The following is a 46,328-nucleotide window of genomic DNA, read 5'->3' as shown; positions in this document are numbered from 1 at the left end:
TTTGGCGCATACAAGAATATCCGGCTGAATATCAAAATGCTCAAAAGCCCAGAACTTACCTGTTCTTCCGAAGCCAGCCTGTATTTCATCCAAAATCAAAAGGGTACCGGTTTTATTACACCTATTTCTGAGCGCCTTAAAATACTCTTTACAGGCCACCTTTATTCCAGCTTCTCCCTGAATGGTTTCTACAATGACTGCTGCAGTTTCACTGGTGATTTCTTCCAATTGATGAAAGCTACCATAGACTACATTTTTAACACCTGGCAATAATGGGCGATATGCTCTTTTAAAAATCTCATTACCCCCTACAGATAAAGCTCCTTGGGAAGAACCGTGATAGGCATCCACACAACTGATGATCTCTCTCCTGTTGGTATACCTTTTGGCAAGTTTCAAAGCTCCTTCTACGGCCTCACTGCCCGAATTGACCAGGTACACATTGTCCAGACCATGGGGGAGGGTGTCACATAATGCCTTTGCCAATAGTGTCTGCGGACTCTGAACATATTCTCCATATACCATCAGATGCAGGTATTTATCTAACTGCGCATGTATGGCTTCCAGTACTTTGGGATGTCTATGACCGACATTACTGACCCCTATGCCTGAAATTAGATCTAAGTAGGATTTGCCATCGGAGCCATACATATACACTCCTTCTGCTTTTTCGATTTCTATTAAAAGTGGAAAATCTGTAGTCTGTGCAAGGTGGTTAAGAAATAGTTGCCTATTATTCATGAAAATTTCAGGAAATGAGATGTTTATAGATACCAACTTCAAGCAAGATATATGGAGCTTTAAAGTATTTGGTCATATGATTTGTTGATAAAAGTACGCACATGTGCATGATTTTATCATAATTTTCTAAACCTGAAGAATATCCCCAAAGGTAATTTTTTGTCAAATCGATCTACGAGATACAGTTCTCCATGCTCAGCATTGTTGACTTCCTTGAAATTGGAATTGATCAGGTTGGCTGCAATGATAGAGCTGAAGCTTAGGGAATACATGTTTAGGATTAGAAAATGATGTTTTTCCTCCAAAAGTTCCGCACAGATTTTCAACATTTCATTGATTTGTTCTTCCAGGATCCACTTTTCACCATCAGGACCCCTTCCATAGGCAGGTGGGTCCAGAATAATTCCGTGGTATTTATTTCCTCTTCTTACTTCTCTTTTGATGAATTTCATGGCATCGTCTACGATCCATCTGATTCCATCCTGGCCTGAAGATTCCATGTTGTGTTTGGACCAAGTAACCACCTGTTTGACAGAATCCAAGTGCGTGACTTCAGCACCACAGGCTTTTGCTGCTACAGATGCAGCACCGGTATAGGCAAAAAGGTTGAGTACTTTAGGGTTTTTGACGGGTAGCTGATTTAAGGTGTCCGCAATATAATCCCAATTGACTGCCTGTTCGGGAAACAAACCAATATGCTTGAATGAAGTCATGGCAAGATTGAGTTTCATTTGCAGACTATTAGGACCTTTGTATTGGATCTGCCAATTGTGCGGGATTCTTTTCAGTTCGTTCCAATTCCCTTTTTCCGGATTGTTTTTTTCCTTGGAAAAATGAGCATGCGCCATGGCTGTCCATTCGGTATCTTTCATACTCTTATCCCAAATGGCCTGAGGTTCCGGTCTGCTCAAAATGTAAGGGCCGAATCTTTCAAGTTTTTCAAATGCTCCGGTATCTATAAGTTCATAATCCTCCCAATTTTCGGGAGTCAATGACAAAATGGTTTCCTTCATGGTACAAAAGTAAAAATATAATTGAAGGGACTTTTCATTTATTTTTAGGAGATTTATTTACATATTGGAGAGTATAAAAAAATAATGTCATGTATTCACAGGTGGTAAAGTATTTAGCGGGGTTGGTATTGATCATGGTTTTTGTTGACTCCGGACTCGTAGCGCAGTCTATTTCTTCTATCAAACAGAATGATGTGGACATGGGTAGGGCATTCAGGCTCAATTCAAAGAGTGATGGTACAAAAGGGACTCCTTTTATGTACGAAGAGGCACCAAAAGCCAAAATAGCTTTGAAAGGGGGAAAGATCTATGATGAAATCCCGGTGAACATACTTCTTGAGAAAAATGAGGTCTACATTCAGACAGGAAGCGAAGATGATGAACCTTTATTATTGAAAAACTGGGAATGGATGGAGACGCTGGAAGAGTATCCGAAACTTTTCAAATTGGAATATTTAGAAGGGAAAGAAAGAATCGTAGAAATTCTTTATGAAGACGGCAGGGAAAAATATATTGCATTACACAAAAAAGTAATGGTAAAACCATCTAACCTTAAAGATGGCTATACCGGCCCTCAATACGATACCTACAGACCTGACACCAAATTTTATAAAATCAATGGGCTGTCTTCAGAAGAGTTTAAGGGAACAAAAAGTGGTATAAAAGAAATAGCAGGATCAAAATACAGTGATGTGCGGTCTTTTATGAAAGATAATAAGATCAAAATGGAGAATTCCGCAGGTATGAAGAAGGTTCTTTTATATATTTTTGACTAAGTTTCTATACCATACTTACATCCATTTTTCTAACATCCTTTCACTGTTGTACCATAATTTTTCCCTCATGCTTTTTGAGTTGGCAGATGAAGAGGTTTTGGCTGGTTTTGATTTCTTGAAATAGCTTCCATTCTGAGCGGCGGGTATTTTATTTTTGCCTAGGTAGATACTCGTTTGTGCACCTTGATCTGCTGAAATCATAAAGGGCTTTGCCAATACCCAAAACAACTTGAATATACCACCTGCTTCACTGGCGAAATTTGTCTTTACCACGCCCGGGTGTAGCGAGAAGGCCTGCAAACCCTGTTCACCATATCTTTCTGCCAATGATTTGGAAAAAAGAATGTTAAACAGCTTGACATTGGCATAGGCATTAAAAGCACTGTAGCTATTTTTCTTATAGTTCAAATCATCAAAATTTACTTTTGCTGCTTTGTGGGCTTCAGAACTCACATTGATGACTTTTGGATTGGAAGACTTGAGAAGCCAAGGCATGAGTTTGTTAGTGAGTAAAAAATGACCTAAATGGTTGGCCGATAAACTTAATTCAAAATCATCTTTGGTCATGGTTTTTTCATGAAATATTCCTCCGGCATTATTGATCAGCACATCAATATGGCTCACTTTATTTTGTATCGTATTGACCGCGTCAACCACCGTGTCCAAAGAAGCCAAATCCGTATGAATATATATTGCTTTGGCTTGTTGCTCCTTTGGTAGACTATCAATCATCTCCTGTGCTTTTTTTGGGTTCCTCGCTAGAAGCAATACTTTTTCAAAGTGAGGAGTGAGCTTTTGGAAAGTGATGGCACCAATTCCGGAAGTAGGCCCTGTAATTGCAAGTATCATGTTATGTTGTTTGTTATAGTAAATCAACTCCTTCTTTACGATTAAGTTTCCCTTAGGCTTAGAAAATAAATATTTTACTTATGTGCTCAGGTCCAGAGTCTGAAAAGATATTTAATTTTGCACTTTATATTTTTTCGTCTCTCTTGCGTAATTTTTTGTATTTTCGAAGCTATTATATTTCAAAAAACCACAAAAAAAGAAACTCAAGCTTTATAGGCTTCTTCCTTTGATATTGGAAGTCAGTCTGTTGAGAGAAACTTTAGGAGAAAATTGTGCAGCAGTGGAAAAGTCCCAAACACCCCAAAAACCATTTATCGACATTGAAAATGTCTTGAAAGACAAAAATCCCGGATTACATAAGTGGATGCCTGGTTTTGTTGTCAGTTATGTCAAACGTATCGTACATGAAAAAGACATCAATCAAGTAATGGCTAAAATAGGTCATCTTCAGGGGATGGATTTTGTAAATGGTCTTATTGAGGAGTTTGGAGTGGAAGTGTCCTTGACCGGAGCTGAAAATATCCCAATGGATAGACCGGTTATTTTTGCTTCCAATCATCCATTGGGAGGTATGGATGGAATTGCATTTATGTATGCCTTGGGTAAATACCGACAGGATATCAGGTTCTTGGTAAACGATATCCTGACCAATATCAAGAATTTTGAACCTATGTTTGTTCCGGTCAATAAGCTTGGAGCCAATAGTAGGGAAGTCAGTAAGTTGATCGAAGAAACATATGCTGGAGAAAATGCTGTTTTGGTATATCCTGCAGGTTTGGTATCTCGGAAGCAGGCAGAAGGGATCAAAGACCTAGAGTGGAAAAAGAGTTTTATTTCCAAAGCGAAACGCTACAAAAAAGATATAGTACCTGTTTATACAGAGGGAAAAAATTCTAATTTTTTCTACAATTTGGCCAGGTTCCGTAAGCAACTGGGAATCAAAGCCAATATTGAAATGCTTTACCTGGCAGATGAAATGTTTTCTCAAAGAGGGAAAAAAGTAGTCATACATATAGGAAAACCAATTTCTTACCAGTATTTTGATAAATCGAAAACTGAAACCGAATGGGCCGAAGAAGTAAAAAATATCGTTTACCAAATGGCCTAAATTTGAAAATATGCAAGCAGTTATACCCGCTATAGATAAAGAATTAATAAAGAAGGAGCTTTCCCAGGATAGATTTCTGCGTTATACCAATAACGGTAACAATCAGATCTTTTTGGTAGACTATCATTTGGCTCCGAATGTGGTAAGGGAAATAGGGAGATTGCGGGAACTTACATTCAGGGCTGCAGGAGGCGGAACGGGGCTTTCAGTTGATCTCGATGATAATGACACAGATGAGAATTGCTATCAACAACTGATTACCTGGAATCCTGAAGATGAGGAAATTGTAGCTGGGTATAGGTTGATCCATTGCAGAAATGCAGGTATAGATGCCAATGGTACTATCAATTTGTCTACAGCACATTTATTTAAATTTTCGGAGACCTTCAAGAAAGATTACTTACCATATACGATTGAGCTGGGTCGTTCTTTTGTCCAACCTAAATACCAACCCAGCATAGACAACAGGAAAGGCTTATTTTCCCTTGATAATCTCTGGGATGGTTTGGGTGCTGTGGTGAAGCTGAATCCTGATGTGAAGTATTTGTTTGGAAAAGTGACCATGTATCCTCATTTCAATAGGGATGGAAGGGATATGCTCTTGTATTTTATGCATCACTATTTCCCTGATACTGATCATTTGGTGAGACCGCATGATCATCTTCTACTTTCTTATTATTCGGATACAACTGAACTGGAATTGCTTTTTAGGGGCTTGGATTATAAAGAAGGCTATAAAATGCTGAATTCTAAAATCAGGTCTTTTGGAGAAAATATTCCTCCATTAATCAATACCTATATGAACCTGTCTCCTACAATGAAAACCTTCGGCACTGCTCTCAATGATGAATTTGGAGCTGTGGAAGAAACTGGTATTTTGATTACATTGGAGGATATACATGAAAGCAAAAAGCAAAGACACATAGATACTTTTGAAAGGGATAAAGTTTTTGGAATCAAATAACGAAAAATGAAGAAAACTGTGATCATTGGAGCCTCGCCCAATCCTTCTCGCTATGCCTATGTAGTTGCTAGTATGTTAGCTGAGAGGAAAATTCCATTTGTTCCTGTGGGGATCAAAAAAGGAAGTGTTTTTGGGGAGGAAATTTTGAATTTAAGGGAAAAGCCGGAAATAAAAGATGTGGATACCGTCACCATGTACCTAGGTCCACACAATCAGCCTGAATGGTATGAATATATTCTCTCTTTAAAACCAAAAAGGATAGTTTTTAATCCCGGAACAGAAAATCCCGAATTTTTTGAAATGGCAAAAAAAGAAAGTATTCAGGTAGCTGTAGCCTGCAACCTGGTACTTTTGAGCACAGGTCAGTTTTAAGGGTTTTTATTTTCCAAAAATCTGTTCATGAACCAAATATGTGGAGCAGATATCAGCGAAATCAATATAAAAAAGAAGAGGATAAGTTCATTGGGTGACATCCAATGATAAAATATAGCCATAAGGATCCAGATTCCAGCCAAACTGATAGCTGTAAAAGGCATTAACTTTTTGACGAAATTATAAAATGCGTTTTGTCCCAAAAATTTTCTCAATACCCTATACTCTTCATTCATGCTTGGCAGTGCATGCCAGAAGCCAAAATAAATGATGAAACCGAGTAACAATGGCAAGTGATACAGGACAAAACCCAAGACCACTGCCTCAACTATAAAATAAGAAACCTTTGAGGGCTGATTATATGCTATGAGAATATGCGAAACAAGAAAAGAAAATGACATGATTGCAATACCATAGCCTTCGAAATTTTCAATATTGATAATACTTTCCAGCAAACTTTTGGTGTAGGCAAAATCTCCATACAGAATGATACTCAGGTAGTAAATTCCTAAAAAAAGGTAAGTTGATTTTTTCAAAACACTGAGCTCATATTCAATGAAGTGACTTTGTCCAAAATGAAAAGCTGACATAATTAAAAATGCTATAAGCGCTAACAATGGGAGGTATATCCATACCACCAAATAAAGCAATATGATTATTATATATTTGGCCAAAAATTTTACTAGACCTCGAGTATCAATCTTGGGACTTATTAATAAGTGATCTATGGCTCCATGTGGAATGCCAACTGTTAACAATATCAATCCGAATGAAATATATTCAAATAAATCATTTCCATTAAAGAAAAGGAAGTATATCAGTGCAATGGATAAACCCATTGCTTTACCATACCATTCAATGCCTTTCATATTGCAAGAGGGACTTGATGAATATATTAAATCGCAAACGCATCAAAATGCTTAGTTCTTCAAGAAATGACGTTTCCTCATTTAGAAACTTCAGAATCAATGAAGCTTTGTTTTTTGAAAACATCAACCAGAAAATTTCAGGCAACTCATTCGGCCATTTACTGACTATGTTGAGAAGTATATTGTCATAAAAATTAAACCTTTGATGTTTTTTTAAGAAGTGTGAATGAAGAGGCTTTTCTAATGTGAGGTGCTGAACTATTTCAGTACAATGTTTTTGGATATTGTAAAATGTAAAGCCTGTTGATGCTTTGGTGCAGCCTCCAAGTGTACCCATGTAAATAATAGAGTCAAAATTATTTTTGTTCACAAAGGGTATGGTGGACATTGGGATGCTTCCTTTTTCTTTTTGCTTTATTTCAAATGAGCTGTTGGGGTAGTTTTTTTGAAGGTACTTCAATATATAATTGTCCATTTCCTTTTCTTCAACACTACCTTTTGTGTAGGTTGTAAACTCTACCAATGCTTGGTTTTTCGAAAATGGAAGTATATAGAAGAAATCGTTTGATTGGTTAGATTCAGTATCAAAATGCATGAATGTAGCCGCATCTGTTTCGAATACTTCGGAATCCGTATAGACCTCCCAACCTACGAAAACCTGTTTGATAATATTTTTGCCTACCACTTTTGAAGTAGGTATGGAGGTGAATGCTTTTTCACAGGTAAAAACACCGTGATTCTTTAATGTTACCTCTGCAGTGTGATCATTTAAGGCGCTTACATCCTCTATTTCATCCTGCAAAAAAGTAATGTTATCAAAGGACTTTAAAGACTCGAAAGCCTCTTTATAAAAATCAGAAGATTTGATGTGAAAGTATTTTAAGCTTTCTAATCCTTTGTAATTTGTATCGTTGTTTTTGGTTATTTTTAATTTATCCCAGTATTTCAAAGGAGCAGATTTGGGATGAAAAGTAGCAGGTTCCTCAGCCCAATAGCACCAAGTCCTGTCATTAAGGGTTTTGCTATCCACATCAACCACAAGAATCTTTTTTTCTTTCAGTGGACTATCTAATATGTGTCTGACAAGTGAAATACCAGCACAACCAAATCCACAAACAATGTAATCATAGGCTACCATGGGCGGGTGGTTAAATATGGCTATCCCAAAAATGGGATAGCCATAATAGTGTTTTAAGCTGCAAGCTTAGCTTTTCTAGCTTTATTGGTTTCTGCAATAGCTACTGAATAAATAACTAGTCCAAACCCAATTTTGTTAATTGCATCAGCTAAGTTGTAGAACAAATCGATGCTTGATACTTCGAACACTCCAGACAATAGGTTTCCTGGCAACACCATGTAACCGATAGGATAGATTGACCATCCAAGAGTGATGAATATCTTCAACAAAAACATAGCTCTTTTCAATTCAGGGCTATTGGAAGAATTGGATAATTTGGCAACATCTCCTGCGAATACTTCATAGACGATGTACAAATAACCAAGGGTAGAAGCTACACCCCAGAAAATGTTGTTGTCTATTCCTGAAGTCTCACCGATGTAACCTGTGATTAGCATGACCAAGGAAGCCAAGATCAACTTTGTTAAAGTGGCGGTTTTTGCTCCGAATGGTTTTGTTAATAAATAAAATTCCACACACATCAAAGGTACTGTCAAGGTCCAATCCACATACCTAAATGCAGTTGGACTAGTTCCTGTGATCATGTAGAAATCTCTCATGTAATAGTAGTGGACTGCGGCGATACCCGTGATCAGACCAGATACTAAGAGAGATGTTTTCCATTTACCATCTACAGAACTTCTTTCAACAAAGAAGAAAACTGCAGAAGCAAACATAGCCATATAACCTATAAAGAAGGTAATGGCTACTGGGTCGCTGTTAACGATGCGATCGAGACCCGCGATTTCAGCGGCTAGAATGGTGTTCATAGTAATTTGTTTAAGTGAAATTGGATTTTTGTAAAGTAAATTGGTGATTCATCTGCTATAGAAAGTGATCAGAAAAATATTTGTTTAACCTTGACCTCTAATTGTTAAACAAATGTACTTAAACAGTTGTAATTCAGATATAAGTAGCATATAAATGGTATATACATAATTCACACTTGTTTTGTAAAATTTTCTATAGGCCAAATTTTATTTTAGTGTATTTGATTTGGGAAATACCAAAAAACATGGATTTTTGTGTATCTGCGATAAGGTCAGAAATTGGTGGGCGCTGTCAATTTTTTTGCGTATTATTACGGGTTAATTAAAGCAACACATAATCTCTTTTTTTAAGAACAAAAAAGGCGTTTTAGATACACTATGAGCGAAAATAAAGAAGGAAATCAAAAGGATTATTCAGCAGGTAATATCCAGGTTTTAGAAGGTCTGGAGGCAGTTCGTAAAAGACCGGCCATGTACATTGGTGATGTAGGAGTGAAAGGACTTCACCATTTGATTTGGGAAGTCGTGGATAATTCAATTGATGAGGCCTTGGCCGGACATTGTGATACCATTCGAGTAGTCATCCACGAAAATAATTCTGTTTCAGTTGAAGATAATGGAAGGGGCATTCCTATAGACATGCACCATAAGGAGAAAAAGTCCGCTTTGGAAGTTGTGATGACCGTACTTCATGCAGGAGGTAAATTTGATAAAGATACTTACAAAGTGTCTGGAGGTCTTCACGGAGTTGGCGTATCTTGTGTTAACGCACTTTCGACTGATATGAAAGCTACTGTCTACAAAGACGGTAAAGTATATGAACAAGAATATAAAATAGGAGTACCTCAATACCCTGTAAGGGAAATAGGTACTACGGACAAAAGAGGTACTGCAATACACTTTATTCCGGATTCCAGTATTTTTCAGATTACTGAATTTAAATACGAAACCATCGCCAATAGATTAAGGGAAATGTCTTTCCTCAATGCAGGCATCAGAATTTACCTCACGGATTTGAGGGAAGTAGAGGATGGAGAGCCAAGATCTGACGAATTTTATTCTGAAGGGGGGCTTGTAGAATTTGTGCAGTACCTGGATGAAACCAGGGAGAAAATCATAGATCATCCAATCTATATTGAAGGAGAAAGAAATAATGTCCCTGTTCAGGTGGCCATGAATTACAATTCTTCTTATTCTGAAAATGTAGTTTCATATGTCAATACCATCAATACCTATGAAGGGGGTACCCACGTTTCCGGCTTTAGAATGGCATTGACCAGGACATTGAAGAGTTATGCGGATAAATCCGGTATGTTGGATAAGATCAAGTTTGATATTGCAGGTGATGACTTCAGAGAAGGACTCACGGCTGTCATTTCTGTAAAAGTTGCAGAGCCTCAATTTGAAGGTCAAACCAAGACCAAGTTGGGTAACTCGGATGTTTCCGGTGCTGTGAATGCCGCAGTTTCTGAAACTTTACAATTTTGGTTGGAAGAGCATCCAAAAGAAGCTAAAATTATTGTTGGTAAAGTAATCCTGGCTGCTCAAGCAAGACATGCTGCCCGTAAAGCCCGTGAGATGGTTCAAAGGAAGAATGTATTGGGCGGTGGAGGTTTGCCTGGTAAGCTGGCAGATTGTGCCAACTCTGATCCAGCGGTTTGTGAATTGTACCTGGTGGAGGGTGACTCTGCCGGTGGTTCTGCAAAGCAGGGAAGGGATAGGGATTTTCAAGCTATTCTGCCTTTGAAAGGTAAAATTCTAAATGTTGAAAAAGCCCATGAGCATAAGATTTATGACAATGATGAAATCAAAAACATCTTAACTGCTTTAGGTGTAAAGTTCGGTACAGTAAATGGAGACAGAGAATTGGACCTCACCTCACTGAGGTATCATAAAATTATCATCATGACGGATGCTGATATAGATGGTTCCCATATCCGAACACTGATATTAACCCTTTTCTTCAGGTACCTGAGGTCTCTTATTGAGAATGGTTATGTCTACATCGCACAGCCACCTTTGTATTTGTTGAAAAGAGGTAAGGATGAGCGATATGCTTATAATGAGGATGAAAGAAAAAGGCTAACTATTGAAATGGTAGGCGAAGGCAAGGAAGACAGCATCAACTTGCAGAGATACAAAGGTCTGGGTGAAATGAACCCAGAACAACTATGGGTGACTACCATGGATCCAAAAACCCGTACCTTGAAACAGGTAACCATAGACTCTGCAGCAGAAGCAGATCACCTGTTTTCCATGTTGATGGGGGATGAGGTTCCACCAAGAAGAGACTTTATCGAAAAAAATGCTAAATACGCAAAAATCGATACCTAATATTGGTTCGTATTGTTTTAGAAAGGGGCTTTGGCCCCTTTTTTTCTTTAATTCATAAATTTTTAAACTGTCTGCATTCGAATCCTATTTATAGAATGTTAGTTTTGTATAAGATCGAAAGAGTATCATGAAAGTAGCAGCTATAGATAAATTTGAAAATATAATTGAAAGTTCTGACTTGGTCAGTCGTGACCTGAGTTGGGTGAAATTCAACGAAAGGGTTTTTGACCAGTCCAAAAAGCAGAGCAGATCGGTTCTTGAAAAGCTAAAATTCTTAGCCATTACAGCTTCCAATCTGGATGAATTTTTTATGATCCGGATAGGGTCACTATACAATTACCTTGACTATGATAAGGAAAGGGTTGATTATTCTGGGCTTCGGGAAGAACCTTTTAAAATGAAGCTGCTCTTGGAGTGCCAAGCGTTTCATAAAAGGCAGCAGGAACATTTTGTAAAAAATTTGCTTCCTGAAATGCACAGTAGTGGATTCATTCTCAGCAATGTGAAAAATCTGGAGCCGGAAGAGAGGGAGTACATCAAGGCTTATTTTAATAAAGCGGTTTACCCCATGCTTACGCCCATGGTATTCGATGGGTATAGAACTTTTCCTATTTTGATGAATAAACTTTTGATTTTTGGAGTGGTCACCTTGGCCCCGGGAGATAAAAAAGAAAACAGGAAATTATCTTTTGTACAAATACCTGCCAATATCCCGCGATTCTTTGAGGTGGAAAGGGAAGACTTAGTAGTCTATATACCTATTGAAGAAGTCATCAGGGAAAATCTCATTTCGCTTTTTAGAAATGTCAATATTGAATCTGTAAACCTTTTCAGGATTACAAGAAATGGAGATTTCACTCTGGAAGAGAGTGAAGACATGGATGCTAACTTCCTTGAAGAAGTCAAGCGGAAATTGAATGAGCGAAAAACAGGCAGGGTCGTAAGGATAGAGATTGAGGAAGGCTACAGTAAATGGATGGTCAGCTTACTTAAAGAGCGTTGGAATATCCAGGATGATAGCATTTTCAAAGTTGAAAAAGCCAGTATGCTTGATTTCAATGGGCTTTGGCAAATAGTTGGAAATAAGAGGTTTAAGGATAAAATGCCGTATATTCCTAATCCTGTGCCACCTATTTCTTATCCTCAGGAAGGCACTGATGACGTTTTCCAGGTACTCAAGGGTAGGGATATTCTTTTACACCACCCTTATAATAATATAGACCCCATTCTCGACCTCATAGAAAAAGCATCAGATGACCCGAATGTGATGGCCATCAAAATGACAATTTATAGGTTGGCCAAAGATTCCCGTATTACTAAAGCCCTGCTAAGGGCCGCCGAAAATGGGAAGCACGTGTCAGTTCTTTTTGAGGTAAAAGCGAGGTTTGATGAAGAAAATAATATAAGGGAGGCAAAAAAACTTCAAAAAGCCGGTTGCTTCGTGATTTATGGGATCAGCAACTTGAAAACCCATACCAAACTGATGTTGATTGTCAGGAGAGATGAAAACAGGGTTACCCGCTTCGTTCATTTGGGGTCAGGTAATTACAATGAAGATACAGCGAGGTTGTATACAGATATTGGTTTATTGACTACAGATGAAACTTTGGCCAATGATGTGTCAGAGTTTTTCAATGTAATTACGGGACATTCCATGCCTACCACTTACCAAAATCTTATTACTGCCCCCCGGGATATGAGGAATCAGTTGATTGCCTTTATTGAACAGGAAGCAGAAAATGCAAGAAATGGATTGGCTTCAGGTATTGTGATCAAGGTAAACTCGCTTGAAGATTCTGAGATCATTTATGCGCTTTATCGAGCATCGCAATCGGGGGTGCCTGTAAAGCTTATCATCAGGGGAATCTGTTGTCTGAGGCCGGGAAGGATGGGGCTAAGTGAAAATATTGAAGTGATTTCTATTGTAGGAGAGTTTTTGGAACATTCCAGGATTTATCACTTCCACAACAATGGAGAAACCAGGACCTACGCAGGCTCTGCCGATATGATGGTCAGGAGTTTTGACAAAAGGTTGGAGTCTTTGTTCAGGGTTCAGGATCCTTTGTTGGAAAAACAATTGATCAATATTTTAGCCTACAACTTAAGAGATAATGTCAATTCTTACAAGATGATTGAGGATGGATCTTACGAAAGAAAAGTGCCTCAGGATGATGAAGATGAATTCAATGTTCACAAAGAATTTTTCAATGTGAAAATTGAAGAAGTGATGAAGGTTAAGTTGTTCTAATCCCAAGGTTGGATTATAAAGTGCAATCAAGAAGTGATTTTATTAGCCTCAAGTAGCTTGAGGCTTATTTTTTGGATGATTTTTTATTCTTGTTCTTTTTGTATAAAACCTGCATAAGACCATCCATTAACCCAACTTCAGGGATTATCATTTTTTTGGAAGAAGCTGCCTCCATCGCTGCAAGGTAGATTTTTGAAGCAGGAATGATCACATCCGCCCTATCATGGTTGAGGTTCACTTTATTTACCCGCTCTTCAAAGCTAAATGATTCCAAATACATCTGTATTTCCTTGATTTTATCCATGCTGATGAAAATTTTGCCTTTTCTGGATCCCGCAAGTTCAAAAATCTTATTGATGTTTCCGCCAGTGCCTATACAGGTGATTTTATCTTTTACACTGACGTTTTCCCTAATAAAGCTGCTCATGCTTTTCCAGACAGAAGGAAGCACTTTGTCTTCCAAGGCTCTTACCGAGCCGATTTTAAATGACTTGGATGCTATTTTTTCATGGTTCTTATAAATATTCAATTCTGTACTGCCTCCGCCAACATCTATATGCAAGTAAGGTTTCTGATCAATGTGCGCCCCAAGGGCCATGTTGATTAATTCGGCTTCATGATTTCCATCTATTATATTGATTTTCAGCCCGACATCTTCCCTTACCTCTTCTACAATTTCCTTCCCATTGATTGATTCTCTCATGGCAGATGTAGCACAGACCATATAATCATCTACTTCATACAAGTCTATCAGTAGTTTAAACGCCCGCATCAATTTTACAAACTTCCGTCTGTTTTTGTCTGAGATTCTTTGCTCATGAAAGACATCCAATCCTAACCTCAATGGAAAACGTAAGTATTCCAATTTTTTGAAGTTGACGACTCCTTCATAATGAGTTACATGGGTAATTTGTAATCTGATGGCGTTTGAGCCTATATCAACTGCAGCAAGTCTCAATGTATATTTTCATTTGGTCTCGTGCTAAAATAAAACATAGGATCTGCATTAATAGCTTATTCAGATTTTTTCTGAGAAATGAAAAAATATTTTTTCAAAAGCTGATGTGTAAAACTACTAAGTTTATAATTTGAAATAGGGGATTGAAAACAATAACCTTCACAAAATTTTAAGCTGTAGTATTATCCTGTCTAAACCTTCTGACAGATACCAGAATACTCATTGTCAGAATCAAAAACACCACCGCCAAAGACACTTGAGAGGGGAGGTGATAGGTCGCTGAAAGCACCATTTTTAGGCCAATGAAGGCCAGAATAAAGGATAGACCATGTTGTAGATAATGGAACATCTCAAAACTATTGGATAGTAAAAAGTAAAGTGCCCTCAACCCTAAAATGGCAAAAATATTCGAAGTATAGAGGATCATAGGATCTTGGGAAATTGCAAAAATCGCTGGTATGGAGTCGACAGCAAATAATAGATCAGTGAATTCAATCACTGCCACAACTACCAATAACTGGGTTGCAAAATTTTTCCCGTTGATTTTCACAAAAAATTTCCCGTCATGATACTTGGGATCAACCCGGAATAATTTGTGAATGAGCTGGGTACCAAGAGATTTCGAAAAATCCTTGTCTTCATCTTCATTCCCTCTATTTTTAAATGACTTGTAACCGGCTATTATGAGAAATAAACCAAAGATGGTCAATATGATATTCACATTAAATGCCCTTCCCAAGAGTTCGAACTCGGGAAGGTACGTCCTGTTGATGATGGCTATTCCTGAAAAAATAAAGATTGCCCTCAATACAATTGCACCTAAAATACCATAGAATAGGACCTTATGCTGGTATTTTTCAGGTACTTTAAAGTACTTGAAGATTAAAATAAAAACAAAGAGATTGTCTACGCTCAAAGCTTTTTCGATCAAAAAAGCAGAGTAATACTGTGAAGCTTTTTCTATTCCAAAATCCAAATAAATATAGCCACCAAATAGAAGGCCAAGCCCAATCCAGATGATTGACCATTTAATGGCTTCTTTATTACTTACCTTGTGATCTTCCTTGTTAAAAATAAATAAATCCACGCCTAAAAGGCCTAAAATCAAAATGGCGAATATGACTATGACGTAGGTTTCTTGCTGCACAGAAGCTTAGGATTAATGGTAAGGTAAATCTGAATTCAGGGATTTTAAGCTTTCAAATCACATTTTTTGGTAATAATGTTTTCTAAGCTTCCTTTTTACCCTAAAATAATTGATGAATCCCAAAAGCAACATACCTAATGATAACGCGAAGGCCAAGAAGCCAAGATCACTGATATGCTCCAGAGCATTGACTTCCATCAATGCAGTACCGCTGACCAAAAAATAAAGAGAAGTGCGGATATAAGAAAGCAATGTCCTGTCATTTGCAAGGTTGGTTCGCTGCCTGGCAAGATAATCTCTGACAATGAGCTCATTTTCTGGTATATTTTCTTTTTCCATATTGAAAGGAGTTTTTCAAACCTGATTCAGCATGCAATTTAGGAATATGTGTGGCAAAATAGAAACCATAAAATTATATATAAAACTGCTATTAGTTTTTGGGTTTACTTACTTTTGGTATTGAGAGTAATTACTTAGCATATATACCTTAGTAAACAGTTATGAGCAAACCGAATTTTGATGATATTTTTATGGAGTTGGCAGTGAATCTTGCCAAAAGATCCCACTGTATCAAAAAGCATGTGGGTGCTGTACTTACCAAAGAAACCAGAATCATTTCGATTGGGTATAATGGACCTCCTGCGGGTACACACAACTGTGACGAAGAATTCCCGGAGCATGGCTGCGCTAGGGATAGCAAAGGCAGTTGTACGCTTGCATTACATGCAGAACAAAATGCTATCCTTTATGCTGTCAAGAACAATACTTCGGTTGAAGGATCCACTTTATATGTGACGCTTGCACCTTGTTTGGCTTGTGCCAGGATAATTTTTTCTATGGGAATTCAAAAGGTTATGTACATGTACTCCTATGCGGAGTACAAAGGCCTGCCTCATGATGAGGGTGTGGAGTTTCTTAAAAAATTTGGTGTTGAGGTAAGTAAATATGAGAAGGAAATCATATTTGATGACCCTTTGATTTAAAGAAAATTGACCTCAGGGGAAAGCAGGATGCCGAATTTCTCCTTTACAGAATTTTGTATCTTTTCGCTGAGGGATTTGATCTCGGCACCATCACCACCACCATAGTTGACCAATACCAAGGGTTGATTTTGGTGCACACCAATATTGCCAAATCTCTTTCCTTTCCATCCGGTCTGTTCAATAAGCCAGGCGGCAGGTACTTTTACACCTTCAGGCATAGGGTAACCAGGAATAGAAGGATATTGCTTTTTCAGTGCTTCAAACTTTTCTGTTTCTATTGTCGGATTTTTGAAAAAGCTGCCTGCATTACCAATCTTTTTTGGATCGGGTAATTTAGATTGACGGATATGAATGACAGCATCAGAGATCGCTTTGATAGTCAGGTCATTTACCTGCATGGCATTTAAAGTATCTTGAATGGCCCCATAGGCTGTGTGGAAAATGGGTTTTTTATTCAGCTTGAAACAAACCCGGGTAATGATATACTTGCCTTTGAGTTTATTTTTAAAAACACTTTCCCTGTAGCCAAATTCACATTGTGCCCAATCAAATTTTTCAATAGCTAAAGTATCCCTGTTTATTGCTGTTAAGTTTTCAAAAACTTCTTTGATCTCTATACCGTAAGCACCTATGTTTTGCATAGGAGAGGCACCAACTGTACCCGGTATGAGTGAGAGATTTTCTACACCAGCCCAGTTTTTTTCTATGCTATCCAACACAAAGTCATGCCAATTGACACCAGCACCTACTTCTACGAAAACATGTTCAGCTGTTTCTTTTGTTACCTCCATGCCTTGAATATTGATCTTCAACAATATAGCATTCAGGTCCTTTGTCAAAAGTATATTGCTGCCACCACCCAAAACAATCAAAGGGAGGTTAAGCTTTTTGGAAAAATCAATAGCCTCAAGAATATCTTGTTCATTGGTAGCCTCAGCAAAGTATTTGGCTATTTTATCTATTCCAAAAGTATTGTAGGGGAGGAGGGAAATGTCTTTTTGTAATTGCATAGCCTGAAAATGTATTGCGAATTAAACAAGAATTTGACCAAATTGAAAGCCAATTCAATCAATTTAGCTTGCTATATTTGAAGGTTAAACTTTTTATCCAAAACGTTTTTCTGTTGTTGGGATGATTGGGATTCAAGTATGACAATCATGTTTGCTGTCTGCTACAGGAAAAGATTCCCTGTTCCAGAACCGGAGAACGTCTTGATTTGGACAAGTTCCTAGGGAAGGGAATGGTAATGGCTTTTGAATAAAACAAAATATAAACAGATGAAAGAAATCGTAATCAACGGAGTGAGGGTTCGCCCAGGTCAGACATTAAACATAGAGATTGCCATCGCAAGATTACCTTCTCATACTTTGATTGATTTACCTGTCTTTATCAAAAGAGCGAAGGAAGATGGTCCTGTTGTATTGATCTCAGGAGGCGTCCATGGGGATGAAATCAATGGGATTATTGCCGTAAGGAAAATGCTTGATGAGGAGGCCTTGAACCCTATCAAGGGAACATTGATTTTTATGCCTCTGGTGAATGTTTATGGATTTTTGAGTAATAGCAGGACCTTTCCGGACGGCCGTGATTTGAACAGGAGTTTTCCCGGAAGTAAGAAAGGGTCTTTGGCTTCACAGATTGCTTTTATTCTCAGTAATGAAATAATTCCTCAAATTGATTATGGTATTGATTTCCATACTGGTGGCAGAATGCTTTCTAATTTTCCCCAGATCAGGGTAGATTATAAGGATAATAAGGGTGTAGAGTTGGCGAAAGCTTTTGGAACTCATTTTATTTTAAACTCTCCTCATATTGATAAATCTTTTAGAAAGGAAGCTTACAAGCGTAAAAAGACCATCTTGGTATATGAGGGAGGAGAGTCTATGCGATTGGATGATTTTGCCGTTGATGAAGCAATTGCTGGAACCAAAAGGATGCTCGGCCATCTTGGAATGCTAGGAGAGCCTACTTTTACAAAAAACACACTTATTCTGAAGGAAAGTTCTTGGCTTAGAGCTAAGGCTTCCGGCATTTTTAATTCTACAGTGAAGTTGGGGGATGAAGTGAAAAAAGGGCAAATGCTTGCCAAAATATCTGATCCCTACGGTCAGGTGAAAGTCCCTGTCAAATCAACATACAATGGACATGTGATTGGACTAAATAACAATCCTGTGGTCAATGCAGGGGATGCTTTGGTTCATATCGGTAGGGTTTGAGTCTGTATTTTTAAAAGGGTTTCACTATCAAAACTGTATATCACCCTTAAATAAAATCCAGCTTAAGCTGGATTTTATTTACCTTAATGAGATATTGTTAGGGATGAAAAACTCCCCTTCAGTAATTTTTAATTCTTGCCTTTCAGACAATTCTCCATCGTCGTCTATAGGGAATAAGGTTGCCTCAAACCTGCCAATACTGCCTTGTGGATTCAATTCATCAAAAACTACCCATCCGTCATCTCTTGCTCCAGGGTGGTTCCGCTGCAAGAGGTCGGCTATAAATTGGTTTCCATTCTCATCAAAATAGAGGGTAGTAATTCTGGGAACAACTCTATTGTTGACATTGATCCCTAATTGCATCTCGTAACGGGTGCCGATTGTTATGGTTTCCAGCGTTCTTAAGCTGATGTATATAGCATTCTTTTGATTGTCATTACGGGTGGTCATAGTAAAAAGCATATACCTATTCACTTCATTAGGATCCTCGAGAAAAAGAATCCCAGCCTCATCATTGGCACGAAACTCTTGTTGAACACCGTTGACTTTGAACCTGTAGTAGTAATCGGGTCTGTCTGGTTCTCTGTCACATGAGGAGAATACAGCGACAAAAACAGATAATAGCAATATTTTACTCAGGAGTCTCATTGTTTTATGATTTTGGTGACGTCTTTAAAACGCTTTTTTACAGTTATTTTGTTTCGTAACAAAAGGTAAAATTAATGGAAAAATAGAACTTATCCTGATTTCAGAATTTAAAAAAAAATGGCTACACAGCTGATTGCCATGTAGCCAAATTTCTCACATCTCTATAAACTTTACCGGTTAGGCAAAATAAGTTTTTAGTCCATTGATTTTTGCATCCAGCTTATCCGAGACAGCATCATAAGCATCTCTATTTGGTAATGCCTCATTGACAGAGAAGTAGTATTTGATCTTTGGTTCGGTACCGGAAGGCCTTGCTGAAATTTTACTCCCATCTTCAAGGTAAAACTGTATTACATTGGATTTATCCATTTCCAATTCAGTTTCAGTCCCGTTTTCAAGATCGTAGACTTTACTTTCTTTTACATCAATTACCTTAACCACCTTGATGCCATTCATCTCAGTTGGCCTATTGGTTCTAAACCCTGCCATTAAGGCTTGAATTTGCTCCGCTCCATCTTTACCTTTTTTGGTGACAGAAATCAGGGACTCTTTATAAAATCCAAACTGCATGTAAATTTCAGCCAATACATCCTGAATGCTTTTTCCTTTGGTTTTGTAATAGGCCACAAGCTCAGCAAATACAGCACATGCCGATACCCCGTCTTTGTCGCGTACAAAATCACCGACGAGGTAGCCATAACTTTCCTCACCTCCTCCGATAAATTGTTTTTTGCCTTCAAGGTTAAGGATAATATTTGCAATATTTTTAAAACCTGTCAAGACTGAAAAACAAGTCACTCCAAAGTCTTTACATATAACATCAATCAGTTCAGTGGTGACAATGGTATTCACCATAAATTCTTCCCCAGTAAGCCTGCCATGTTCTCTCCATTTATTAAGGAGGTAGTAGGTGAGCAAAGCCCCAGTTTGATTGCCGTTCAACAACTCAAAATCACCCTTCCCATCCGGCACACAGGCAGCATAACGATCACCGTCCGGATCACAGGCCATTACCAGTTCGGCATTGACTTTTTTCCCTAGAGCCAAGGCCATATTAAGGGCTTCAGCTTCTTCTGGATTGGGGTAAATTACCGTTGGAAATGTGCCATCCGGTTCCTCTTGCTCTTTTACCACATGGATATTTTCGAAACCAAAAACTTTCAAAGCAGCAGGAACCATTTTATTGGAAGCCCCGTGAATGGGAGAAAAGACAATAGGCATGTCCTTCTGAACCATGATTTCATTAGGGGACAAACTTAATTTTTTAACAAGATTCAAATATATCAAGTCAAAATCTTCCTCTATATAAGATATCAAAGCATCATTTTTATCCCATTTGACATCATCTACAGACTTGATCTTCTGTACTTCGTCGATAATATTTTTATCATGTGGCGCCACTACCTGACCTCCATCGTCCCAATAGGCTTTATAACCATTGTATTCCTTAGGGTTGTGGGAAGCAGTAACCATTACACCACTTTTACACCCAAAATGTCTGATAGCAAAGGAGAGCATGGGAGTTGGTCTTAGCTCTCTAAAATACTTTACTTTGATGCCATTGGCTGTGAATACATTTGCTGTGGTATCAGCGAAAAGTGTATTGTTTATCCTGCAATCATGAGTGATTGCCACTTTGATATCTTCGCCTGGAAAACACTTCAATAAATAATTGGCTAATCCCTGTGTGGCCATAGCTATGGTGTAGACATTCATTCGGTTCGAACCTACACCCATCAAACCCCTTAGTCCGCCGGTGCCAAATTCCAAATCTTTATAAAAGGCTTCGACCAACTCTGTTTTATTCTCGGCCTCTAGCAGGGCTCTTATTTCTTCTTTACTTTTTGGATCAATATTGCTGTTCAACCAGCTTTCTGCTTTTGCTAGGATAATCGGATCTATCGTTGTCATGTTTTAAAAATTAGGATTGAGTTTCTAATTTAAAGATTTAGATAATTAAAGTCATAAAAAATGGGGAGTTTATGTATAAGTACATAAAAAAAGCGCTGGCTTGTCTCCAAGTCCTGCGCTTTTATATTTTCTTATCATCTGAGTATTAAAGATTACCTCTTAATTCCTGCTCTCTTTCTATCGCTTCAAATAGCGCTTTGAAATTACCTTTTCCGAAAGACTTGGCGCCTTTTCTTTGGATGATTTCGAAAAACAGCGTTGGCCTATCTTGTACAGGCTTGGTGAAGATTTGTAACAGGTATCCTTCATCATCCCTATCGACCAATATATTGAGATCCTTGAGAGGCTGTAAATCTTCGTCAATTTCTCCAACCCTTTCAAGTAAATCATCATAATAAGTGTTTGGTACCTGAAGAAATTCTACACCTCTTTGTCTCAATTCAGTAACCGTATGTATGATATCGTCTGTTGCGATGGCCATATGCTGTACCCCTGCGCCATTATAAAAGTCTAAATACTCCTCGATCTGGGATTTCTTCTTACCCTCGGCAGGTTCATTGATAGGGAATTTGATGTATCCATTACCATTGGATACTACCTTGGACATCAGTGCAGTATAATCGGTGGAAATATCTTTGTCATCAAAAGTGATCAAAAGATTGAAGCCCATGACTTTTTCATAAAACTCTACCCAATTGTTCATTTCACCCCAGCCCACATTGCCTACACAGTGGTCAATGTATTTCAGTCCAATAGGTGTAGATTTGTACTCACTCTTCCTAGGCTTGAAACCTGGCATAAAGACACCTTTATAATTCTTTCGCTCCACAAAAGTATGAATGGTCTCGCCATAAGTTCTGATAGAGGCTGTTTTCAATTCACCAAATTCATCAGTTACAATTTTGGGATCTTCATATGATACAGCTCCTCTGGAAGTTGTTTCTTTCCAGGATTTTTCGGCATCATCAACCCAAAGGGCCAATACTTTTACCCCATCGCCATGCTTTTTGATGTGATCAGCAATAGGATGATTTTCATAAAGCGGCGTTGTCAATACCAAACGGATCTTATCTTGTTTGAGCACGTAAGACGCCCTGTCTTTGATCCCTGTTTCAGGTCCGGCATAGGCTATCAATTCATAACCAAAGGCATATTGATAATAAAGAGCGGATTGTTTTGCATTACCAACGTAAAGCTCAATGTAGTCTGTCCCATTGATAGGGAGAAAATCATTTTCCATGTCAAAATTATTTTTGGGTTTTGTATTCTTGTAGATTACTCGTTGGGCAAAGATAAAATTTATATCTAAATTTTAGGAGATATCACAGAAGTAAGGTCTGATATTGAAATTTTTATGGAGCATAGAGAGAAAATTTTAGATTTAAGGGAAACCTCTTTTTTTGAAAAGGGGCATATCCCTGGCTCAATCAGTTTTCCCATATTTGAAAAGGGAGAATTAGAGGATGTTCGGAATATGTCCGTTGAAGACAGAGAGCGCCACTTCAGGTCCAAATATCAAAAAATGGAATCTTCTCTTGTGGACAAATTGGGCTATCAGAGCTTTACTTACTATTGTCAAAAAGGAGAAGTAGAAAGCCGGTTTTTCAAAAACTGGTTTGGCCCGGAATTTCAGGAAGGGAAATCTTTGAAGGGAGGTTACAATGCTTATAGAAAAAGAGTCAATAGATTTTGGGCAGAAAAGCATGAATTGATCGTTATAACAGGGCTTACCGGTTCAGGAAAGACTGAGGTTTTGGAAATATTGGAAAGGGAAGGGTATCCTGTCTTGAATTTAGAAAAAATCACAAACCATAAGGGCTCTGTTTTTGGAGGAATTGATGCCGATACAGAAATCTCTCAAGAGCAATTCGAAAATGAAATATACTGGCTCTTTCAACAGGATGGACCCATAATTATGGAAATGAAAGGTAGGTATTTGGGACAATTGTATTTACCCATACAATTTTACGAACAAATTGAGAAAGCTCCGAAAATCCAATTGGAAGTACCACTAAACTTGAGGGTAGCACGCTTGGTTGATACTTATTGTGGTAAGGATGATAGTTTTTTGAGAAGACAAGTGGAGCTTTTGGGAGACAGGTTGGCAGATAATGATCTCAAAAGGGCTACGGGAGCCTTAGAAAACTCTGATTATAGACTCTTTATTGAGATACTTTTACATTACTATGATCAGAGCAGTGTGTATAGAAAAATGGGTGAGGATCCAGGTTTTAAGGTTAATGGGACAACTCCTGAGGAATGTGTGTCCGTAATAAAAAAAGTTCTACCCCATAAAAAAAAATAGACGGGCCGCTCTTTCGCCCCGTCGACTGTATGATTGAACTTCTTTCTATCTGAGCCCTGCTCAGCTACCTACGGTACAAACTCCTGTTGAAAGTTCTTCTTCACCTTACAGATTCACTAACGTCTGTTACGCTTCGCTTCTTTAATTTCTTTAATTATAATCCAATTTACTTATTATCAGCCAATAAATCAAATCTCAAACCACTGCTTCCCTCACCTTTTCCGGTAATTTTTCTGGCACCGTACCATAGGACCCTTTTGCCTGAATACCACCTTGTCAATTGGTATTGACCGGTTAACGTCACACCTGCCCTCGGTACCTCTTCTTCGTGTACAAAGTAGGGTTCACTTTGCCGATTGTCTTCCTCAATTCCCTTTCTTAAAAAAGCCGATTGAGGCCTCACTGCATGTGGCTCCATACCTGCAATTGTCCTAGGCATGGATGCCCTTTGGAAAGTAATCTCCCTGTTGATAGCCTGTCCAGGTTTATGAATAGGGATAAAGGGAATCCAATTTTCAGATATCTTATTGGCCAAACTGTATTTTAAAGGGGGCTTAAATTGTCTGATTTGGCCTTCACCATTTCCGATCGGAAGGTAGGATGGGTCGTCTGCAGCAATTTCTTGTATTTCCTCCTCTTGTGTTAGGAAGTTTTCTAAAATCTGTTCTACCTTATTTGCTGTATCTGAACCGCTGATGCCGGAACCCATCAAATCGGGAATTATGGCTTCTATTCCCCAAACTGTATTGGCCATTTCATCCCTGATCATTTTTATTTTTTCTACAGGTTCTCCTTCTATTGTTTTTGCCAAGGCATCAGGTATAAACACTTTTTGGTCCATTCCCAAATACTCTTTTTCAACATTAAGTATAGATTGTCCAAACATTCCCCAACCCAAATAGCCTGATTCATCTTGTTTGTTGGCTGCTTCTACTTGTGTCCTGAATCCAAAGACATCTTTGATCACAATGCCTTCCACTTCACAGAGGGAGCCAGCTTCCACATCAAATGGTATGGCCAACCAGTCATTGCTATAATTCATAGCATACTGAGTGATGGAAATCTTAGCCAGGTCTGTGTCAGAGGCGTCCATATTGCCAAGGTCTACTTTTCCATCTTCCATTTCCCACCACCTTGAGACAGGCATACCGGCAATACTTGCTTCGGAAGGAATCAAGGTTAGGACATGTCTTTTGGTATTGTCAGTTGGTATATCAGGCAATACAATTGGATCAGCAGAGTGGATTTGATCAAAGGAGTACCAATCTAAGTGTCCCTGAAAATAGGATTCTGCATGTAAGGTCCTTTGGTCTTCTTCTTGAATCTTGATAGATGCTGTATCGAAAGCATATTCCATTTTTTCGGAGATCCATGATTGTTGCTCTTCTAACTCAGGTAAATTGAAATCTTCAATGACCGTTGATTTCCAAGCTGCAAATACGCCCTTAAGGGCACTTAAATGTGCAGGCTGTATAAAACCTCCCGGGTTTGAGTTGGAATAGGCATTCAAGAAATCAGGATTTTTTGAAAAAGCACTCAGTATTCTGGCTCCGTCGATGGCCTTATTTTCAAGTGTTTTGAGGTATTGATACGCTTGGGTCCTGGCCATGATTTGCCCATTTCTGGCCAAGGTTTGCTCGTCATCATCTGTATTTAAATTTGGAGGTTGGAATGAAAAAGCTTTGATGAGATCATTTTCGTACAGACTTGGTGCATATCCTGCTTGTCCGCTCAGTGATTCATTGATTTTTCTGAGTAATTTTTTTCCAAGGTAGTAGGATGAACGAATACCGATTTTTTGATGGAGCTTTTCTACGGAAACCTCCATGGGTAAAGCGTCATCCACTTTACCCCAAGGTCCAAAGTTGGGTTTGAAGTAATTTAATTTTTGAGTTTTTACAGCCACTTTGGCTTCAATTGCGCTTCCAGTATCTTCCCCTTTAAATTCCCCGAATTGCCATTGCCTGGAGAGCATCCAAAGTGGGTCATGAATCTTGGCACTTAATGCTGAGTTCAAGGATTCCTCTCTAGTTCTTCCTTCAAGCCTATTGTATGCCTGAAATGGTTCACATGGATTATATAATATTCCGCTCATTTTTTCAGTCGTTAATTGGGTTGTTCGTGATAGAATAGTCTATATACCAGCCCAGTGATTGTTCATCAGGAACTTGGTCCTCCTCTGACGCCCGAAGGAATTCAGCGAAGCCATAGGCCAAAGCACTTGTGGCAGGTAGAATCTGGGAAAATGAGCTCCCGTCTAAATCATCTGGCTCAAATGTGCGAAGCTTGGCCAGGTTAAGAGCCTCCTCAACTGTAAGCATTATCTGCTCAATGTCTAAGCTTCCTTTAATTTCTGGAGGAACTGCCATCAAAATGCTCTGAGCTGCCCTAGCGTCCGGTTGGTTATAATGTACAGCAACTCCTGTGGTCTGTATTTTTTCAGGTATTAGTTCTGCCCATTCATCCACCACCAATCCTGTTAAACGGGATTGGCCTATCAGGTTTTCTCCACCATAGAGCACGAATGAAAGATAGTCTCCCTCAGCTTGGTAACCTTCAGGATAAGATGTTCCCATCCAGTAAGGGGAAGGGGATTCCTGCCCTGAAAGGGCCACCTGAGCAGGCAGGACGCTTGTTTCCGGTTTCTCCAATACATCCTGAAGCATACGAAGGTTTTCCAGTTTGGCAATATTCTTTCTTACAGTTCCGGAATCATGCTGCCACTTTTCCAATCCCTCCAAACCTGAATACTGGAGTAAATTACTTTCAGGATCTTGTTGCACGCTATCCTGCCAAAAAGAATGTTCAGGAATAGAAATCAATGGAAGTATTTTCATGCCATTTCCAAAAACCGCCGTCACGATTTCATTGGATAAATTTAGGATTTTGGCATGTTCGGTTTCAACCAAGAGTTCTTCCTGTAGCTGTAGTATCTCCATGGCTTTGATCTCAATGCGGGATTTTGCTTCGTGTAATTTTCCTAACTGTTCACTGAAGAATTCAGCTTTCGTTTCAAGTGGGTTGGGGAAGTAATTCGCATATCCAAATTGAGATAGCTTTTTAAAGAGGCCATATCCTGCATCTATTTCACTGGCAGTATACTCGGTTTTTTGAAGGTCAAGAGCTGCCAATTCAGTCCTTAATTCCTCAAATTCCGATATGATATTGTCTATCCTTTCCAAAAATTGGGTGATCTCTAGACCGGCACCTGATGCCTCAAAATTATCCGGATCTTCAGCCCTTCTGAAGTCTCTTGCATCAGCTGCCCTACAGGAATTGAACAAATCAAAAAGCGCTTCAAAAAATGGAATCATGTCAAAAAGCGCATTGGCCTCGGTATCCAAATGATCTGAAAATAAAAAGTGATAATCGCCTTCTGTGGAGAACCCTTCATTTTCTAAGGTTTTAATTACCCTGAATTCCAACTCTTCCCATTTCGAATCTGCATCCCTTCCCAAAAGGAAAACAAGGTCTATAGGTTGAAGTCCAATATCCAAAATGTTAAGGTAATGGGTCACACCTTGGTGAATGACCGCAAACTGTATTTCAGTAGGATCACCTATCTGACTTGCAAAATAAAGGTTGAACCTTGGTTCTGCCGAAGATTTAGGACTAGAAGGTAGTCCCCACATGGAAGGATTTCCTTGTGCTTGAATCAGGAAAATCCCCCTGTTGATAACCAAGTTTCCATTCCTTAAACTTTTGATGATTTCAGGATCCCTTGGTAGTTGACCTTCTGCAAAGCTATTCATTACCCCGGCAGCCCTTTGATGATTTCCTCTTACCAATTGATATACACTTTCCGACGTGATTAAATCCCCTAAAGCATCAAAAGCATCTGCCATTTCATCCAACTCCTTGATTATGGCCAGCATTTTTTGCCGGTTTCTATTGCGTTTACCTATGTTGGAATCATTCACGTTTGGAAGGATACTGGCAAGATCAGTAGGGATGTGCTGTATCTGTAAATCTTCCCAATTTCCAGTAGCCATCATTTCGGTAAAGGTTTTATCGGTATCCCATTTTTTAATATCGGTAAGGTATGCCTCAAAATGCTTCAACATGGCAACCCCGTCCACCACATTGTTGGCACGTATGCTCTCATTACTTTCTGTATCTGTTTCGGCTCCGACCGGAGTGTCTCCGTAAGTCGGGAATTTTCTCCTCAGACGGTAAATGAATACATCCATTTCGAGGTGATCCTGGGGCTTTCCATCTTTATCCCTGAATCTGTATTTTTCATGTAATGCTCTTTCGAACTGATAACCCAATAAGGCTCCTGGCGATTGGCCCTGACTCACTCCTTGTAAGAGGAAAAGGGCTTTTCTGACCCGGGAACTACTTAGATTGATAGAGAGGATGTTTTTGTCATTTCCTTCTCTTTCTTTCATGGCATTGAATCCAGCCCTTAAAACTGCTGCAGTAGTGGCATGTTGTAAGCTGGGAGCGTGAATAAAACCTTGATTGTCCCCAACCTTATATACAGGATATCCCTCTTCTGGTCTCAGTCCGTCGGGAACATTCTCAGATTTGGTGGTATCATGTTGTGGCCTGAGGTTTTCCAATATACCATATGCCCCTACATAAGTCCCTGTTTTCTGGGTACTTCTCATCTGTCTCAATCTCCAGGCGCTTAGCCCTTCCATCCAAGCATCCAGCCTGTGACTACATAAATCCAGGTGATCGGCAAGCAACCTTTCTAATTTGGAAACCGGTAATTTTTCAAGTATTTCCAAGGCCTTGACCACACTTGGACTACGGTCATAGACCAGGCCTCCACGGATCATTGCCAACAGGAGTGTAGTCTGTGGTACATCTTCGCCATCTACACTTACTTTTGGAAGGTTTTCGATTTTAATATTGGTGATGTTATTGCGGTTATCTTTCAACCATGAAATATAATTGTACCCTTCTTCTGCACCTTCTATTGCCGCTAAAGGCCCTTTCCCAACTGGACTTTCGGACCCAAAATATGATTGGCATAATTGTACCGGGCTTTGTATACCCTGGAGCCTCTAATATTTGCCAATTGGGAATGCTGGGTCTTATGGCCAAGGGCATCAAGGAATTCATAGATCAGGTTATTGACTGATACAGGCGAGTATTTTTGAGGATTTCTGTCCCAATTAACGCTGATTACTGATTCATCCAATTCGTCAGGCTCATTTACCCTGCCCATCAAATTGGTGCCATGCCTATACAGGTAGTCTTTGGTGCTTGGTTCCAATCCAAGTATTTCCAGGAAATACTTTTGAGGATCATGGGAATATTTGGGGTCATTGATGTCCCTGACCTTTTTAGAGTCTGACATGGCCTTTTCAAAATCCCCACGGATAATATTGGTCAATTTAGAAAGTGACCTCAAGTAACTTTCAAATGAGCTCTTATGAGCAGCTGCTGGCCCGGTTATAAAATTGTCATAAACTGAAATAGGTAAAATACCGTAGGGCTGGGGACCGATTCTGAAACTTGGAATACACCCCACTGCGGATAAATAGTTTTGTAAAAATTCAAGGGTTCTAACCTCATCATTATGATTGAACCAGTTTCTGGCCATAGTCTTCATGAAGTACTTGATGGAGGCATTGTAAAGTGCCCTGTTCATGGCTTTTCCTTCAGAAATATCCTTTTTTAAAGCCCTGGGTATATGGATAGCAAATTCTTTATTCAACCCAAGCGCTTCTTTAAAATATTGACCATCAGCTATTTCAAGTTCATTGGAACTGATATAAGGTTTTTCAATTTCAGCACTGTTTTTTTCTTTGACCATTGCTTCAAATGCATAATCAATATCATCATCCAATTCCGAATAGGGCGATTTCTCTCCTTCTGCATTATTGGTCGGTGTGTCGACTTCCAAAAGTTCAAGACCGCCATCAGTGTAATGGTGGTTTTCAAAGAGTTCATCTATCCTCTTTTGTCCAGCTGCTGGGCTTTCGTCTTTCACTCCAGTCGCAATTACACGATCAAAGCCCTCTAGGTAAAATTGTTCATCAATATTGATTTTCATTCCCATACCAATTTTGATCGCTTCATCAAAATCGAACATCCACTTGAGCTTTTCAGGAACCTTTAAAGAGCCCAGATTATCCTGCGAAAAATTCTCCTCGCTTTCATCTGAAGGGTCTAAACTCAATTGAATGTTTTCCGGGATTTTGTTTCCAACCTTCAGGTATTCATAGACATCACCATTTTTCAATCCTACAATCATTCTGTCTGGCATGGTCGAACAGATTCCAGCCCTGTCCCATGATTGGCTTTTCTTTTCAACATTTTTGTAGTTAAAATCCCTTTCAAAAGGTTTGTCCAGTGCAGCGGCATTGGCTGTTTTATACTGCGAAAAAGTTCTAAGCCTGTTTTGAACCGTTTCTATCAAGACCCTGATTCGTGCAACCAATTGAGGACTTACCGATCTCCACTCGGTTTGGGTTTGCATCAGTTGTCTATTTAGCTTTGTGAAAATATCAATACTTTCAAGTAAGGATGGTTTTGTTTCCAATGAAGGGGTAAACCGTCCCAATGAGCTTCCAATTCTATTAACCCAGGCCGAAAGCTCTGCGAGCTCAGAGGGACTGACGGATAAGAAATACCTGAAGTCACTCAAAAAAAGCTTGAATTGTCTGTGGAATATTTCAAGAAATGGCGTAAGCGGATTTGTAATGGAATCCGGAACATTAAAATTGGATGGTTGAAGGGATTGAATGATGTAGGCTGCCCTTCTAACACCTACACTTGCCGCCAAGGCCCTCCAAGCGGCTAACCTTGAAGCTTCAACATCCTCTGTCTCTTTATAGGCATTTCTAAAATAATTTTTACCCTGCTCTATTTCTTCTTCAGTCAGCCTTTCATCATGGTCATCTACCGCAATATCATCAGGGAAAAACCTTATCCAGAGCTCGTAAGAAACTTCGGATTCTACCAAATAGCGGATTTGATTGATATAATCTTTTGCAAATGAAGTCCTGTTGTTTTTTTGGTCTGTATACTGATTTTGTATACTGAGGTCAATTGTCTGTAAAAGCGTTAGCGTTTCCTCAACTGCTACATTTTCATTGTTTTCCGGAAGATTGACCACAGCCTTTTGATATTTCGACCGTAAGGTTTCAAAAGCTCCTCGCAAAGAATCCAAAGTTTTTTGAGGAAGGATGCCTGTATTTCCGGCACGGACACGAATGGTCTTTTCCAGATTTCTAACTTTTCCTAACATCCAGTTTACAACTTCTGATTTCTGTTGAAGCCTTGTTTTTAAACTGGCGGTTAATTGACGTAAATCATGTTCATTGGAATATGTGTTTTTTGCACCATCTCTGATAGACTTACTGCTAACACCCAAGCTGGGAAGGATTTCCAATTGACTTTTTAGAGCAAGAAATTCAGCTATAAATTGATTGTTGGTACCTAAGCTCACTTTTTCCCGCATTACCATTTCTTCAGGCACAAGTATTCTGCTGTTTATAGGGACAGGTGTGGGTATAGCCCTAGCAACGGTTTCAGTTTTGATGGGAGATGCCTTGCTGGGCGAAGTAGTGGTTTGGATTGTGGGTTTGATTGCATTGAGCACGGACGTTTGTGTCAAAGGCACCCTTCCAATAGGACGCGGGATAGGTTGCGGAATGGTAGGCCTTGGCAAAGGTACAGGAGTAGGAATGGTCGGAATCCTCCTGTCAGGAAATGTGATAACGGGTCTTTCAGGTACTTTAGGTTTTTCCTTTGGAGGAGCTGGTTTTGGTACGGGTTTGTTGGCTTCTTTAAGCAATTGTTCTCCAATGCTGTTAAAAGTCTGAATCTCTCTTGAATACCTTTGGTGTGCAACCTTAAAGCGCTTCATTTCCACTTCGGTACCTTCTAATGGATGGTTGAGGTCATCAAGTATTGATTTCACATGTTTATTAATGCTTGTTTGAGACTTATTCCATCCTTTAATATCTTTAAATTTTTGACTATTTTCTGTTTTTAGGTTAAAATACCCGACCTCCAGTTGGTAAATGATTTCCATTACCCTTTGGGTACGAAGGGCGGTCACCAAGTTCATATAGGGTACATATTCTACATCAATTTTTGACTTCAGTACATGGATTGATTTCCTGAAAGCTTCCTCTTTTTGCGCCAAATCAATCCTGCCGGGATATCCCGTCCGGTAAGTTTGTAAGGTAATTGGGCTATGCTTGTGAATTCTTTTGATATAGCTGATTTTTGAAGAGATTTTTTTGATTTTATCTGGATCTGTCTCTATTTCACCTTTATTGATCATTTTAGGAATCTCTTCCAATATTTGGTCAATTTCCTGTATGACCTTATCCAATTCAAGACTCGTCACACTTTGGTCTACATAAATGGACTGCGTTAATTCGGCAAGTCGATGGGTTTTTGAGTATAGTTCTGATGAAGCTTGTTTAGTATTCTTTTTGGCAGCGACTTGGGCTAGGGACTTATCCAGTTCTTTAAAAATCCGATCGAGCTGATTTTTTGATCCGGCAGAGAGCTTTGCATTAGAAAATGCTTTTGTGAGCTCCTTTGTTGCCTTTGTCAACAATAAGGTATCGGCCTTTTCCAGGTTACTGATATTATTGATCATTCCGGGTAATTGACCAAGCGGTTTCAGGATGTTATTAAATTGACTGTTGAGTTGTCCTTGGTTAGCGGTAGATTGACTGATCTTGTATAACTCTATCAGATGAATAAGTTTTCTTACCTCATGAAAGTAATCTAAAAGTATTTCATGGTTCACGTCTTCCCTTACAGCAGTAACTCGGGTATTTTTCACGAATCTGGTTTCCAGCCTTATAGGTAACAACATAACCGGGAAAGCATCACTTCTCTGAGCTAGGGATGCTTTGATGTCATGAAACCCAAGGTCTACTTGATTGGATAGAATATGTTTTTTAGTGCTCATGATTCATTAGGTTAAAAGGTTGCTGGCATGTTTAGCAAAAAGAATTGGAGACTGATATAAAATGGAAGCAATGTCCGCAGCATTGGAATCATTATTCCAGATTGGTTCATTTGCAGGTGTTCCACCTGAAAGATTCTTTGGGTTTTGATAAATCTTCACATGTTTGGGAGAGGCTCCCATATGTCCCCAATTCATATCATTCCAGGTATTGAGTGAAGGGGCAGGGTATGAGAAAGCATCCAGGCCAAAGCTTATCTGTCCTGGTATTTCCCTGAATACAAAGAAGTATCCGTTGCCATCTTTGACTTGATCTACAGTGAGCTCGAAGCCGAAAAAGTAAATATCCGGTTCCATATGGCCTTTGATGACAGGCCATGAAGCATTGTCGGAATTGTATGGGCTAAGTTGAATTTGACTGCCTACCCTGTTTCCTTTTTGGGCATAGACAAGCGTATTGGGGTACTTTTTGAAAAGGTCCCCTTTGACCATCAGCATCACGCCCATACCGCTACGTCCATTTTCCCCCAGACTTTTGAGGGATCCACCGGTTCCGGCATTTTTCCACTTATGTAGCTCCTCTACATCTGCATGAGTATCCTGAAACGTTTTGAGTTTCTCCATGAACTCTTCGGCAGGAAGGTCTTCATCTACTATGGCGAAGGGGCTGTTGTCATACTCCCAAAAGTGCCTGAAATAACTGCCACGCATGTCAGTAGGGAATTCCCTCCAAAGTAGTTCTCTGGACATTTCATGGTTCATTCCCATGAGGTAAGATTCTATGAATTTACTGTTTACCTCCATCAACAAGATAGAGTCTTTTGGTACTTCGCTTATGTTTGGAACAATATAATCAGGTGAAATCTCTTCCAGATAATTGTAGACAGGAATTGGGAATCTCGGGTAAGCCATAATAGGCTTTTCAAGATTGATGTTCTTTCCTTTGATTTGATTACCCAGACGTCTTAAATAGTTTTGATGAGGCAAAAGCCTGGTTCTAAGTTTAGCGCTGAAATCATTTATTTGGAGTGAAGGCAAAACTACGGGCTTAAAAACAGCCTGTTGGAAGCGGATATCACTGATAAGTTTGCTTTGAAAAGAATTGACAAATGATTGCTGTTCCAAGGCAACAAAGAATTTACTGAAAAATTTCACTTCTGTGCCTTCATTCACAGTCTCGGATATGAACCTGATATTGGAAAACTCTGCCTCATTGTAGGTATTGCTTACAAAATCCCTGAAGTCATTTTTATTGATAGTGATTTCAGCAATAATTTTGGGAGGGGCTGGTGTATTTTCTCCAAAGGTCATGAATCTGAAAAGCATGGAATCTTGCTTGTCTTCGAGAAGTATTTCCACATCTCTAATGCCATTGATGATTTTTGTTGTCCGTGCATCAGGATCACTACCGAACTCAGTCAAAAGCATACTTTTGATCCCTGAGAGGGTAGGTTCATCCGATGAATCATTAATATGCGTTTTAATTTTTTCAGCGATCTGTTCAATCTCTGATTGGGGCTGATTAGCCAAGATAAATTGCATGGAGGAATAGACTGCTTCTGAAGAAACCGCTATAGATGGTTCTTTCTTTACAGGCGCTGGAGTGATAGGTGTCAAAGCCTCAAAATTTTCTGAAATGTTGGACCTTTGTAAAGTCACGTTGTTCAAGACAGCATGTGCTCCATCCACTCCATTTGAAGACATCATCGCTGTCGGCGTAAAGTTATTGGCAACCTTAATAAAATTGCCGCTGCTGAGGCTGTTAGGAATTTTGGAATTTTTTATGCTTTGGGCAGCCGAGAACGTAGCAGCAGTTTCTACCTTGAACTGCTTCATGGCATTGGCAGTCATAGATAGCAAAGACATCTCAGACATCTTATTGATGTTTTTCCTGTAAAGGGATTTGGCTGTATTTCTCATCAAATCATTCTCAATGATTTTTTGATTGGCCTCGTTGATTTGACCAATTTGCTCCCAAGCCAGCTCCATAAAATATTCCTGATGCTTCATTACCGTGCGGGTACCAAGACCTGCAACTGCCCTATAACTGGGGTGTAAATTGATTTCGTCCACCCAATCATTCATAGGTTTTTCGGCTTTGTTTTTTAGCGCATGCCACTTCCCATAAAGTGGAGGGGTAACAATAGGGTCTTCTACAAAGTCCTGGGTATAAAAGAATGATTTATTGGATTCACCCAAGAGTGTTTCATTTTCATCATCTTGAAGCTCTTCATTAAGGTTAATGATTTTTTGAACCTTGTTTAAAAGAGCCGATCGCTCTGCTGCATTGCCACCGCTGGGCCAGGAATCGATTTGAAATCCCGGGGTTTTCAATGCACCTTCAATTTGTATGCGGGCAAATTTTTCATCTACTTCTATATCATAGCCCAAGTTTGTAATGTCAGCCTCTCTCACCGGTTCTATGTCTCCACTTTCTACAACTTCTAGTTTGCTCACAAGACTTTCAAAAGTTCCCTCTACACCTGTTTTGAAGCTCCAATTGAAATAAAAGGGGTATTCACGGGGATGAGAAGCATTGAAAGCGGCACTGTTCCATGAATTTTGTTGTGCAGGTGTGTCGGAAGTATTTTGCTGCAGACCAGCCAATCTTCCGGTTTCAAAAGTGGGAATAAGGAATCCTTGATATTCTGTATTTTGCTCCAATCTCCTAGGAGAGATGATCCTGGATATGGCCGAATCAGGAGATTTTTGAAGTTCAGCCTGTAGTTGTGCCGATGAGGGGTTTGAGCTATTAAGTTTTTCGAACAGGTGCACATGGGCAAATGCCCAGGTATCTCTTTCATTTCCGAATATGTTCTCTAGATTAACTTCTGAATTGATCCTTAAAAAAGGAATTTGCGCACTCCCACTCGAAATAATTTCGAACTCATCTTTTTTGAGCAAAATCAAGGACATCCATGGCCTTAATTTATTGTTCTTTGGTTTGGCTGGTGTAAATCTCCAAGGAAGATCCTCTTCATAGAATTCCACATAAGCAAGATTTTCGATTTCAAAATTATCCACCCCCTGCTTTGGATGTGTCCTGATTACCATCTTGGGATCAATCCCCAGTACATCACCAGGACCTTGTATTTTTACAGTTTTGGAAATCACATTCTCAGAGCTTGATGCCCCTTTGGCTCCATCCTTTGATGCTTCCACTTCGAAGGAGACCGATACCTCAGGCCTGTCCATTACAGCGCCGGAAGATGGTTCTACTCCCAGGGTGTCTTCTTCTGTGATTTCATTTCCCAGACCATACCTCAACCAAGGTAAAAAAGAGAATTCTGCTGGACTGTTATCAATTGGCATAGCTTAAATATTTATAAGGTCCTTTTTCAAAATCTGTAGTTGCTTTTCTTTTCCTTTTGTCAGCTGTACTGCCTGCATATATCCCACATTGGATACAGTTTCTGTGAGGTCAGCGGCATTCACCACCGAGAAGTTTGATTTTTGCAGACTCACCTTCGCAGGATTGTAGATCCCCTTTGTTTTGATGGATTGGATGGATTGGGCAACAGCACCGTGCATGGCATGGAATTTTGATTCCGATTGGCCAAAAGTCCTCTTGACACCTGAATGCACCTCGTCGACTATTTCTTCATATTCTACCAGCTTATTCCGGTGTTGACCCGAACTGGTACTGTCCTTTGAAGCTATGATGATTCCTGACTGCTGCTGTTCGAATGAAGGCATCAATAATTTATCCTCATCTGAAGCCTTGATATAATTGGAAGGTGCAAAATCATCTTTTAGGGGAGTCGTATTGGCATCCGTACCACCTTCTCCAATCCTTACTTTTACGATTTTGAAGTTGTCAAAATCTGCAGGATTAAAATGACCGAATTTTTGTATGGTCACATCGAGAGGTACGATTTTCTGGTTGACTTCTATGACTCCGCTTGGTGTCAAAATCAAGCTGTCAAGGTCATGAGGATCTTTCAAACGTACACCCCCGCCTTTTGCTGCCATTGGAATGGCCCTCCAGTTCTGCTTCTCATTCAATGCTTTGCGCAATTCAGGTAATACCGCGATATCGGGAAGGGTAGTGTTTTTCTTATCACCCCATTCCACATTGAATTTGACTTTGATGGTAATGAACAGAATTTTGAAGCTTGCAGTACCTTTCGCTTTCCAAGGACTCGGTCCTTCCAATTCAAAGCTTAAGCTTATACTCAACAAGGTAGTGCTGCCTGCCATTATAGCTAGTCGGGCCCTCGCTGATGCCATAAATCGGAATGGGGAAAACTGGAATAGCGCATCAATGCCAAACTCTCCTACAACCTTAAATTTGGATACCTTGAATAAAAAGTCAATTTGGGCCCCAAATTGCACTGTATTGGTCGTTACCGCCATGTAAGCAGTCAGGGTAAGCCTTGGATTTCCTGTAAGGATATTCAAAGTCAGCCGCTTCATACTGGGGATATTCAGGTATGCAGGTACCACAAAAACAGGGTGGAAACCTCCAACAGAAAGCACAAAGTCTTTCTGAGCACCCCAACTTAGCCTTAAAGCCATGTCTCCTTCAAGTCCAAAAGTCAGGATCTTACTGTCAAATAGACTGGCATCGAAGGAGAGCATTTTTTTCTCAAAATCAATAATGCCAAGAAAGAGCACCTGAATCCTCACCAAAGGTATTTTCTCATCAGGCAGGTTCAGTCTGATAGCTCCTAGGATGGCAAAGCGAACAGGATTTGCAAATTCTATGATCAGACCAATGTCGATTTTCAATAGGGTAGGTACTCCCCAGGAAATTCTGGCCATAGGGCCAATAAGGAACTGATCTCTCTTGATAGGGAAGAAGCCTGTAATGTCGTTGATGATCTTGGCAATGTTAGGAATGATGTTGGTTGGGAACAGTATGTTATCTATGCTTCCATCTCTTACACCGTCCCGCAGTTTGTTTTCCTGCATGGTACGGTGAATGCCCAATATCCCTCCGAGTCCACTGAGGAAAAAGCCAAAGCCTAATGCAATTCCGGGAGAGAACTGTACCGAGATGATGACCAGAACAGAAGTTCCTGGTTTTCCATCTGGCATCTTACTGTTGATCACTCCAATTGCTGTCAGGGTAAACATCCCTTTAAAGGACAGTTCTAAAGCACCGGCATATTGCCCCTTAGGTCTGTCAAAAAACAAATAGCCCCCTCCCGTAAAGACAGGAGTATCCAAGGACACACCGAGACCAGTAGGTGGTTTGAAGCTGATCTCTATGTCTACTACCCCGAAGTCAATCCCTTTTATGGTGTATGGGTTTTCATTAGGATCTTTTGCGTGAAATTCTACTTCCAGTCCCAATCCTTCCACAGTGGCGGAAAGTGGTCCGAGCATGACTGTGGCACCGGAGAAACTCATGCTCATTTTTGAATTCTCTCCAGCGTTCATTAAAAGTGTCAGGTTGATGGCATCTATGGATACACCTTCTCCTAATTTGCCATTGATGGGAATCCTCAATTCCGTTTGTTCTCCTCCAATACTGACACTCAGTCCAGAGGGCCAACGCACATCCATATTGAGGTCAAATTGACTTCCTATCTCAAGCCTCTTGATATCCAACTCGTTTGGAATCACACTGTCGAGTCCTGGAATCACAATATGGTTTTTGATGATGCCACCCAAAGCAAAATCCCATTTCTCATCTTTTCTCTTCAGCTGAATCATCCTCAGGTAAATACCTACTACGGATGGAATGTCCAGCAATTTGACGGCATTGCTTGCTTCTGCTTTGACCAGAAAATCTCCTGCATCGCTCAAACCCAAGGTGACGCCGATTTTTGGAGGTGTACTTTCTATACCTTCAAGTCCTTCTATGGTCAGGTCTCCTTTCAACTCTATTTCAAAAGTTGCCTGATTTTTTACAGTCAGCTCCTTGATGACAATTTTGATATTCCCCAGATTGATCTCACCGGCATTGCCTGGGTTTTTGAGCTGTAACTCAAATTTTCCCTCATCTTCGATTTTGATCAAAACCCCGATTGGCTGCTGCTCACCCTGGGTGTTTTCAAACCCAGGAAGACCCAACTCTCCCTCAAATTCAAATGGAAATTGGAATGCCCCATTCTCAATGCTGAATTCTAATTTTTGAAACGAAAGACCAAATTCACCGATTTTGAATCCGCTCGCTTCCCCGGCAGGGGAGGAACCAAGCGAAAAAGTATATTTTTTAGTACTGCTTTGGTAAGTAAGTCCCAGTGAAATCTTGGCCGGAGTATCATCATCATACTTTTTGATGGCAGGATGTGAAAAAGCTACCTGTCCGGAGGCGCTCTGTACATCGCCATTAAGTATACTGAGAGAAAAAGTTTGGAAAAAGAGGCTTAGCTCATCAAGTTTTAATTCTGTTTCATCCTCTGCTCCGTTGTTCAATTGAATGACATAACTGCTGCCACCCGCTTCTGAATCAGAAAATGCAAAGTCAACCTTAAGTTCATTGTTGGGAGCATCCAATTGGTCAAAGACAAGACCACCTTTAATAGTCAACTCCTCCAACTTGTCCTTTTTCAATCCAAATCCCACTTCCTGTAGTTTGAGCTTCAGGAAATTGAAATCAATTGTCTGATCACCGATGTAGTTGAATTTGAATTTTTCATCGGCACCTTCATAAGAAATGGCAATGCTGGAAAAATCTTCACTTTCAGCCCCCAAAATCTTGAACTTGGCAGCGCCTGAGGCACTGACTGTATAATCCTCTCCAGCCCCTTTGACAACATTACAGGTAAGGACAATATCCTTGAGAACAAGCGGTTCAAAGGTGAAAAGCTGGTCTATGGTTGAATTGATGGCGATGCTGTAATTTTTATCAGCCTGATCAATTTCCGCATGGAAGTTCAATTCGTTACCATCAAATTCAGGCAATTGTGTTTTGCCTTTCAATTCCCCTTTTTCAAAATCATCATTGAGTAGTTCAAGGGATAATTCCTCCAAAGCAAGTTGGAAAATGGTAAAGTCAAATTGCTCTTGGGTGATATCCTGGTTCAAGCTGAACTCAAATTTCTTATCATTCCCGGTTTTGCTGTATTCAAAACTCGTGGCAATGGTATTGCTGCCATCTCCCAGCTCGGGCCACTTGAGCTTTGCTGTGCCAGTACTATTCTGGACCTCATCATTTATCACATGAATGGTGAATTGAAAGTCTGACAGTTCAAAGCCTTCTATTTTAAGCAGGTCAGCTTCTCCGCTATCTACCTCAAGTCTGAAGTCTGTATTCTCTGATTCATCAAGCTTCATGTCAAAATTGAGGTCATTTTCAAATACAGGCAGGGCAAGTTTTCCCTTTGCACTAAATTCGGTATCCTCAGTACCCATATTTCTGAAAAACCTGATTTCGCTAAAAGTAACCTGAAAGCCATTGTAGGCTTGAGGGCTTAGGTTTCCAGCTGCAATGGTAAAGGTTCTGCTTACGCCTGAATCATCCACTGCCAATGCAAAGTCGAATGGGTTGTCAAGTCCAGGTAGGAAAATACTTCCTGTTCCATTGCTTTGATAAAACTCACTGTCTTGGACCTCGTACAAAAAGCTTCCCATAGTAAGTGTGAATGGGCCGTAGTTGAGAATTGCAGGATCAGCTGTTTTTTCTAGTTTGTACGCTTTCCCATCATTTTCCAGGACGAATCTATAACGTATGCTTCCCTGCATTTCAATAGCAGGTATTTCAACTGTCCCTGTGATATCCAAGTCAGGGGTAGTGATCCCCTCATTGATTTCAAGAATGATCTGATCAAAGTTTATTCGGAAACCATTATTATCCAGCGCAGGTATACTTGACCCTACTGCCCTTATTTGGTATTTACCTTCATCGGGTCCTGATGGGTGAATGAGGTAGCTTACGTTCAGTGTGGAGGTCTGCATTGTGTCAGGCAATTTGAACTGAACAGTTCCTGCAAAATTCTGGATCTTTTGGGAGGCTACTACCAATGATAATGAGATAGGCTGAATCTCAAAATCACCCAAAACCCATTTGCCGCCCGATGCAATCGAAATGGAAAAATCATCGTTTTCAATTTCACCTTCAAAATCGACTCCATTGCCTTCAGAAAAAATCGGTAGCCAAAGTTTACCCTCAATCTCTCCTTCGAAAGACCTGTCATCATAGATTTTGATGATAAGTTTTGCCAAAGAAATCTCGAAATCAAAAAATCCTCTTCTGCCTACAGCTGCCTGAAGACCAATACTCATGTATTTTTCACTGCCTGAGTTTTGATATAGGAATCCCACATCAAGGGCTGTATCTATTCCCGGAACTATCAAAGATCCGGTTCCACCAATACCGGTCAGCTCTTTTTCCCTGATTTCCATTTTAAAATTGGGAGCCGTCAGCGTGATTTCGTCAAATTGCTGATTGGAGACCTGACTAGGATTGTTGGGGATTTCGAGATCGTAGTCGTCTCCCAGTTGATTGAATTCCCAGAAAATCCCGTTGCCACCCGTATTCCCCCTTAGCATCAAATTACCTCTGATAGCTGTTTGGTTGATGTTTCCGTCTGTTTGGATCTCAAAATATACCTGCTGAATGCTCAAATCACCGATAGGGCTGGGGAGCGGAGCAGGGGCCCCTGTTTGCTGGAAGGTGTAAATGCTCCCATTAAAAGTCAATGCTACAGCTGTTCTGTTGGCAGGATCTCCGGAAGAAGTCAAGCCATCGATTTCTATCCAGGCATTGGCATCAAGCAAGTTTTGTGCTTCAGTATGCGTTTCAGGGACAAGGATCTCAAATTTTTCAAAGAAAAACCTGACAGGTCCTGAATGAAATGGCTTGTCTTCCTGGTTATTGGCCCTGAATAATATACTTGAATCGGGATTGAACAGCACTGACCACTCCAATGTATCCCCATTGCTCTCCAAAAAGGGAAAGGTCAGGTCTCCACTGAATGCCGTGCCTGCCTGCGGAATGCCGTTCTGAATGATAAGGTTGAAAACTTTCACTTCCACATCAAAAACCATCAGCTTGGCAGTAGGTAAGGCATCGCTTGAAATGGTGTAAACATCTCCTGATTTGTTCAGGGTGGCCTGAATGGCCTGATCCAATTGCGGTACCTCTGCACGGGCTTCAATATTGAATGCGTTGACTGATGTGCTGGAAAATGTGAGACTTGAGTTCTGTAATGTAAATGAAATACCCAATAAAGATTCGCTGATGGCTTGGGTTTGCGTAATGTTGAATTCTCCCTCAGCGGTTCTTTCAATACGGAATGGGATTTTTTTCGCTTCCTCTTCGATATCACTTTTAAGTCCAAGAAGTAATGCCTCCGCAGATATCAAAAAATCCTCAAGCTCAGCTTGGGCTTTCTGGATTTTGATCTCAATATTTTCTATGGCAGCCAAGACCTCGGCCATTCTAAACTGTAATCCTTCCTGCCCATTTTGTATAACAATTCTGATTTTGGCTATGCCTGCTTCCTGAATTTCAGAAACCTCCACAGGAATTTCAAATGGAAGGCTTTCAGTGGCATGCTGAAACTTATCGATAACCAAATGATAGGTTTCCTGGGCAGTAGAAGAGTTGTTTTCTATTTTGTCCAAGAGCTGTTGTAATCCACCTGAACTTAGAAGATCTTCAATGGGAAATTTAAAATTATTACTAGGCATAATTATAAACTTAAAAGTTAGAAGAACAGCTTATCCAAAAATCCGATAAGTTAGAAAGGCTTAATTTAGAGATTATTATGCGGAATGTAAATAGTTGGGGAATGAAATTTTTAAAAATATTAAACTTAAAAAGTTAATAATAAAAGATTAAGATTTTAATTTTAATTAAAAAAATAGAATAATGTATTGTACAATTTAAAGACTATGTTTGACCATTTTTATTGGATAAAATCAGAATGAAAGTCATTAACCAGTAAATCAATAAAATAATTGAATAATTATAATTTAAACTTGCTAGAAATAGCGAAATTATGAAAAGTACCGGGAAACCTCCGTACGGTATCACAAATTTGAAAGTCGCATAAAAAGTTTTGTCCTTGATTTTGGGCTGGAATTTTTTCCAGATCAGGTATAAGGGAAAGATAAAAAGCTTCATTAAAAAATTGGCAATGGGGGTACTTTCAGGCGTTTTTACTTTTTCCTCCTCTAGGAGCGAGCCTCCATCAACCGCTCTTTTTACCAATTGAGGGTTTGTCAAAGGAATCCTTTCCTGAATCAGCTTACTGAGATTGGTTTCATAATTATCTTCGGGAACCTGACTGATCAATGGATCCATCCTTTTTAATGTTTCCTTCATCAAGGTATCATACTTTGGATAGAATTCAGCGGCAGGAAAGGCTTCCCCAAAGTAAATACTCACATATGATCCAGACCTGGAATGGGCAGAATAATTGATCCCAACAGGAAGAATCATCAGGTCTAAATCCTGCTTGGATTCCAATGCCTGATAAGCAATTCTTGCAAATCCCTTTTTCAAAGGCCTTAAAGTTCTTTTCATGCTGTGTCCTCCTTCTCCAAAAATCAGAATGGATCCTTTGTCATGAAGGATTTGGACACTCTTGCTGAAGGTATGCTTGTTTTTCTCCATATTATCTACGCCATCTCTGATCCTGTAGACAGGTATCATCCTGATATAATCCAAGATCTTGGCGATGATCGGATTTTTGAAAACCGAAGCTCGGGTAAGGAAGTGAGGCTTGAGTCTGGTATGTGTTGCGATCAGGAGTGGGTCAATCAAGGCATTTTGATGGTTGCACACGATCAGTACTGCTTTTCCCTTAGGGATATTTTCTTTTCCATACACAGTCACCTTTTGGTAGTAAAGGTGTAAGGCTATCCGGACAGAAATGCGAAGAAAAGAATTAAAAAGATTTTTCATCTACATTAAAATTATGAATTGATGGCAGGAGAAAGGTTTTTTTCTGAATAATTTTTCCAAATAAAGGCTATACCCATTCCAGAGATAATGTGCCAAATCCCCCACCATGCAGCAATAATGGCCATCCCACCCAAGCCTTCGAAGTATGTGAAAATCAAGACCAATGCCAGACCCGAATTTTGAATACCCGTTTCTATGACAAGAGTTTTGGTATCTGCTAAAGGAAGCCTGCCAAGTTTGGCTAAGGTAAAGCCGGAGGACAACGCCACCATGTTATGTGCAAACACCCAAAGAAAAATAAAACTGATAAACTCAAGAAAGAGGTTGTAGTTGCCAATAAATGCGATCAGGACAAAGCCCGCAAAAATCAGGATGCTGATGGGTTTTAGGATTTTGGTGGCTTTTCCAGACCAATTTGGGTAATGATGACTGATCAACATTCCACATACTAATGGAATTCCCAGAATAAGGGCTACAGTTTGGAAGACATCAGCATAACTCAGTGAAATTTCTCTAAGCAATAAGGAAGCAGGTTCATAGAAACCTGACCATAAGGCGAAATTGAAAGGGGTCAAAAAGATCGAAAATGCAGTGGAGAATGCTGTTAAGGAAACGGAAAGTGCTGTATTGCCATTTGACAAATGGGTCATAAAATTAGAAACATTCCCTCCGGGACAGGCGGCCACCAAAAACATTCCCAAAGCCACAGACGGTGGAGGCTGGATCAGGCTGACTAAAATTAAGGTAAGGAAGGGAAGAAAGAAAAATTGTGAGGCAATACCCAATACAAAAGCTTTGGGATTTTGACCTATGTATTTGAAATCTCTGATCTTCAGGTCCAAAGCCACTCCAAACATGATGATTGCCAATGAAATATTGAGCAACAAAAGGGAGTCCTGATTGAAGTTCAGGTTACTCTGGTCAAGGTTTTCCATCATAGGTGAGATACTTATCCCAGAAAGGTAAACAGCAGGCCTGAAAATGGCAAATGAATAGGTACTAAACCTATAGGAATGACGTATCTTCCGAAGCTTCTTTGGTCATCTCTTCGGCAACCTCTTTCCCCAGGTAATTGTCAATCAGGTAATGGCCTAAGTACAAAAGTGGCGTCAGTAAGATAGCAACCCCAAACTTGTATATGTAATTGATGATGCCAACTGAAACCACCTGGGCCCAAGACCAGTTGCCAAAAATATAAAAAGCAATGCCCAATACTACGAATGAGTCAATAAATTGGGATACCAAGGTAGATCCTGTTGCCCTAAGCCAGATCATTTTTGGGCCTGTAATCTTTCTTAGCTTTTGGAAGACAAAGACATCGATCAGCTGACCCAGTAAAAAGGCAACCAAGGAACCTATGATGATCCCCAAGCCTTGCCTGAATATTACATTGAAAGCATAGTCTATGTTAAAATCATTTCCATCTACATCTGGCGTATTTACCTCCAACCAAAATGGGGCAGGAGGGAGCCTGGTAACCCCAACAATCACAAAAAAGATGTAGGCAATAAAAAACGCAGTAATAAAACTTATTTTCCTAACTCCTTTTTTGCCATAATATTCATTGATGATATCCGTGGTGATAAATACGATAGGCCAGATGACAGCACCGGCAGTTAGATTGAAATCGAGAACATACTCTCCAAAAATGGTCCATCCTGCAGGATTTAAACCCAAAGTGTATTCCCCGGAGAAAATTTTAACCCCGATAATTTCAGCTAAAATTGCATTGGTAAGGAAAATCCCACTTAGAATGATGAAAAGGTTGGTCTTTTTGGATTGAAATTCCCGCCTATCTAAGGGCTGCTCCATATATCCGTTTTAAGTCTATACAATAAGTTTCAGTCAATTGAATAAGTAATACCTTCTTCACTGAGATATGTTTTGGGAAATTCTTCTTTGGCTTCTTGCAAAAGAGAGGATAAATCAAGGTATCTCGTAGAATAATGGCCTATCAATAACCTTCCCACTGAAGCAGATTTGGCAATTTTACCAGCCTGAGCAGCAGTAGAATGGAAAGTTTCTCTGGCCCTATCCTCATAGTCATTTCCAAAGGTAGCTTCATGGTAAAGTAAATTGGAATGCTTGATGTAAGGCACTATTTCTGGATCAAAACAAGTGTCTGAACAGTAGGAATAAGCCCTTGGGGTTTTGGGCGGATGTGTATATTCCCGCAGGGAATAAACCACATTGCCATTTTCACCGGTATAGTCCTTACCATTTCTTAAACAATTGATGGCTTCTACAGGTATTTTCTTCTCCTGTAGTTTTTCTTTTACCAGGCTTCTAAACCTGATTTTTTCCTCCACCCTGAATCCTGTACAAGGTATTCGATGTTTGAGCGGGAAAGAGAATACTTTGAAATTACTTTCCTCAAGGATAAGCTTGGGAGTCTCTGGATCTGTGACTACAAAACGGAGCGGAAAATTGAGTTTGGTATTGGAGTGTTTGAGCTGCACGGTCAAAATCTCATCCAGTCCAACCGGACCGAATATGGTCAATAGTCTGGTCCTCTTGTGTAATTGAAAACTGGAAATCAAACCCATGAGACCCAAATAATGGTCCCCATGCAGATGGGAAATTAAAATAAAATCAATTTTAGAAAAACGGAGCTTGAACTTCCTCAACTGAATCTGCGTGCCTTCTCCGCAATCCAACAGCAAATAGCTGTTGCCAATCTTAAGCAATTGGGAAGTTTGATTCCTGCCATGGGCAGGAATCGCTGAATTGCATCCTAAAACGGTGACCTCAAATTCCAAAATTAATCTTCCTCCTCTTCTTCACCAGCTTCTATTTCATGGATAAAGATGGCTTCTGCAGCCTCCTCCAAAGTGTCAACAATATTGAATACTTTGTCCAACATGGAGATTTTGATCAGCTTCATTACATGATCCTGAGGGTTTGATATGATGAAAATCCCGCCATTTCTGGTATATTCCCTATTGCCAACCAAAAGTGCGCTAAGCCCACTGCTGTCCGCATATTTGACCTGACTCATATCCAATACCAAGTTGTGATAGCCTTCAGCCTGCACGGTAAGCAACTCTGATTTCAATACTGGAGAAAGTGCTGAATCCAACTTTTCTTCCATGGGCGTGAACACTACATATTGTTCCTTTTTGTCTACTGTATATTTCATGTGTTTATAATTTATTTTTCAGAGGTCATAACTTGTCCCGGTTTTTCGGGATAGCCTGTCCCGACTTTCGGGAGAATCTTCGCATGGTTTACAATCATCCCAGTGT

32 protein-coding genes are annotated in these 46,328 nt (G+C 39.7%); 9 read left to right on the top strand and 23 right to left on the bottom strand.

Going from position 1 to position 46,328, the window contains the following annotated elements; all coding sequences use genetic code 11:
- Both EA341_RS18395 and EA341_RS18390 read right to left on the bottom strand, forming a co-directional pair.
- Nucleotides 1–741 (bottom strand): aspartate aminotransferase family protein (locus EA341_RS18395; RefSeq protein ID WP_293016639.1); only part of this gene is annotated, 741 nt, incomplete at its 3' end.
- A gap of 116 nt (nucleotides 742–857) precedes the next feature.
- Nucleotides 858–1,754, bottom strand: a complete 897-nt coding sequence (locus tag EA341_RS18390) for a class I SAM-dependent methyltransferase (protein ID WP_293016638.1) — start codon at nucleotides 1,752–1,754, stop codon at nucleotides 858–860.
- 89 nt (nucleotides 1,755–1,843) lie between these two features.
- Between EA341_RS18390 and EA341_RS18385 the strand changes: the two genes are divergently transcribed.
- Nucleotides 1,844–2,530: a hypothetical protein gene (locus EA341_RS18385; RefSeq protein WP_293016637.1), complete on the top strand. Its 687-nt coding sequence runs from the start codon at nucleotides 1,844–1,846 to the stop codon at nucleotides 2,528–2,530.
- A 15-nt stretch (nucleotides 2,531–2,545) separates the two neighbouring features.
- On the opposite strand, the gene EA341_RS18380 is transcribed toward EA341_RS18385, so the two are convergent.
- Nucleotides 2,546–3,379 carry an SDR family NAD(P)-dependent oxidoreductase gene (locus tag EA341_RS18380; RefSeq protein WP_293016636.1) on the bottom strand — a complete coding sequence of 278 codons (834 nt, stop codon included), beginning with the start codon at nucleotides 3,377–3,379 and terminating at the stop codon, nucleotides 2,546–2,548.
- A gap of 247 nt (nucleotides 3,380–3,626) precedes the next feature.
- On the opposite strand from EA341_RS18380, the gene EA341_RS18375 reads away from it, so the two are divergent.
- From EA341_RS18375 to EA341_RS18365, 3 genes are read left to right on the top strand one after another with little or no spacing between them, the layout of a single operon-like run.
- On the top strand, nucleotides 3,627–4,487 hold the full coding sequence (locus EA341_RS18375; protein ID WP_293016635.1) for a 1-acyl-sn-glycerol-3-phosphate acyltransferase: 861 nt from the start codon (nucleotides 3,627–3,629) through the stop codon (nucleotides 4,485–4,487).
- A 10-nt stretch (nucleotides 4,488–4,497) separates the two neighbouring features.
- On the top strand, nucleotides 4,498–5,451 hold the full coding sequence (locus EA341_RS18370; protein ID WP_293016634.1) for a GNAT family N-acetyltransferase: 954 nt from the start codon (nucleotides 4,498–4,500) through the stop codon (nucleotides 5,449–5,451).
- A 6-nt stretch (nucleotides 5,452–5,457) separates the two neighbouring features.
- Complete coding sequence (locus EA341_RS18365; protein WP_293016633.1) at nucleotides 5,458–5,823, top strand: CoA-binding protein; 366 nt, start codon at nucleotides 5,458–5,460, stop codon at nucleotides 5,821–5,823.
- Here EA341_RS18365 and EA341_RS18360 read toward each other — a convergent pair.
- From EA341_RS18360 to EA341_RS18350, 3 genes are read right to left on the bottom strand one after another with little or no spacing between them, the layout of a single operon-like run.
- A complete protein-coding gene (locus tag EA341_RS18360; RefSeq protein ID WP_293016632.1) occupies nucleotides 5,820–6,692 on the bottom strand; it encodes a Brp/Blh family beta-carotene 15,15'-dioxygenase in 873 nt (290 codons plus the stop codon). The two genes, EA341_RS18365 and EA341_RS18360, sit on opposite strands and share 4 nt — an antisense overlap.
- Nucleotides 6,679–7,830 (bottom strand): lycopene cyclase family protein, encoded by a 1,152-nt coding sequence (locus EA341_RS18355; protein ID WP_293016631.1) that lies wholly within the window; start codon nucleotides 7,828–7,830, stop codon nucleotides 6,679–6,681. Before EA341_RS18355 ends, EA341_RS18360 begins: the two co-directional genes overlap by 14 nt.
- 53 nt (nucleotides 7,831–7,883) lie before the next feature.
- Entirely contained in the window at nucleotides 7,884–8,639 is a 756-nt protein-coding gene (locus EA341_RS18350) for a bacteriorhodopsin (RefSeq protein ID WP_293016630.1), read from the bottom strand.
- A 378-nt stretch (nucleotides 8,640–9,017) separates the two neighbouring features.
- On the opposite strand from EA341_RS18350, the gene gyrB reads away from it, so the two are divergent.
- Together gyrB and ppk1 are read left to right on the top strand one after the other, a co-directional pair.
- Nucleotides 9,018–10,973: a DNA topoisomerase (ATP-hydrolyzing) subunit B gene (gene gyrB, locus EA341_RS18345; protein ID WP_293016629.1), complete on the top strand. Its 1,956-nt coding sequence runs from the start codon at nucleotides 9,018–9,020 to the stop codon at nucleotides 10,971–10,973.
- Nucleotides 10,974–11,100: 127 nt separating this feature from the next.
- Complete coding sequence (gene ppk1 / locus EA341_RS18340) at nucleotides 11,101–13,221, top strand: polyphosphate kinase 1 (RefSeq protein ID WP_293016628.1); 2,121 nt, start codon at nucleotides 11,101–11,103, stop codon at nucleotides 13,219–13,221.
- A gap of 64 nt (nucleotides 13,222–13,285) precedes the next feature.
- Here the strand turns inward: ppk1 and EA341_RS18335 are convergent, their stop codons facing one another.
- From EA341_RS18335 to EA341_RS18325, 3 genes are all read right to left on the bottom strand, one after another.
- Entirely contained in the window at nucleotides 13,286–14,179 is an 894-nt protein-coding gene (locus EA341_RS18335; protein ID WP_293016627.1) for a phosphatase, read from the bottom strand.
- A gap of 169 nt (nucleotides 14,180–14,348) precedes the next feature.
- On the bottom strand, nucleotides 14,349–15,326 hold the full coding sequence (locus tag EA341_RS18330) for a TerC family protein (RefSeq protein WP_293016626.1): 978 nt from the start codon (nucleotides 15,324–15,326) through the stop codon (nucleotides 14,349–14,351).
- Between the two features lie 57 nt (nucleotides 15,327–15,383).
- Nucleotides 15,384–15,665 carry a DUF202 domain-containing protein gene (locus EA341_RS18325; protein ID WP_293016625.1) on the bottom strand — a complete coding sequence of 94 codons (282 nt, stop codon included), beginning with the start codon at nucleotides 15,663–15,665 and terminating at the stop codon, nucleotides 15,384–15,386.
- 161 nt (nucleotides 15,666–15,826) lie between these two features.
- On the opposite strand from EA341_RS18325, the gene EA341_RS18320 reads away from it, so the two are divergent.
- Nucleotides 15,827–16,309, top strand: a complete 483-nt coding sequence (locus EA341_RS18320) for a dCMP deaminase family protein (protein WP_293016624.1) — start codon at nucleotides 15,827–15,829, stop codon at nucleotides 16,307–16,309.
- Here the strand turns inward: EA341_RS18320 and murB are convergent.
- Nucleotides 16,306–17,319: a UDP-N-acetylmuramate dehydrogenase gene (gene murB, locus EA341_RS18315; protein ID WP_293016623.1), complete on the bottom strand. Its 1,014-nt coding sequence runs from the start codon at nucleotides 17,317–17,319 to the stop codon at nucleotides 16,306–16,308. The genes EA341_RS18320 and murB overlap by 4 nt on opposite strands.
- Before the next feature lie 267 nt (nucleotides 17,320–17,586).
- Here murB and EA341_RS18310 point away from each other — a divergent pair, with 267 nt between their 5' ends.
- Nucleotides 17,587–18,525 carry a succinylglutamate desuccinylase/aspartoacylase family protein gene (locus tag EA341_RS18310; protein ID WP_293016622.1) on the top strand — a complete coding sequence of 313 codons (939 nt, stop codon included), beginning with the start codon at nucleotides 17,587–17,589 and terminating at the stop codon, nucleotides 18,523–18,525.
- A gap of 78 nt (nucleotides 18,526–18,603) precedes the next feature.
- On the opposite strand, the gene EA341_RS18305 is transcribed toward EA341_RS18310, so the two are convergent.
- The 3 genes from EA341_RS18305 to hppD all read right to left on the bottom strand — a co-directional run bounded on the left by EA341_RS18305 (nucleotide 18,604) and on the right by hppD (nucleotide 22,324).
- Nucleotides 18,604–19,173, bottom strand: coding sequence for a hypothetical protein (locus tag EA341_RS18305; protein ID WP_293016621.1), 570 nt, complete (start codon nucleotides 19,171–19,173; stop codon nucleotides 18,604–18,606).
- Nucleotides 19,174–19,350: 177 nt separating this feature from the next.
- On the bottom strand, nucleotides 19,351–21,084 hold the full coding sequence (locus EA341_RS18300) for a phospho-sugar mutase (protein ID WP_293016620.1): 1,734 nt from the start codon (nucleotides 21,082–21,084) through the stop codon (nucleotides 19,351–19,353).
- Between the two features lie 145 nt (nucleotides 21,085–21,229).
- A complete protein-coding gene (gene hppD, locus EA341_RS18295; RefSeq protein ID WP_293016619.1) occupies nucleotides 21,230–22,324 on the bottom strand; it encodes a 4-hydroxyphenylpyruvate dioxygenase in 1,095 nt (364 codons plus the stop codon).
- Between the two features lie 114 nt (nucleotides 22,325–22,438).
- On the opposite strand from hppD, the gene EA341_RS18290 reads away from it, so the two are divergent.
- A complete protein-coding gene (locus EA341_RS18290) occupies nucleotides 22,439–23,389 on the top strand; it encodes a rhodanese-like domain-containing protein (RefSeq protein WP_293016618.1) in 951 nt (316 codons plus the stop codon).
- 166 nt (nucleotides 23,390–23,555) lie between these two features.
- On the opposite strand, the gene EA341_RS18285 is transcribed toward EA341_RS18290, so the two are convergent.
- The 10 genes from EA341_RS18285 to EA341_RS18240 form a co-directional block, all read right to left on the bottom strand.
- Nucleotides 23,556–25,484, bottom strand: a complete 1,929-nt coding sequence (locus tag EA341_RS18285; RefSeq protein WP_293016617.1) for a hypothetical protein — start codon at nucleotides 25,482–25,484, stop codon at nucleotides 23,556–23,558.
- Nucleotides 25,485–25,488: 4 nt separating this feature from the next.
- Nucleotides 25,489–28,278, bottom strand: coding sequence for a hypothetical protein (locus EA341_RS18280; protein WP_293016616.1), 2,790 nt, complete (start codon nucleotides 28,276–28,278; stop codon nucleotides 25,489–25,491).
- Nucleotides 28,279–28,322: 44 nt separating this feature from the next.
- The gene (locus EA341_RS18275; RefSeq protein WP_293016615.1) at nucleotides 28,323–32,282 is read right to left on the bottom strand and encodes a hypothetical protein; all 3,960 of its coding nucleotides are present in this window, start codon (nucleotides 32,280–32,282) and stop codon (nucleotides 28,323–28,325) included.
- A gap of 6 nt (nucleotides 32,283–32,288) precedes the next feature.
- Nucleotides 32,289–35,591, bottom strand: coding sequence for a hypothetical protein (locus EA341_RS18270; protein WP_293016614.1), 3,303 nt, complete (start codon nucleotides 35,589–35,591; stop codon nucleotides 32,289–32,291).
- 3 nt (nucleotides 35,592–35,594) lie between these two features.
- Nucleotides 35,595–41,864: a DUF6603 domain-containing protein gene (locus EA341_RS18265; protein WP_293016613.1), complete on the bottom strand. Its 6,270-nt coding sequence runs from the start codon at nucleotides 41,862–41,864 to the stop codon at nucleotides 35,595–35,597.
- A 202-nt stretch (nucleotides 41,865–42,066) separates the two neighbouring features.
- Nucleotides 42,067–43,083: a lysophospholipid acyltransferase family protein gene (locus EA341_RS18260; protein WP_293016612.1), complete on the bottom strand. Its 1,017-nt coding sequence runs from the start codon at nucleotides 43,081–43,083 to the stop codon at nucleotides 42,067–42,069.
- A gap of 11 nt (nucleotides 43,084–43,094) precedes the next feature.
- A complete protein-coding gene (locus EA341_RS18255) occupies nucleotides 43,095–44,021 on the bottom strand; it encodes a bile acid:sodium symporter family protein (protein WP_293016611.1) in 927 nt (308 codons plus the stop codon).
- Between the two features lie 67 nt (nucleotides 44,022–44,088).
- On the bottom strand, nucleotides 44,089–44,895 hold the full coding sequence (locus EA341_RS18250; protein ID WP_293016610.1) for a queuosine precursor transporter: 807 nt from the start codon (nucleotides 44,893–44,895) through the stop codon (nucleotides 44,089–44,091).
- A gap of 29 nt (nucleotides 44,896–44,924) precedes the next feature.
- Nucleotides 44,925–45,842 carry a ribonuclease Z gene (locus EA341_RS18245; RefSeq protein ID WP_293016609.1) on the bottom strand — a complete coding sequence of 306 codons (918 nt, stop codon included), beginning with the start codon at nucleotides 45,840–45,842 and terminating at the stop codon, nucleotides 44,925–44,927.
- Nucleotides 45,843–45,844: 2 nt separating this feature from the next.
- Nucleotides 45,845–46,222 carry an STAS domain-containing protein gene (locus EA341_RS18240; protein WP_293016608.1) on the bottom strand — a complete coding sequence of 126 codons (378 nt, stop codon included), beginning with the start codon at nucleotides 46,220–46,222 and terminating at the stop codon, nucleotides 45,845–45,847.
- Between the last annotated feature and the right edge of the window lie 106 nt (nucleotides 46,223–46,328).

This window comes from Mongoliibacter sp., from assembly GCF_007692705.1.
GTDB lineage: Bacteria > Bacteroidota > Bacteroidia > Cytophagales > Cyclobacteriaceae > Mongoliibacter.
This window is presented reverse-complemented; position numbering and strand designations above follow the sequence as displayed.

Bases quoted from the DNA above. Each gene is read 5' to 3' on its own strand.
- EA341_RS18380 (WP_293016636.1), bottom strand. From the start codon at position 3,379: ATGATACTTGCAATTACAGGGCCTACTTCCGGAATTGGTGCCATCACT.
- EA341_RS18350 (WP_293016630.1), bottom strand. From the start codon at position 8,639: ATGAACACCATTCTAGCCGCTGAAATCGCGGGTCTCGATCGCATCGTT.
- EA341_RS18355 (WP_293016631.1), bottom strand. From the start codon at position 7,830: ATGGTAGCCTATGATTACATTGTTTGTGGATTTGGTTGTGCTGGTATT.
- ppk1 (WP_293016628.1), top strand. From the start codon at position 11,101: ATGAAAGTAGCAGCTATAGATAAATTTGAAAATATAATTGAAAGTTCT.
- EA341_RS18285 (WP_293016617.1), bottom strand. From the start codon at position 25,484: ATGAGCGGAATATTATATAATCCATGTGAACCATTTCAGGCATACAAT.
- EA341_RS18240 (WP_293016608.1), bottom strand. From the start codon at position 46,222: ATGAAATATACAGTAGACAAAAAGGAACAATATGTAGTGTTCACGCCC.
- EA341_RS18385 (WP_293016637.1), top strand. From the start codon at position 1,844: ATGTATTCACAGGTGGTAAAGTATTTAGCGGGGTTGGTATTGATCATG.
- gyrB (WP_293016629.1), top strand. From the start codon at position 9,018: ATGAGCGAAAATAAAGAAGGAAATCAAAAGGATTATTCAGCAGGTAAT.
- EA341_RS18370 (WP_293016634.1), top strand. From the start codon at position 4,498: ATGCAAGCAGTTATACCCGCTATAGATAAAGAATTAATAAAGAAGGAG.
- hppD (WP_293016619.1), bottom strand. From the start codon at position 22,324: ATGGAAAATGATTTTCTCCCTATCAATGGGACAGACTACATTGAGCTT.
- EA341_RS18325 (WP_293016625.1), bottom strand. From the start codon at position 15,665: ATGGAAAAAGAAAATATACCAGAAAATGAGCTCATTGTCAGAGATTAT.
- EA341_RS18305 (WP_293016621.1), bottom strand. From the start codon at position 19,173: ATGAGACTCCTGAGTAAAATATTGCTATTATCTGTTTTTGTCGCTGTA.
- EA341_RS18320 (WP_293016624.1), top strand. From the start codon at position 15,827: ATGAGCAAACCGAATTTTGATGATATTTTTATGGAGTTGGCAGTGAAT.
- EA341_RS18260 (WP_293016612.1), bottom strand. From the start codon at position 43,083: ATGAAAAATCTTTTTAATTCTTTTCTTCGCATTTCTGTCCGGATAGCC.
- EA341_RS18365 (WP_293016633.1), top strand. From the start codon at position 5,458: ATGAAGAAAACTGTGATCATTGGAGCCTCGCCCAATCCTTCTCGCTAT.
- EA341_RS18290 (WP_293016618.1), top strand. From the start codon at position 22,439: ATGGAGCATAGAGAGAAAATTTTAGATTTAAGGGAAACCTCTTTTTTT.
- EA341_RS18255 (WP_293016611.1), bottom strand. From the start codon at position 44,021: ATGATGGAAAACCTTGACCAGAGTAACCTGAACTTCAATCAGGACTCC.
- EA341_RS18360 (WP_293016632.1), bottom strand. From the start codon at position 6,692: ATGAAAGGCATTGAATGGTATGGTAAAGCAATGGGTTTATCCATTGCA.
- EA341_RS18270 (WP_293016614.1), bottom strand. From the start codon at position 35,591: ATGCCAATTGATAACAGTCCAGCAGAATTCTCTTTTTTACCTTGGTTG.
- murB (WP_293016623.1), bottom strand. From the start codon at position 17,319: ATGCAATTACAAAAAGACATTTCCCTCCTCCCCTACAATACTTTTGGA.
- EA341_RS18265 (WP_293016613.1), bottom strand. From the start codon at position 41,864: ATGCCTAGTAATAATTTTAAATTTCCCATTGAAGATCTTCTAAGTTCA.
- EA341_RS18275 (WP_293016615.1), bottom strand. From the start codon at position 32,282: ATGAGCACTAAAAAACATATTCTATCCAATCAAGTAGACCTTGGGTTT.
- EA341_RS18310 (WP_293016622.1), top strand. From the start codon at position 17,587: ATGAAAGAAATCGTAATCAACGGAGTGAGGGTTCGCCCAGGTCAGACA.
- EA341_RS18390 (WP_293016638.1), bottom strand. From the start codon at position 1,754: ATGAAGGAAACCATTTTGTCATTGACTCCCGAAAATTGGGAGGATTAT.
- EA341_RS18250 (WP_293016610.1), bottom strand. From the start codon at position 44,895: ATGGAGCAGCCCTTAGATAGGCGGGAATTTCAATCCAAAAAGACCAAC.
- EA341_RS18300 (WP_293016620.1), bottom strand. From the start codon at position 21,084: ATGACAACGATAGATCCGATTATCCTAGCAAAAGCAGAAAGCTGGTTG.